Origin of the sequence: Actinophytocola sp., assembly GCF_036378875.1 — a bacterium.
Taxonomy (GTDB): Bacteria; Actinomycetota; Actinomycetes; order Mycobacteriales; family Pseudonocardiaceae; genus Actinophytocola.
In genome coordinates this window covers 1-55372 of record NZ_DASUVO010000013.1, presented here as the reverse complement: position 1 = coordinate 55372, position 55372 = coordinate 1, and the positions used below count along the sequence as shown (strand labels likewise).

Below are 55372 nucleotides of genomic sequence, written 5' to 3'. Positions count from 1 at the left end.
CGAGCTGTTCCTGCATCTTCTGCGCCTGCTGCAGGATCTGCTGCATGTCGGGCATGCCACCAGGTTGCACCGTGGTTCCTCTCGTCGACTGTGCCCCAGCGTAGTCGTGTTGCGGTGTGACAGGGTGAGCGCCGTGCGGAGACCCTTACTCGTGGTTATGGCTCTTACGCTGCTGTCCGGCTGCGGCGGCGAACCAGTGGCCACGCCCCCGGCTGACACGCCGGAGACGACCGTCATCTCGCAGCGCATGACGTCCTCCGTCGCCCCGCCCGAGGCGAGTCCCGTACCCACCTCTCCTGCCCCCACCTCTCCGGTGCCCACGACGACCACACCGGCGGCGCCGCCCCCGGTCGTCGTGCTCGACCCCGGCCACAACGGGGCCAACGCCGCGCATCCCGGCGACATCAACCGCTCGGTGCCGGCCGGGCGGGGCCGGACGAAGCCGTGCAACACCACCGGCACCGCCACCAACGCCGGGTACCCGGAGCACGCGTTCGCCTGGGACGTGGCCGTCCGCGTCCGCGACCTGCTCACCGCGAACGGCGTCCAGGTGGTGATGACCAGGCCGGACGACAACGGGGTCGGCCCGTGCGTCGACCGCCGCGCGGCGATCGGCAACTCCTCGGGCGCGGCGGCGGTCGTCTCGATCCACGCCGACGGCTCGACCGACCCGTCCGCACACGGCTTCCACGTCGCGTACTCGTCGCCGCCACTGAACGAGGCGCAGGGCGAGCCGGCACTGAAGCTGGCCACGACCATGCGGGACAAGCTGCGGCTCGCCGGTCTCCCGACCTCCACCTACATCGGGTCGGACGGCCTGTCGCCCCGGGACGACCTCGCCGGGCTCAACCTGTCCGAGCGCCCGGCGGTACTGGTCGAGTGCGGCAACATGCGCAACTCGACCGAGGCCGCCGCGTTCAGCAGCCCGGAGGGCCGCCAGTCGTACGCGGAGGCCATCGCCGGCGGCATCCTCTCCTACGTCCGCGCGGGTTAGCGGTCGATCGGGCGGGCGCCCAGCTTGTCGGTCAACAGCTTGACCGCGCCGTCCTCCGGGCTGAACTCCTCTTCCCGCTTCGCCGGCGGGGCGGTCGTGGCCACGTCGACGTCGTCCTCGAAGGCGTCGTACTCCTCCGGGGGCTCCGGCGGGGGCGGCAGGTCGTCGGAGGCCGGGGGCGGCGGCGCGGGAGCGGCACGCGGCGGTTCCGGTGCCTGTTGGGCGCTCTGCACCTGCTGGTTGTTGTTGGGCCGGGTGAAGGTCGGCGGCTCGGACCGCGCCTTCTGCGCGACCGCCGGCGTGGCCACCGCCTGGGCCGCGTGCACGCACTTGACCTGCCACTGCCCGCCGAGCACCTCGCCGAGCGCCTTCGCGATGGCGTCGGCGTTGCGTGGCTCGGCCAGCCGCCTGGCCAGCGGCGCCGCCGTGTGGGCGATCACCACGGTGTCCCCCTCGACGGACTGCACCGTGGCGTTGGTGAGCATGGCCTCCGTGCTGCGGCTGCCCTTGCGTACCGCGGTGAGCAGCTCCGACCACAGCCTGCGCACGCCGGCCGCGTCGATGGCGCCACCGGCCGCGGGGGCCGGGGCGGGGGCCGCCGGCGCTGCGGCTGCCGGTGCCGGCGCTGCGGGTGGAGGGGCCGGGGCCGCCGGTGGTGGGCTTGGGGGTGCCGCTTGTCCGCCGCCGGTCGGCCACGCCTCGGCCTTCGCGGGTGCCGGCGGTTCCTGCTGTTGCGCCGGGCGTTGGGGTGCCGGCGCCGGCTCCGGGGCCGCGACCTGGCCGACGGTCACGCGGCGTTCGATGCGTTCGAGTCGCTGCAGCACGGCCGAGTCGGCCACCGCGTCCGTCGGGACGGCGCCTGGGAGCAGCATGCGCGCACACAGCAGTTCGAGCAGCAGCCGTGGCGCGGTGGCGCCACGCATGTCGACCAGTCCGGTGTGGACGATCTCGGCGAACCTGGTCAGCGTGGCCGGACCGAGCTGCTCGGCCTGCTTCATCATCCGGGCCAGCTCGTCGCCCGGGGCGTTGACCAGCCCACGCGGACCCGCCTCCGGCACCGCACGCAGAAGCACCAGGTCCCGCAGCCGATCCAGGAGATCCGCGGCGAACCGACGCGGATCGTGACCGGCCTCGACGAGCTTGTCGACCGTGCCGTACACGGTCGAGGCATCGCCGGCGGCCAGTCCGTCGACCATGTCGTCGATCAGGGCCACGTCGGTGACACCGAGCAACGCCACCGCCCGCTCGTAGGTCACCCCTTCGGGGCCTGCACCGGCCAGCAGCTGGTCCAGCACCGACTGGGTGTCGCGGGCCGACCCGCCCCCGGCCCGGATGACCAGCGGGTACACCGTCGGCGCGACCGTGACGCCCTCGGCGGCCACGTTGCGTTCCAGCAGCTCCCGCATCGCCCCCGGCGGAATCAACCGAAAGGGGTAATGGTGCGTGCGGGACCGGATGGTCGTCAGCACCTTGTCCGGCTCGGTGGTCGCGAAGATGAAGATCAGGTGCTCCGGCGGCTCCTCCACGATCTTCAGCAGGGCGTTGAAACCCTGCGTGGTGACCATGTGCGCCTCGTCGATGATGAACACCCGGTACCGCGACGACGCCGGCGCGTAGAACGCGCGGTCCCGCAGCTCACGGGCATCGTCGACACCACCGTGGCTGGCCGCGTCGAGCTCGACCACGTCCACGTTGCCGGGACCCTCCGGCGCCAGGGAGATGCACGAGTCACACACGCCACACGGATCCGGCGTCGGCCCCTGCTCACAGTTCAGCGAGCGCGCGAGAATCCGCGCCGACGACGTCTTGCCGCAACCACGAGGCCCCGAGAACAGGTAGGCGTGGTTGACCCGCTTCGCCGAAAGCGCCGTGCGAAGCGGTTCAGTGACGTGTTCCTGCCCGACGACCTCGGCGAAGGTTGCCGGACGGTACTTGCGGTAAAGGGCGAGCGCCACGCCAGGACCATACCCGCCGCCACCGACACCCCGGCCACCCACGGCAGCCCCCGCACCCACTCGCTACACTCAACCCCGGACCCCACGCGGCGTCCATCTCGTGAACCTCCCCAGGGCCGGAAGGCAGCAAGGATAAGCGAGCTCTGACGGGTGCGTGGGGTCCCCGACCTTCGCCTACCCATACTCGGTGCTGGGGCACCTTCGCTTCTGGCGGTCATCGGTTTGTTTTATGGGGGCCGAGCCCCCATGCCCCCAGCCGGGGGCTCGCCCCCGGACCCCCTTCTCCTCGGGCACCTCTCGCTCTTTCGTCTGGACAGTTCAGTGTGCCCCGCGGGTGAAGCCTCCCCGGCGACCCGCTTCGGTCGGTCCGTGCGAGAAGGCTCCTCGCCTCCCCGCCTTCGCCCAGACCGTGCCTTCTTGTTGTGTTTCTGTGGGCTTGGGTGTTGGGCCGGTTGAGTTAAAGCGTTGCCTCGTTCGGGTGCTCGCGGTCTACTGTGCTTGGCCTTGTTCGGGGGGCCTGGTTGCCTGCTGGTATGCAGCCGTTCGAACTGCCCGTGTTCTATATGCCGTATCCCGCGCGTCTGAACCCGAATCTCGAACGGGCTCGTGAGCACAGCAAGGCCTGGGCTTACGGGATGGACATGATCGATGTTCCGCAGCACGGGGTGAAGATCTGGGATGAGTCCGACTTCGACTCGCACGACTACGCTTTGTTGTGTGCTTATACACATCCGGATGCTTCTGGGGCGGATCTGGATCTGGTTACCGATTGGTATGTCTGGGTCTTCTATTTTGACGACCATTTTCTCGAGTTGTTCAAGCGTAGTCGGGACCTGCCAGCCGCTCGGGCTTATCTTGATCGGCTTGCCGCCTTCATGCCTGTTGACGGTGAGATCACCGAGGAGCCCGAGAACCCGGTCGAGCGAGGGCTCGCCGATCTTTGGGGGCGTACGGTTCCCGTGCACTCGTTGGACTTTCGGCGGCGGTTCGTGTTGAGCACCAGGAATTTGCTGGATGAGTCGCTCTGGGAGCTCGCCAACATCAACGAGGGACGGGTGGCCAATCCGATCGAGTACGTCGAGATGCGGCGGAAGGTTGGCGGGGCGCCCTGGTCGGCCAATCTCATCGAGCACGTGGTCGGTGCGGAAGTGCCCGCCGAGATCGCCGCCAGTCGGGCGATGATCGTGTTGCGGGACACGTTCGCCGATGCCGTCCATTTGCGGAACGACATCTTTTCCTATGAGCGTGAGGTTCTTGACGAGGGCGAGTTGTCCAACGGGATTCTCGTGCTCGAGAAGTTTCTGGGGATCTCCACCCAGGATGCGACGGAAGCTGTCAACGATCTCTTGACCTCGCGGTTGCACCAGTTCGAACACACCGCGCTCACCGAGGTGCCACCGTTGTTCGCCGAGCACGGGATCGACCCCGCTTCGCAGATCGGGGTGGCCGCGTATGTGAAGGGGCTCCAGGACTGGCAGTCCGGCGGGCACGAGTGGCACATGCGGTCCAGTCGGTACATGAACGAGAAGGCGCACGTCCACGACGGGCTGGGTATGTCCGCCGTGCGGATCGTGCAGTCGCTCGTCGGCACGGCGCCGCAGCGGGTGCGGAGCTTCAGCCATGTGCCGTTCGAGGCGGTCGGGCCCATCACGCTGCCGGAGTTCTTCGTGCCGTTCGAGCTTCGCATGTCGCCGCACCTCGATGCCGCGCGGGAGAACGTGGTGACCTGGGCGCACGGGGTGGGGCTGCTCAGTGAGGGGATCTGGGACGAGCAGGCGATCCGCGACTACGACCTGCCACTGTGCGGGGCGGGCATTCACCCGGAAGCGTCACCGGAAGGGCTGGACCTGACGTCCGGGTGGCTCGTGTGGGGCACGTACGGGGACGACCTGTACCCGCGGCTGTTCGGCCGGAACGGTGACCTGGCCGGTGCGCGGGCGAGCAACGCACGACTGAAGGCGTTGATGCCGGTCGAGCTGTCCGTGCCGTCGGTGCTGCCCGCGAACGCGCTCGAACGAGGCCTCGCCGACCTGTGGGTTCGCACGGCCGGGCCACTGCCGCCGGTCTCGCGTCGCCAGTTCCGCCATGCGATCGACATGATGATCGACAGCTGGTTGTGGGAGCTCGACAACCACCGGCTGAACCGCATCCCGGACCCGGTGGACTACGTGGAGATGCGGCGGCGCACGTTCGGCTCCGACCTGACCATGAGTCTCGCGCGGATCGCGCACCTCGGTGTGCTGCCCGAGGCGACCTACCGGACCCGGCCGATGCAGTCGCTCGAGAACGCGATGATGGACTGCGCGTGCCTGCTCAACGACATGTTCTCCTACCGCAAGGAGATCGAGTTCGAGGGCGAGCTGCACAACGCGGTGCTGGTGGTGCGCAACTTCCTGGACTGCTCGCAGGAGCGGGCGTTCGAGGTGGTGAGCGACCTGTTCACCGCGCGGATGCGGCAGTTCGAGCACGTGGTGGACGCCGAGCTGCCCTCGGTGGCCGCGGAGCTGTCCGAACAGGCTCGGGCCGCGCTCGACTCGTACGTCCGGGAGCTGCGGGACTGGATCGCGGGCATCCTGAACTGGCACCGCGGCTGTCACCGGTACAGCGACGCTGACCTGCGCACGACGGTATCGTCAGCACCGGCACGAGTGGGTGCGCTGACGGGTCTGGGCACATCGGCGGCGCGGCTGCTGGTGGCCCGCTGAACTTTTTCGAAGATTCGCGCGCCAAACCTGTAGAGGACGCGACCGGCGCTCCGACGTACCCGCGAAACCGCCCCGGCAGGGGCACGCGAAACGAAGGAGACGACCGTGAAGTACATGTTGCTGATGTACGGCAGCGACCGGATCGACGCGCCGCCGATCGACACCTGGGACCCGGCGGAGATCAAGGCGCACATCCAGTTCATGCACGACTTCAACAAGAAGCTGGTGGCCGAGGGCGAGTTCGTGGACGCCCAGGGACTCTCGGGTGAGGCGATGGTCGTGAGGGCCACGGCCGGCGACCTGCCCGAGGTGACCGACGGCCCGTTTCCCGAGGCCAAGGAGTTGCTGGCCGGCTGGTGGGTGATCGACGTGGACAGTCGCGACCGCGCGATCGAGGTCGCGGCTGGGGCGTCGGTGGCCCCGGGCCCTGGCGGCGCGCCGCTGCACCTGCCGATCGAGGTGCGTCCTTTCGCCGGTCCGCCGCCGGCGGACGCATGACCGAGACGATCGAGGACCTGCTGCGCACCGAGGCGCCGCAGGTCCTCGGCGCGCTCCTTCGCCGCTACGACGACTTCGCCGCCGCGGAGGACGCCGTGCAGGACGCCCTCATCGCCGCTGCCGAACAGTGGCCGCGCGACGGCATGCCGGACTATCCCCGGGGCTGGCTCATCCAGGTGGCCAGCCGGCGGATGCTCGACCACCTGCGCAGCGAGCAGGCGCGACGCCGCCGTGAGGAGCAGCACCCGCATGAGCCCTCACCCGAGGTCCCCGACCAGGACGACACGCTGGTCCTGCTGTTCATGTGCTGTCATCCGGCACTGAAGCCGACCGCCGCGATCGCGCTCACCCTGCGCGCGGTGGGCGGCCTCACGACGGCGGAGATCGCGGCCGCGTACCTGATCCCCGAGGGGACCATGGCGCAACGCATCACCCGCGCCAAGCTCAAGATCAAGGACTCGGGCGTCCCGTTCCGCCTCCCGACCCCGGCCGAGCGGGAGTCACGCCTGGTGGCTGTCCTGCACGTGCTGTACCTGATCTTCAACGAGGGCTACACGAGCAGCGCGGGTCCCGACCTGCAGCGCCACGACCTGTCCGCCGAGGCGATCCGCCTGACCAGGGCCCTCCACGCTGTGCTGCCGGACGATCCCGAGGTGGCGGGCCTGCTGGCGTTGATGCTGCTCACCGACGCCCGCCGGGACGCACGCACCGGCGAGGCGGGCGAGCTGATCCCCCTGACCGACCAGGACCGCACCCGCTGGGACCAGGCGCAGATCGCGGAGGGCGTGGACCTCATCACGGCGACGCTCCCCCGCGGCCCGCTCGGCCAGTACCAGGTGCAGGCCGCGATCAACGCCGTCCACGACGAAGCCGCCACCGCCGACGAAACGGACTGGCCGCAGCTGCTGGCGCTGTACGGGGTGTTGCGCGGCATGACGGACAACCCGATGGTGGCCCTCAACCACGCGGTGGCCTTCGCCATGGTCCACGGCCCGGCCGCCGCGCTGGACCTGTTGACCACCCTGGCCGCGGACAAACGAATCGCGAACCACCACCGACTGCACGCGGTCCGCGCACACCTGCTGGAGATGGCCGGCGACAACACAGCCGCCGCCGAGGCGTACCGCATCGCGGCCGGCCGCACGGCGAGCGTGCCGGAAAACCGCTACCTGACGCTGAGAGGGGCTCGCCTCAACCAGCATCCGTAGCCTGCGAGCATGCCTACCCTTCACGTTCAGACGTTTGGCGAGCCCACGGCGCCTCCGGTGCTCGCCGTGCACGGCGTGTACGGACATGGAGGCCGGTGGCGGGAGTTGGCCGCGAAGCACCTCGACGGCTGCTGCGTGTATGCCCCGGACCTGCGTGGGCAGGGTCGATCGCCGTGGGCACCGCCGTGGACCCTGGAACAGCATGTCGCCGACATGCTCGCCACGATGGACGAGTTCGACCTGTCACAGGTCGACGTCGTCGGTTTCTCGTTCGGGGCGGTGGTGTCGTTGCACCTGGCCACCAAGGCTCCCGAGCGGGTGCGCCGGCTGGTGCTGCTGGATCCTGCACTCGGGCTCGACGCCGAAGCCGCGAAGAACGGCGCTGCGACAGCGCTGGCGGCATCGTCGTTCACAAGTCCGGCCGAGGCCAGAGCGACGCGTGCCGCTGGCTGGCCGTTCGCCTCGCCGGATGCCGTCGACCAGGAGGTCGCCGACCACCTCGTGCGGGGCGAGGACGACCGGTGGCGATGGCGCTACCAGCCGGAATCCGTCGCGGCCGCGTACGCCGAGATGACGCGCCCGGCGATCCTCCCGCCCGCGGGAGTCCCGACTCTTCTCGTGCGCGCCACCAAGGCCGGCGTCGTACGCCAGGAGTACCTGGCGGCGTGCCGCGCAGCGGGTGTCGCGGTGGCCGACGTCGAGTCCGGCCACCAACTCCTGCTTGAGCGCCCCACGGACACGGGCGACCTCGTGCGTGACTTCCTCGGGCTGTGAGGTCCTTCATACAAGGTCACAGCCGTCCCAGACATGGTGTCTGGTGGGCATGACGAACTCAGTGTTGATCACCGGCGGGAACAAGGGACTTGGTTTCGAGGCGGCCCGCCGACTCAGCGAACAGGGTTGGACGATCTTCCTCGGCTCACGGAACGAAGGGCGAGGCAAGGAAGCGGCCGACAAGCTGGCCGACGGCGGCGTGAACGTGGTCATGGTCCCGCTGGACGTGACCTCGGACGAGTCGGTGACCGAGGCGGTACGGCTCGTTCGGGCACACACCGACCGGCTGGACGTGTTGATCAACAACGCCGGCGCACCAGGAAACGCCGTCACGCCAGCGAACGCCACGGCCGACGAGCTTCATGCGGTCTACGACACAAACGTGTACGGCCCGGTCAGGGTCACGCACGCGTTTCTCCCCCTGCTGCGAGCGGCGGACCATCCACGCGTGGTGATGGTGTCCAGCGCGATCGGCTCGTTCGCGGTCCAAGCCGATCCAGCGCAGGCCGCCACGAAGCTCCACGAGCTCGCCTACAGCTCATCGAAGGCCGCACTGAACATGATCACCGTCCGCTACGCCCAGGCACACCCGGAGATCAAGTTCAACGCCGTCACCCCCGGCGAGGTCGCGAACCGCAAGTTCGCCGCCACCGACATGAACAACCACACGGGCCAGCTGACGGTCACCGAAGGCACCGACCCGATCATCAAACTCGCGACGCTCGACCCCGACGGCCCAACCGGGATCTTCATCGACCGCCTCGGCCCCGTGAGCTGGTGACACCCGCCCGAGACGCGAAACGCCCGGCATCCATGATCGTGGATGCCGGGCGTTTTGCCTGTTCAGAGCGCGGAGGATGCGGGATTTGAACCCGCGAGGGCTATCACACCCAACACGATTTCCAATCGTGCGCACTAGGCCACTATGCGAATCCTCCGCCGAAGAGGTTACCGGATCTGGCTCTGACCACCCAGAACGGGGTGACCCCCTGCCTGACCAGCGGTGCCCCCGGAGGCGCATGGGAATGTTGTACCGAACTACTGAGGGGATGGGATGGAACACAATCGGTGGGCTCGGCTGGTCACGGAGGTCCTCGCGCCCTGGGTGTGGGTGCTCTTCCTGCCGTTGGTGGTCGCCTGGCGGGTGACCGGGCATGTCGGGCAGACGCTCCTGTGGGGGCTCGTCGTCGGTGTGACCGGGTCCGTCATCCCGATGGCGATCATCGTCCGGGGGGCTCGGGCCGGGCGGTGGGACGGACATCACGTCACCAATCGGGCTGGGCGGTTGGTTCCGTTCCTCGCGTGTATCTCCTCGTTGGGTGGCGGGGCCGCCTTGTTGATCGTCGGTGGGGCGCCGTGGCCGATGATCGCGCTGGCGGCGAGCATGTTCGCCACCCTGGTGGTCGCGCTGGCGGTCACGTTCGGCGCGCGGTGGAAGGTGTCCATGCACACCGCCGTCAGCGGTGGGGCCGTGATCATCCTCATGGCCACCTACAACCTCTGGCTCGTCCTGCTCGCGCCGCTGGTCGGGCTGATCGGCTGGTCACGTGTCTCGCTCAAGGACCACACACGCGCGCAGGTCGCCGTCGGCGCGGCACTTGGCGCGGTTGCCGGTGGCGTCCTGTACTGGGTTCTGCTGTGACGCCGTTGGTGGAGGTGTGTGACCGGCGGCTCAACGGGGTCCGGCTCTTCCTCAAACGGGACGATCTCCTCGAGGAGGACCTGCCCGGCAACAAGTGGCGCAAGCTGAAGTACAACCTGGTCGCGGCCAGGGAGCAGGGGTACGACCGGCTGTTGACGTTCGGGGGCGCGTACTCCAACCACATCCGAGCCGTAGCCGCGGCCGGGCAGCGCTTCGGGTTCGCCACCGTCGGGGTCATCCGGGGTGAGGAGTGCCTGCCGCTCAACGAGTCGCTGGCTTACGCGGTCCAGCGGGGGATGCGGCTCGTCTACCTGGACCGGGGCACCTACCGGCGGAAGGCCGAACCAGGTGTGGTGGACGAGTTGCTCGGTGAGTTCGGGCCCGCCTACGTCCTGCCCGAAGGTGGGAGCAACGCGCTCGCTGTTCGGGGGTGCGCCGAGCTGCCCGGCGAGATCGACATCCCGTTCGACGTGATCTGTTGCGCCTGCGGCACCGGTGGCACGCTCGCCGGCATCGCCGCCGGTCTGCGTGGCCAGCGTGCGCTCGGGTTCTCTGTGCTCAAGGGCGGACGGTTCCTCGACGACGACGTGCGGCGCCTGCAGGGCGAGCACCCCACCGCCAACTGGTCGATCGACTACGACTTCCACTTCGGCGGGTACGCCAAGCGGACACCCGCCCTGGACGCGTTCGTGGCCGACTTCCAGGATCGGCACGGTGTGCGGCTCGACCGGGTGTACGAAGCGAAGATGATGTACGGGCTCTTCGCCCGGATCGCCGACGGCGTCTTCCCCGAGGGGACCGTCATGGTGGCTGTGGTGGCCTGACGGAGGTGTGCCGGCGCGGCCGGCACACCTCGTTCGTGTCAGTCCTCCTCAGGGGCGGCGTGATCCGCCTTACCCGGGGTCGGATCACGGTCCAGGTCGATCAGCGGGTGGGTCTCCGCACCGTCCGGGGCCGCGTGGCGGCCCTGCTTCTGTTCCTGTTCCGGCTGGTCAGGCATGACGTCCTCCTCGTTTCTCCCACGTCACGGCAAGGGAGTATTCCGCATCTCGTGCTGACTGGCTGGTCGACCCGCGCCTCCCCTGCGGTCCTCGCAGGACCGTCCGGTATCGTTCCTCTCGGTAGCGTGTCCGAGCGGCCGAAGGAGCGCGCCTCGAAAGCGCGTGAGGGTTCACGCCCTCCGTGGGTTCAAATCCCACCGCTACCGCTCGTCTCAGGCGACGTGTGTCCGCTGAAAGCGCGGACCACGTCGCCTCGCATGTCTTCTGGGGCGCAGCCCCAGGCCCGCCCGGGGGCAAGCCCCCGGCCCCCCGCCGTGGTCGCCATCGCGCAGGCCGATCCGAAAGATCTCCCCGCGGGTCCGCTCTATGGGCGGCGGCACTCCCGGAACGTTCCGATGCACGGCACCGGTTACCGTTCGTGAAGGTGGTCTAGTCGCCTTACTCCGAGCGTCTTTGAATTCATCAGAAAATGCACCTGAACGTCCTAGTTCAATCCGGTGGTTCTGCAATTACTCTGTACGTGGCCGCCTGCCGTGCCGGCGAAACCGGCAGGCGGTCGCACACTATCCGCGGCAAGGAGCGTATTATGCTCAGGAATTTCAGCACCTGGCTCGACTCCTACACCTCGCCCAAAGAACCAGGTGTTCTGCTGCGGGTGGTCGTTGTTCTGATGGCAGTTGCCGGGCTGTCCGGCGCCCTATTCGACGCGGTTGCCATTCGTCGTATGGCAATTGTCGCTGTTGGTGTTCTCGGGGTTTTCTCCTTGTTGGTCCTCGTCGCCGACCGGCGGCGACTGCTCCGCAAGCACGAGGCGCACCGGGAGCTGCTGGCGCGGTACTGCGACTTCGTCATCGACAACAAGATGACGCCGCTCGTGTCCATCGAGACCTGGCACCACAAGGTGTACGTCCAGCCCAACGGGGACGTGCGTGAGGTGGCCATGATCAAGGCCGTCGCGCTGCGGGAAGAGGTGCACTTCATCCGGTTCCACCTCGGCAGTGACTGGGACCAGCCCGAGGAGTACCGCCGCAACGTCACGGTTCGCGCTCGTGAGGTCGATCTCGACGGGTTGCCTGGTCCACAGTGGAACGTCACCAACACGTGGCTGTCCCGCGCCAAGCTCAAGACGATCGTCCACTTCCGGTCGCCGGTGCGACGCGGCGAGGAGGTCCGGCTGGAAATGGTGCGGTACTGGCCGGCCAAGTGCATGCCCTTGATGCGGCAGGGTGCCGCGGAGAACTTCTACTTCCGCACGACCGACCTGCTTCGGATTCAGCATCTCGAGTACCAGGTGATCCTCCCGCTGGGGTTTGACGTCATGCACGCGCCAATCGGCTTCCACGAGCCCGACGAGCACACCAGCGTCGACGCCTACACCGACACCGAAGGCCGTCGTGTCATCGTGTGCCGCGCCGACCGGCTGCCAATACGACAGCCGGTCGGAATGCGGCTGGAATTGGTGTAGTTACGAACTACGCCAACTCTCGCGACTCAGTCGTCGCCTTCGCTCCCACCACGGTAATACATCAGATTTCTCCTATACGTGGCCGCACTCCTCTAAAAGCGGCGACTGCCGCAGAAGTTATGCAGCGAATATCATCGCCACAACTCGAGTCACCCTATTGTGTGGCACACCGGCAATTGTCGGCAATCAGGCCGGAAGAGCGCCTATTGCCGTGTCGTCTTCCAGGCGTAGAACCCGTCCGCCCGCCGTGCCAAGGTCACGGAGCGTCTCGAAAGCCTCCGGGTCGGTCAGGTCGATCGGGATCTCCTCATGGTCGGCGTCCCGAAGGTCCGCCCACGCCTGCCGAGCCTCGTGACCAGCACGGACCGTGGCCGCCAGGCCGCCGGTCGACGCGAGCGAACCCCGGGCCGCGCCCAACCGCCCCAACGCGTCGTCCACGGCGTCCAGCAGCGGGCCCCGGTTGCCCTCGCACATCGCCAGCACGAGCTCCGGCCGCGTGCCCATCACCCTGGTCCCGTCGGTGAACGAGCCGGCCGCCAACGACAGAGCGAGGGAGCCGCCGTCCGCGCCAGTTGCCGCCAGCACCGCGGCCAGCAGGTGCGGCAGATGGGAGATCCGGGCGACCGCCGCGTCGTGTTCGCGGGCTGTGGTCGGGACGACCTGCGCGCCACAGGCAAGTGCCAGCTCCACCGCGGCGCGCCAGGCCTTCGGTGACGTCTCCTCCTCGGTGGTGACCACCCAGGCGGCGCCGTCGAACAGGTCGGCCGAACCGGCGTCCCACCCCGACGCCGACCGGCCAGCCATCGGGTGGCCGCCGGCGTACCTGGCGTTTGGCAACCGGCGCGACACCGCGTCCGCCACCGGTTCCTTGACGCTCACCACGTCGGTGAGCAGGCAGTCCGGCGCGTGTGTTGCCACCAGGCGCAGCACCTCGTCGACCGCCGGGAGCGGCACGGCCAGCACCACGAGCGCGTCCTCACGCGCGGCGCGCTCCAGTGCGGCGGCCACGGACGGCTCGACCCGAGGGTCGGCCACCGTGGCGTCCGAGGCGCCGAACACGTCCCAGCCCGCCCGTGCCGCCGCACGAAGCACCGAACCGCCGATCAACCCGAGTCCGATCACACAGAGAGGTCGCACGGAAGCCATCCTTCACCACGAGACCGGACCCGCGACTCAGCGGAGCGCGTCCAGGGCGAACGCCGCGTACATCGCCACCCCGTGCGCGAGCGCGGACTCGTCGAAGTGGACGCGGTTCGAGTGGTTCGGCGGCGCCTCCTCCGGGGTGACGCCGGGTGGGCACGCGCCGAGGAACGCGAGCGCGCCCGGCACCTGCTGCAGCACGTACGAGAAGTCCTCCGACGCCATCAAGGGCTCCGGCATCAGCGCGCTGTGCCGCTGCCCGAGCACCGCGCCGGCGAGTTCCAGTACGCGCGGCGCGACCTCGGCGTCGTTGTTCGTGGCCGGGTAGCCGGTGTCGATCCGGAACGCGGTGGTGCAGCTGTGCGCGGCCGCGATGTGCTCGCACACCTTCGGGATCTCCGCCTGCACCATCGTGCGGGCGCGGTCGGACAGCGTGCGCACGGTGCCCTGCAGCTCGGCCGTCTCCGGGATGATGTTCGACGTCGTGCCGGCGGTGATCCGCCCGACGGTCAGCACCGCCGGGTCGAACACGCTGAACCGCCGCGTGACCATGGTCTGCAGCGCGCCGACCATCGCGGCCGCCGCCGGCACCGGGTCGATCGCGCGGTCGGGCATCGCGCCGTGGCCGCCCTTGCCGGTGACGGTCACGGTGTAGGCGTCGGCACTCGCCATCATCGGACCCGGCCGGCACATCACCGTCCCGGACTGTGCGGTCGAGGTGATGTGCAGCGCGAAAGCCTGCTCCACCGGCCGCCCAGCCGCCTCCAGCAGGCCTTCCTCCAGCATGTGGCGGGCGCCGTGGTCACCTTCCTCGCCGGGCTGGAACATGAAGACCACCTTGCCGGCCAGCGCGGCGCGACGGCTGTGCAGCAGGCGTGCGGCCGACACCAGCATCGCGGTGTGGGTGTCGTGGCCGCAGGCGTGCATCCGGCCGTCCTCCTCGGAGGAGAACGCGAGCCCGCTGTCCTCACGGAGTGGCAGCGCGTCCATGTCACCCCGCAGCAGCACGGTCGGGCCCGGCCGGTCGCCGTTCAGCACGGCGGTCACCGAGGTGCACGACTTGCCCGTGCTGACGTGCAGACCGAGCCCCTCGATGGCATGCAGCACCGATGCCTGCGACATCGGCAGATCGAGGCCGATCTCGGGGTGTTTGTGCAGCTGACGACGTAATGACACGGTCCGCGGCTGCAGTGCGCGGGCGGCGTCGAGCAGGCCGGTGAACCGGGGGTCGTCGGTCAGCGATGCGGTGGTCATCTTGCGATCATCGCACCTGTGGACCCTCGGTGAAGGTTTCTCACGGAACGTAGCGATTGTTCGCAACACTCCGGCACTGCTTCTTCCTGCCGGGGAAGGAGAGGAATACCGTGTCCCACATGTCCGAGCAGGAGCCGGTAGCGGGCTTCGCGATCGCCGTCGTTCGCGAGGAAGGCAAGTGGCGGTGTACGGCCATGGCGAGCTCGGCACTCCGCGAGCTCGACGAGGCCATCACAGAGCTGCGCAAGATCAGGTCCACGGGTGCGGTGTTCGGGCTCCTCGACGTGGACGACCAATTCTTCCTGGTGCTGCGACCCGGGCCGGGCGGTGTGCAGCTGTTCGTGTCCGACGCGACGGCGGCACTCGACTACGACATCGCAGCGGACGCGCTGGACCTGCTGCGGGTCGATCCGCCGGCCGACGACGACGATGACGAGGTGTGGCCGGAAGGCGCGCTCGACATCCTGACCGACATCGGCCTTCCGCCAGACGAGCTGCAGGTGATCTCCGGCGAGGTGGAGCTCTACCCCGACGAGCAGCTGCAGATCATCGCGCAGCGGTGCGGGTTCGCGGACGAGTTCGCGCGGCTGCTCGACACCCTGGACAGCATTCCGCAGTGAGGGACGAAGACCTCGTCCGTGCGGCGTTGGCGGTCGCCGGTCGGGCCGGCGCCGACGTGCCCATCGGCGCGCTCGTGCTCGCCCCGGACGGCACCCTGCTGGCCGAGGCCTGCAACGCCCGTGAGGCGCTGGGCGACCCGACGGCCCACGCGGAGATCCTGGCACTGCGCGCGGCGGCGGCCCGCTTCGGCGACGGGTGGCGGCTGACCGGCTGCACGCTGGTGGTGACGGTCGAGCCGTGCACGATGTGCGCCGGCGCGCTGGTGTTGGCACGGGTGGCGCGGGTCGTGTTCGGGGCGTGGGAACCGAAGACGGGCGCGGTCGGCTCGCTGTGGGACGTCGTGCGGGATCGACGGTTGACCCACCGACCGGAGGTGGTCGGCGGGGTGCTGGCCGACGAGTGCGCGGCGCTGCTCGACGAGTTCTTCGCTACGCGTCGGCCCAGTTGACCTCGGTCGTCGTGCCGGCCTTCCAGTCGCGGCGCAGGATCGCGTAGCCGATCGCGTCGTGCACGCCCTCCTGCCCCGGCCACGCGTCGCGGTAGTGCGCTTCCTTGACGTAGCCGGCCTTGGCGAGGACGCGACGCATGGCGTGGTTGTCCTGGCGGGTGGTGGCCTCGATGCGGTTGGTGTCGTAGCCGGTGAAGACGTGCGAGGTCAGCCAGCGGACGGCGGCCTCCCCCACCCCACGCCCACGAGCGGCTGTGGCCACGCGAAGGTCGAACAGCGGGGTCCCGTTGTCGAGATCCATCAACCGGACGAGCCCGACCGTGACGCCGCCGTCGACGATCCAGAAGGCGGTGGCGTAGTCGCCCTGTGCGTACTGGTTGCGGATCCGGGCGGGGTCCGGCTTCGTGACCACGTGGAAGGGCCACTCCTCGGCGGTGAGGAAGTTCAGCAGCGTGGCCACGTCCGCGACAGGGCGAAACTCCATGAACGCCGAGGCTAGTAGGAGCTCTTCGGCATCATCCACCACAAAATGATGTACAGGATGAACTGCGGCCCCGGGAGCAGGCAGGACAGTAGGAACACCAGCCGCACCCGGCTGGTCCGCCACCCGTAGCGTTGCGCGATCCCCGCGCACACGCCCGCGATCATCTTCTTGCTCTGGGGCCTGGTCAACGTGGTCATGGCTCCACCATCCCGCGCCGAAGTGTCGACGACATCGTTGAAAACCCTGGATTCCCCCTGAGCCACCCCCTGAAACGAGGCGCTGACTCAGAGGCGCGCCGCGACCTCGGGGTACATGACCGGGAGACCGTCGGTGTCCACGACGATGTCGGCGCTGCGGTGGGCGTCCGTGTAGTTGATGATCGCGCCCTGGTCGTTGATCGAGACCGTGCGGTAGGTCTGGCGGACCCGGGTGACCGTCAGGTCCGGGGTCGAGATGTACAGGACCGACAGTTCGGCCTCGCCCGGCTTGCGGTGCAGGCCGAGGCGGCGGATCGGCAGGGCGGTGAACGTCACCGAGCCGGCCACGTCGACGTCGGTGGCGCCCTCGAACTCGCTGCGTTCGACGCCCTCGCCGCGATCGATCAGCCAGATGCCGTCCTCCGTGCGACGGACCGAGATCTGGCGTTCCGTGTCCGCGGTGGTCCTGAGCAGGCCACGGCCCACATCACCCGATCGGGCGGCCGAGAACTCGAACGAGGCGCTGAACGGCGAACCCGTGGCGACGACGAGGCGTCCGGACGCGCGCAACCGGCCGTCCCGGACGGACAGGCGTACCTGTTCCAGGCTGGTCCGGGCGGTTCCCTGCCAGGTTACGATCATCGGCTTGCGCGATCCGGGCGGCGTCATTGTCACTCCGTCGAACCTACTACGTCCGAATGGTGGCCCACCAAGAATCGGCGGGCCACCATTCGGGGACGATACGCGTCGGTCGGTCAGGCGCGCTTGCGGCGCCGCAGGAAGAGCAGCGAACCAACGCCGGCACCGACGAGGACCACACCGATCACGATCGGGGCGAAGATCGACGCACCCGTGTTGGGCAGATCGCCAGCGGTGTTCTTCGGCTGCGGAACCGGAGTCGTCGAGGTGACCGGGACCGTGGTCGTCGGCGGGGTGGTGGACGTCGTCGGCGGGGTCGTGGTCGTGGTGGTGGGCGGCACGACCACCTCGGCCCACTTGGCACCGGCGGACGCGACGATGTCCGTCTTCTCCGAGATCGCCACGATCAGCGACTGGGTCGGTTTGTTCTCGTAGTCCTCACCGACGAACAGCCGGCCGGTGTCCAGGGCCGCGGACGCGGACAGTTCGAAGGTGCCGGCACCTTCCTTGGTGCCGGCGGGAACGCTCAGGAACAGCTGTGCGCCGTTCTTGATCGCCTGCGCGGTCACCTCGTTGCCCTGGGCGTCGACGACCTTGACGCCCTCGGGGAGCTTCGTGGTCAGCTTCTCGATGTCACCGGTCGTGGTCACGGTGAACGGGCCGATCTTCTCGCCGGCCTTGCCGGACAGGTCGGTCGGCGAGATCGAGAGCGCCGGGGTCGGCTGGTCGCCGATGCCGACGTTGGCCGGGCCGGTCAGGTACTTGTACAGGGCGAGGACGTCCGCTTCCGCCTTCGGCTTGTCGTCCTTCGGGAACGGGTTCGCCGCGTTCAGGTCCTTGCCGTCGCTGTAGTGCCAGACCGCGGCCTGGGTCCCCGCGATGGCTTCCTTCGTGTCGAGACCGTCGTTGAGCGGGACACCCGCGTCGGAGAGCGTCTTGTTGAGCGCTTCGAGGCCAACCACCGGGAAGCTGTGGTGCAGGATCCAGTTGATCTTGTCGCGGTTCTTGTGGAACGGCGACGCCGCGTTCGGATAGGAGTCCCACGGCTTCTCGACCATGCCCTGCTCTGGCTTGATGCGCGTCTCGATCTCGACGCAGTACATCTGGAGCTTGGTGCCGTCGTCGAGCTTGAGCGTGATCAGATTCGTGGCGATGTTGTCCAGCTTGCCGTCGCCGACGTCGACGTTGTAGCCATCCACGTACCCATCGGGGTCGACGTTGCCGGTCGCCGACTCCGCGCCAGCGGGGATCGCCGCCGTCAACATCAGCGCGACCGAGGCACCCGCGACGGCAGCTCCGGCTCTGGCGAGCTTCAACCGACTGGCCATGACACTCCTTTTCGTCCGAACGACAATCTGCCCCGCGACTCCCACCCGGCTCAGGATGGGAGAGAAGCCGATCAGGCGAAGCCGCACTTTACTCAGAGCTGTAATCCCTCAACTACTGGGGGTGCACCAACCGTCCGGGCGTCACTCGAAGATCAGCGTTATTGCGCAGCGTCGTGGAACGAATTCGCCCGTCAGCTCAGAGTTCCGGCTATCGTCCTGATCCGTGACCGGATGGCAGCCAGGTGACGGCGGCTGGAACCAGAACCAGCCCTTCGGCCCGGACGCGCAGACGAACGCGTACAACTCGGACCCGTACGCCAACCAGGGCGCCGATCCGTACGGGTACGGCAGCCAGTACGGCAACGACCCAACGCCGTACGGCGCCGACCCCTACGGCGGCGGCTACGGGCAGTACCCCCAGTACCAACAACAACAGCAGCAGTACCCGCAGCAGCAGTACCCACCGACGAGTGGCTTCCCCGTACCGGGTTACGGGCCGCCACCGCCGCCGCCGAAGCGTTCGAAGCTGCCGATGGTCCTGAGCCTGATCGCCATCGTGATCATCGTCGGCGCGGTCGTGACCATCGTGCTGGTCAACCGTCCGGGCGACCAGCCGGTCGCGCAGAACGACCCCACCTCGACCTCGTCGAAGCCGGACCCGTCGAAGACCGAGTCGACCTCACCGTCGACCACGCCGAGCACGGGTGGCAGCGACTGGATCGCCATCGACAACACCAAGAACTCGGGGCTGCGCTACGAGGTGCCGCCGGACTGGAAAACGACGGAAACCACCTACGACAGCGGCCTCGGCGTCATGTTCACCGGCGGCGCGGAATACGGCACCTACGAGTGCGAAGGCAAACCGTACATTCGCACCTACCTGGCCAGCGGAGATGTTCAGGGCGGCGAAAGCACGGACCTGGAACTGCCGAAAACGCTGAAGGACTTCGCGGCGTCGTTCGCGAAGAAGGGCTACGGCGAGGACGCGCAGGTGGACATCCCCGAGCCGACCGAGGCCGAGGTCGACGGCAAGCCCGCCATGAAGCTGACGGCCAAGGTCAAGCAGAACGTGACCAGCCCCAACTGCCAGGCGGTCGACGGCGAGGTCGCGTTGATCGGCGTGCAGGTCCAGGACGAAGGGCAGCCGAAGGGTGTTGCCATGGTCGTTGTGGTCAACGACCTCTCCGGCGGCCCCGCCGACCCGAAGGCGCTGGACGCCGCACTGACTCAGCAGATCCTGTCGACCGTCAAGCTTGGCTAGCGGTCCAGTCACTCACGACCTCGTCCAGCACGGCCAGCGGCAGCGCGCCGTTGCCGAGGACCACGTCGTGGAACGCGCGGATGTCGAAGCGGTCGCCGAGTGAAGCCTCGGCCGCCCGCCTGATGCGCTGGATCTCCAGCCTGCCGACCATGTACGACAGTGCCTGCCCCGGGTAGGCGATGTACCTGTCGATCTCGTTGGCGATCTCGACGTCCGCCATCGGGGTGTTCTCCCGCAGGTAGGCGATGGCCTGGTCGCGGGTCCAGCCCTTCGCGTGCATGCCGGTGTCGACGACCAGCCGGCCCGCCCGCATCGAGTCCATCGCCAGCATGCCGAGCCGGTACACGTCGCCCGAGTACAGGCCCATCTCCTCGGCGAGGCGTTCGGTGTACAGACCCCATCCCTCGGCGTACGCGGTCGGGATGACCACGCGGCGGAACAGCGGCAGGTGGTCGAGCTCCTGCGCGATGGTGATCTGGAAGTGGTGGCCGGGCACGGCCTCGTGGAACGCCATCACCTCCGAGACGAACCGGTCGCGCTCCTCGGCGCGGTCGGTGTTCGCGAAGTAGATGCCCGGCCGCTGCCCGTCCAGTGAGGGCCACACGTAGAACGCGGCGGGCGCACCTGGCGCGTCGGTCTCCGGGACCGGCTCGATCTTGCACTGGTGCGACGCCAGCCGGCCGAACCAGCCGGACACCGCCGACTCGGCACGGGCCACCGCGTCCCGGGCGGACGAAAGCAGCTCCTCGCCGTCCCGCCAGCGCATGGCCGGGTCGCTGGTCATGCGGTGGAAGATCTCGGCGCGGTCGGACGTGCCGAACACCCGCGCGCCGATCTCCGCGTACTCGTCGGTGAGTGCCGCGATGACGTCAAGACCGGTCTGGTGCAGTTCGTCGGGGGTGCGGTCGGTGGTCGTGTGGACGCGGGCGAGCCGGCGGTAGATCTCCTCGCCGTCCGGCAACCAGCACACACCCACCTTGTCGTCCGGCCTGCCGTGCTGGATCAGCTCACCCGCGAGCGCTTCCCGGTAGGCGGCGAACGCCGGGCGCACGACCGAGGCCAGCACCTCCTCCCGGGCGGCGGCGAACTCCGCCGGCACCTCCTGCCTGGCCAGCGGGTCGTTGGCCGCGTCGGCGAGGTAGCGGTCCAGGTGGTCGACGGCCTTGCCGACCAGACGGGTGACCGGCACCCGGCCTGCCGCCGCGCCCGCGCGGTGGCGGTCGGCGACCGTGGCGAGGAACGCCGGCACGTCCCGCAGCCGCGCCAGGTAGTCGTCCCTGCTCTCGGGGGTGGTCAGCGGGAGCATCGGCAGGGTGGTGATCAGGTCGGCGTGCGGTGCGACGAACAGGTCGCTGATCGTGAACTCGACCTGACGCGTGTACAGGTCGTCGAGGATCTCGCTGGCGTGGTGGATGACGGCCGCCCTGGTCACGGCATCGTCCGAGGACAGGCCCGCCGGGTCGACGGCCGTCATTCTGTCCGCCACGTCCCGCACACCGGCCTTCAGCCGTTCCTCCGCGGCCGGGGAGTGGTCAGTGAGCCCACGTCCGTGGCCGGAGATGCCGAGGACCGTCGCGTACAGCGGGTTTGCCGTGAAGTACAGATCGAGGAGCTCGTCGGCGAGTCGCGTCACGATGTTCGTCACGACGGTCACGCTACCTGGGCGGATCCTGCTGGTACTCCCGCCATCTGCGTAAAAGATCGGGAATCTCGGCACGGAGGAACTCGAAGAACTGGCGGCTCGTCTCCAGCCGCCAACCAGCCTTGGTGTCGGCCCCGACCGCCGCCACCCCCACGGCCATGACCTCGGCCCACTGCTTCAGCTGCGGGTCCCGGTTGGCGTACGCCTCGTACCAGAGGTCGTCGGTCACCTCGTAGTGGTCCCGACGCTCACCGGGGTCACGCCGCCGCACGATCAGGCCCACCTGCATGAGGTAGCGCACCGCGCCCGACACGGCCGCAGGACTCACCCGGAGCATGTCGGACACCTCGCCCGCGGTCAGCTTGCCGGCGTCGGTCACGAGCAGCGCGCCGAACACACGTGCCGGCATCCGCTGCATGCCCGCGTCGGCCAGGAGCATGGCGAACTGCTCCACGAACCGCTCGACGGCGGTGGGCTCCTCGGGAGTGGTGGTCACCTTCCGCATCTTCTCCTCCGGATGTGTGATCCCGATCAGATTTATACGTTTTCTTAACTTCACAACTTTGTGAAATAACACTACGTTCTTCAGTATGACAACCGCAATCTCCGTGTCTGGCCTGGTCAAGACGTTCGGCCAGACACGCGCGCTCGACGGACTCGATCTGACGGTGCGCACCGGGGAGGTGCACGGCTTCCTCGGCCCTAACGGGGCGGGCAAGTCGACCACCATCCGGGTGCTGCTTGGCCTACTCCGCGCCGACGCGGGCGAGATCCGCCTGCTCGGCGGCGATCCCTGGACCGACGCGACCGAGCTGCACCGCAGGCTCGCGTACGTGCCAGGCGATGTGTCCCTGTGGCCGACCCTCTCCGGCGGCGAGGTCATCGACCTGCTCGGCCGGCTGCGGGGCGGCCTCGACGAAGCGCGCCGCGCCGACCTGCTCGAGCGGTTCGACCTCGACCCGACCAAGAAGGGCCGGACCTACTCGAAGGGCAACCGGCAGAAGGTCGCGCTGGTCGCCGCGCTCGCGTCGAACGTCGAGCTGCTGATCCTCGACGAACCGACCTCGGGTCTCGACCCGCTGATGGAGGCCGTCTTCCAGGACTGCATCACCGAGGAGCGCGACCGTGGCCGCACCGTGCTCCTGTCGAGCCACATCCTCGCCGAGGTCGAGTCGCTGTGCGAGCGGGTGAGCATCATCCGGCTGGGGCGCACGGTCGAGACCGGCACCCTCGCCGAGTTGCGGCACCTGACCCGCACGTCGATCTCCGCGGACCTCGCCGCGGCGCCCAACGGCCTGGCCAACCACCCCGGGGTCCACGATCTGCAGGTCAACGGCACGCACGTGAAGTTCGACGTCGACACCAAGGAGCTCGACACCGTGCTGCGCCAGCTCACGCAGGTCGGCGTGCGCAGCCTGACCAGCCAGCCGCCGACGCTCGAGGAACTGTTCCTCCGCCACTACGAGGCCGACATCGCGAACGGCCGGCACGCGGCGGTGGCGAAATGACCGCGACCCTCGAACGGCCGGGGCACGTCGCCGCGACCGGACAGCGTGACGGGTTCGCCGGCACGGGTGCGTTGCTGCGCCTCGCGGTCCGGCGGGACCGGGTCATCGCCAGCATCTGGATCCTGCTGTTCGTGATCATGGCGGCGGGTTCGTCGTCCGCGTCCCAGGACCTCTACAACACGCTCGAGTCGCGGGTGCGGGCCGCGAAAGCGGTCAACGACACCCCGGCGACGCTCGCGCTGTACGGGCGCGTGTTCGACCCGACCTCGCTCGGCGCGGTCTCGTTGATCAAGCTGGGCGCGATGGGCGCGGCGCTCGTCGCGCTGGTCGCGATCTTCACGGTGGTGCGGCACACCCGCGCCGAAGAGGAGGCCGGGCGGGCCGAACTGCTCGGCGCGACGGTCGTCGGCCGGTACGCACCGCTGACCGCGGCTCTGCTGCTGTCGACCGGCATCTCGATCGTGCTGGCGTTGCTGACCGCGGTGAGCCTGGCCGGGACCGGGCTGCCGGCGTCCGGCGCGTTCGCGTTCGGCCTGTCGTGGGCGGGCGCCGGGATCGCGTTCGCCGCGGTCGGCGCGCTGGCGGCACAGGTCACCGAGGGTGCGCGGACCGCACGCGGCCTGGCCGCGGCGGTGCTCGCGGCGGCGTACCTGCTGCGGGCGGCCGGGGACGCGTCCGGCACGGACCAGGAGACCTGGCTGTCGTGGCTGTCGCCGATCGGCTGGGCTCAGCAGGTCCGGCCGTTCGCAGGTGACCGCTGGTGGGTGCTGCTCTACCTGGTGTTCTTCGCGGCGCTGGTGGCGGTCGGGGCGTACCTGCTGGTCGCGCGGCGCGACCACGGCGCCGGCCTGCTGGCACAGCGACCCGGCCGGGCGACGGCACGCCCGTCGCTGCGCTCCCCGCTGGCGCTCGCGGTGCGGCTGCAGCGTGGCGGCCTGGTGGGCTGGGCCGTCGGCATGGCGCTCGGTGGCCTGGTGATGGGCAGCATCGCCTCGCAGGTCGACGAGTTCGCCGACAACGAGGCGACCCGCGAAATGATCATGAAGCTGGGTGGTGAGCGCGGGCTGACCGACGCGTTCCTGTCCGCGGAGATGGGGATTCTGGCCGTGATCGTGTCGGCGTACGGAATCTCGGCGGCCATGCGGCTGCGGCTGGAGGAGACCGCGCTGCGGGCCGAGCCGATCCTGGCGACGCGGATCAGCCGCCTGCGCTTCGCGACAAGCCACGTGGCGGTCGCGCTGGGCGGCACGACGGTGCTGATGCTGACGGTCGGCGTGTTCGCCGGCTTCGCGCACGGCGCCGCGGGTGGCGACATGGCCGAGTTCGGCCGGGTGTTGGTGGCGGCGCTCGTGCACCTGCCGTCGGTGTGGGTGCTGACCGGCATCACGGTGCTGGTGTTCGGCCTCGCCCCAGGGATGATCATGGCCGGCTGGGGTGCGCTGGTGGTGTTCCTGCTGCTCGGCCAGCTCGGCCCGATCTTCGAGCTGCCGCAGTGGGCGATGGACCTGTCGCCGTTCACGCACACGCCTCGGCTGCCCGGCGCCGAGCTGACCGCGACGCCGCTGCTGTGGCTGACGCTGGTCGCCGCCGCGCTGATCGCGGCCGGGCTGGTGAGCTTCCGCCGGCGCGACATCGGCTGACGTGACTCATGGTCCGGAACGGTCCGCCGTTCCGGACCTTTCTCACAGTTCGACCGATACTCCGGTGATCCGTGACAGGGTGGAGATGTGTCGAAGCCGCGCCTGCCGGGAGAAGTGTGGGTACTGGTAGCGGCGAACTTCATCATCGCGGTCGGGTTCGGGCTGGTGGCGCCCGCGTTGCCGACCTTCGCACGGACCTTCGACGTCAGCGTGACCGCCGCGTCCGTGGTGGTGAGCGCGTTCGCCGTGGCCAGGCTGGTGTTCGCGCCGGCCAGCGGGCGGATGGTGACGCTCTTGGGCGAGCGGCGCGTGTACCTGATCGGGATCACGATCGTCGCGGTGTCGACCGGTCTGTGCGCGTTCGCGGCGAGCTACTGGCAGTTGCTGGTGTTCCGCTCGATCGGCGGCATCGGGTCGACGATGTTCACCGTGTCGGCCATCGCGCTGCTGATCAGGCTGACCCCGCCGGAACTCCGGGGCCGCGCGTCGGGGTTGTGGGGCACCGGGTTCCTGACCGGCAGCGTCGCGGGACCACTCTTCGGCGGCGGGCTGCTCGCCATCTCACTGCGTGCGCCGTTCGTGGTGTACTCGGCGTTGCTGCTGGTCGTGGTGGTGTTCGTGTGGTGGTTCCTACGGCACTCGACGCTGGCGGCCGCGGCGACGGAGACGTCGACGGACTTCACCCTGCGGGCGGCGCTGCGGCACCGCTCCTACGTGGCCGCGCTCGGCTCGTCGTTCGCGAACGGCTGGGCCGTGTTCGGCGTCCGCGTGTCCCTGGTGCCGCTGTTCGTGGTCGAGATCCTCAACCGGGACGGTGTCTTCGCGGGCACGGCCCTGGCGGTGTTCGCGGCGGGCAACGTGGCGATGCTGATGGTGTCGGGCCGGCTCGCCGACACCTGGGGCCGCAAACCCACGATCCTGATCGGCCTGGTGGTGTCGGGAGCGGGGACCGTGTGGGTCGGCTTCACTGACGACGTCCCGATGTTCATGGTGGCCACGGTGATCGCCGGCTTGGGCGCCGGCATGCTGTCACCGCCCCTGCAGGCAACGGTCGCCGACGTGATCGGCCTCCGCGGCCGAGGCGGCCCGGTGCTGGCGACCTTCCAGATGGCCGCCGACATCGGCGCGGTCCTGGGTCCCATCGCGGCCGGCCTGATGGCGGACAACCTGTCGTACGCGACGTCCTTCGCGGTGACGGGCGCCCTGTGCCTGGTGGCCGCGCTCGCCTGGATCCCGGCCCCGGAGACACTGCCGCGCCCCGCGGAGGCCCGGCAGCACCCGACCCCCAGCGAAGCAGTGGGCACGGAACTGCCGGGCTGCGAAGAAGTCAGCTCACGGGACTCGCGTAGCGCAGGATCATGAAGTCGAACACGAAGCCGGTCACCGCGCCGGAGTCGGTGCGGCCCACCCACACCGGGTAGCTGCCGTCGCCGAAGCCGGTCTCCACGGCCAGCAGATTGGCACCAGAGTCGGGTTCCGGGATGTCGACGACATGGCCGGTCATGTCGTCGTAGGTGTCCTCGATCGTGTCCTCGTACGCGTCCGCGACCTCCGCGTCGACGAGAGCCAGGTAGCCGCCGTCCACGCCGACCGAGAAGTAGCTGTCGTCGCCCAGCATGCGGATGTCCTCGCCCGTGCGGAGGGCCGGCTCCCAGCGGGTCGTCGGCTCGTCGGAGATCACCAGCCTGGCGGCGGCGACGCGGGGGTGGTCGGCGTCGCCCGCGAAGCGGATCACCGAGACGAGCAGCGGGTACTCGCCCGGCTCCACGGTGTCCACATACGGCTCCTGGTCCTGCATCCACGGGTCCGGGGCCGCCGCGATCAGCTGGCCGCTCGGCAGCCACAGCCGGCCGCCCTCGGAGACCTCGACCGTCACCTCGCGCTCGTCGTCGAGCCGGAACCGCGCGCCGTCCACAAAGGTCTCGTCCAGCGCCTTCGCCCGCATGGGTCGCGGCGGGTGCCACGGCAGCTCGGCCGGGGCCGGGCCTGGCTCGGCCACCTCGCGCACCGTCTTGCGGACCAAGGACGGCAGCAGCTCGTCCAGGTACGCGAACGTCGCCCAGTCGCCGAAGCGCGGCATCGGGCGGGACGTCTTCGCGATCTCCAGCGGCTCGACGGAGTCGTCCTCCGGCCAGTCGGTGTCCCACTCGTGCCGGTCACCGTCCAGGTCGTACTCGACGGCACGGGTCGGCACGCCCGCGTCGAACTCCCCGTGCGACTCGCGGTAGGCCCACTGCTCGGCGAACCGCAGCACCAGCATGCCGACACCGTCTGCGGTGGGGAACCGGCGCAGCTCCAGCATCCGGTCGCGCCGGCCCTCGGCATCGAACAGCCACGCGGCCGCGTGGTGGGCCTGCCAGCACACCTCGATGAGCGCCAGCGGCCGGTCCTGTTCGAACAGCACCACGGCGTACTGCTCGCCCGCCGCGTCCCGCTCCCGTGCCACGGCCTCCGGCAACGGGCGCACGACCGAGGCCGCTTCGGGGTCCCAGCCCTCGCAGTAGACGACTTCCGCGGCAATGGTTTGGTTGGTCACGGCTAGATCCTGACACCAGCGTTCTCGCGTAGTTTCGTTGGCATGGCAACACTGGTCTCCTTCCACGCCCACCCCGACGACGAGTGCATCGGCTGCGGCGGCGTCATGCGCAAAGCACACGAGGACGGCCACCGGGTCGTCCTGGTGGTCGCCACGCGAGGCGAGCTGGGCGAGGTGCCGGACGGCTTCCTCGACGAGGGCGAACAGCTGTGGCAACGCCGCGTGGCCGAGACCCAGGCTTCGGCGGACATCCTGGGCGTGGACCGCGTGGAGTTCCTCGGTTATACCGACTCCGGGATGATGGGCGAGCCGACGAACACCGCGCCCGGCACGTTCTGGACCGCCGACGTCGAGGAAGCGGCCGAGCGGCTCGCGGTCATCCTTCGTGAGGAGAAGGCGGACGTGCTGACGGTGTACGACGACCACGGCGGATACGGCCACCCCGACCACATCCAGGTGCACCGCGTCGGCATGCGGGCCGCCGAACTGGTCGGCACTCAGCGGGTCTACCAGGGCACGATGAACCGTGACCTCGTGCTGGCCAGCCGCGCCGCGCGGAGCGACCTCGAGGCGCCGGAACTGCCGGACAACTTCGGCACACCGCAGTCGGAGATCACCTGTGCCGTGGACGTCAGCGCGTACCTCCAGCACAAGCGGAAGGCCATGCGGGCCCACGCGAGCCAGATCAGCGAGCAGTCGTTCTTCCTCGCCCTGCCCGACGACGCGTTCCAGTTCGCGTTCGGCGTCGAGTGGTTCCTCCGGGACGGTCAGGGCCCGGGCATCACCGAGACGGACCTGATGGCAGGGCTGACATGACGATCGCCGTGCACTACGAGGTGAGCGGCCCGGCGGACGGGACGCCGGTGGTGCTGTCCGGTTCGCTGGGCAGCGACCTGCGCATGTGGGAGCCGCAGGTCGAGCCGCTGACGGCGGCGGGGTTCCGGGTGATCCGCTACGACCACCGCGGGCACGGCGCCTCCCCGGCACCGGACGGGCCGTACGCCCTCGAGGAGCTGGCCGCCGACGCGCTCGGACTGCTGGACCGGCTGGAGCTGCGGCGGGTGTCGTGGGTCGGCCTGTCGCTCGGCGGCATGGTCGGGATGTGGCTGGCCGAGCACGCGCCCGACCGCCTGGAACGGCTCGTGCTGTGCTGCACGTCGGCGACGCTCGGCCCGGCGTCGATGTGGCGGGAACGGGCGGAGACGGCACGCACGAAGGGGATGGGCGCGCTGGCGGAGCCGGTGGTGAGCCGGTGGGTGACCCCTGCGTTCGCCGAGGCGCATCCCGAAACCGTGACGTGGCTGCGGGAGATGGTGGCCGGCCACTCACCGGAGGGCTACGCCTCGTGCTGCACGGCCATCGAGCAGATGTCCATTGTGGATGACCTGCCGACGGTCACCGCGCCGACGCTGGTGATCGCGGGCGCCGACGACCCGGCCACCCCACCCGAGCACGGCCAGCGAATCGCCGACGCCGTACCGGGTGCGCGGCTCGCGGTCGTGCCCGGCGCGGCGCACCTGGGCAACGTCGAGCAGCCCGCGGCGTTCACCGGCTTGATCATCGACCACCTGCGCCCGGACCGCCGCGCACTCGGCATGTCCGTACGCCGAGCCGTGCTCGGCGACGCACACGTGGACAGGGCGGTGGCGGGGACCACCGAGTTCACGCGGCCGTTCCAGGAGTACATCACCGAGGGCGCCTGGGGCTCGGTGTGGTCACGGCCCGGACTGGACCGCCGCACCCGCAGCGCGGTGACACTGGCGGCCCTGACCGCGTTGCGCGCACACGACGAGCTGGCCATGCACATCCGCGCCGCTCGCCGCAACGGCCTGTCGGAGGCGGAGATCGCGGAGATCCTCCTGCACACGGCGGTGTACGCGGGCGCCCCGGCGGGGAACACGGCCTTCGCCATCGCCAAGCGCACCCTGGAAGAGGACGGTTAGGAACCCGACACGACTCGCGATGTCCCAAGGGGTGCCCCTTGCCCCCGCTCGATGTCCTGAGGCTGCCTTCAGGACATCCGGGCCTGTGCAGCCAGGTTTGCTGGGTCCGGCGCGCCGTCCGCGACGACCACGGCGTACGTCAGTGTCAGGGTCTCCTCCGGGGCCACCGGGACCGTCGCGGAGAAGAACGGGGCCGGGCACACGCAGGCGAACGGGGTCGAGCGGACGAACCACTCCACCGGATGCCCCGGGTTCGTCGGCGCGTCGACGAAGACCAGGGTCGACATGCGGCGGCGGCGATGGCGGCCGAGGAAGGCCAGCCACGGAACGCGGATTCCCATCAGGTCGTCGCCACCGGTGCCTTCTGGCGTGATGACCTCACCGCCGGTGAAGGATCGGGGACCGCGCCACATCAGGCCGCCGTAGCCCGCGTTCGGGCGGCCTTCCGTCGTCGGGCTGCCGAGGCGGATCTCGGCGTCCGACACGTTCGTCATGGCGGTGGTGAACGTCAGCGACCACGCGTCGTCCACTATGGACAGCAGGATCCTGCGTCGCTCGGTGAACCACCGCGAACCGTCGGACGTGAGCCAGTCCAGTTCCTGGTCCACGCGGTCGCCGGAGACCGTCAGCGAGCGGTTGGCCATCGCGCCGTTGTTGTCCAGCTGCACGTATCCCTTGCCCCGCACGAAGGTCGGGCCGCCCCAGAAGTTCTGCGGGCCCACGTTCGGCAGTGACCACGCGATGCCCTTGTGCCACACGTGGTCGGGCGGGCGGTAGATCGACACCTCGTGGCCCGCGAGTGTGCGCACCGGGTGGAAGTACGGGCGCGGTGACTCGATCGCCGGCTCCGGCGGGCGGTACACGTACCGGCACAGTTCCACGCCGTCATGGCGAGCGGTGACAGCCGAGCCCGAGTCCGTCAGTTCCACGGCGCGCCCGTTCCGTTCATCCGGTGGTAGAACGGCGAGTCCGGGCCCAGCTCGCCCCGGCGGATCCGCGTGCCGGTGAACGCCGACGCGTAGATCGCCGCGATCAGTTCGACCGTCATCCTCGTGTCAGCAAGGGACACCGGGGGCGCGGTGCTCGACGACAGCGCCGACAGCACCTCCGCGAACTGTGCCTTGTGGCCGCTCGGGGTGCCGGACGGGCCCTGTTTCCACGCGGAGGACACAGTGGACTGGTGGCCCGGCGCGGCCGTCACCCGCCAGTTCTTGTCCGTGTAGCCGTAGACATGGTCCAGCTCAACGGAAGCGTGCTCGAAGTCGAACCGCAGGAAACTCTGCTCGCGGGGCGACACGACGCTGTTGACGATCGTCGCGACGGCGCCGTTCGCGAACTTCACGAGCGCGCACGACAGGTCCTCGGTGTCCGTCGGCTTCGCCTGCCGCGCAGCGACCGACACCACCTCCTGCCACTCCCCCAGGATCGAGAGCAGCAGGTCGAACTGGTGGATCCCATGCCCCATCGTCGGGCCGCCGCCCTCGATGTCCCAGTTCCCCCGCCACGGCACCGCGAAGTACTCGTCCTCGCGGAACCACAGCGTGTGGCACACCGCCGCCGTCGGCCGGCCGAACCTCGGGTCGCCGACCAGCCGGCGCAGGCGGACGGCACCGCTGCCGAACCGGTGCTGGAACACCGTGGCGAAGAACGCGCCCGACGAGGTCGCGGCCTTCTCGACCGCGTCCAGTTCGGCCAGGCTCAGCACCGGGGGTTTCTCACACAGCACCGAGATCCCACGTGACAGGCACGCGACCGCCTGCTCCGCGTGCAGCCCCGGTGGCGTGCACAGTGTCGCGAGGTCCGGTTTCTCGTTCGCCAGCAACTCGTCCAGGGTCGGGTACACCGCCGGCACCGACCACTTCGACTTGTACGCGGCCAGTGCCGCGGCCTTGACGTCCGTCGCCGCCACGATCCTGGCCCGGCGGCGGTGGGCAGCGAGTGCCTCGGCATGGAATGCGGCGATCCCACCCGTGCCCACGATCGCGACGTCGATCATCAACCCACCGTAACGGAAACCTCGCGCTCCTCGCTCGGCCCGATCTCACGTTCCGGACCGCTGATCGTCGCGGTGAACGCGTGCCGCACGTCGTCGCTCGACGCCGCGAGCCGCAGCTCCACCACGCCCGGCTCGACGATCCGCTTGCCGGCGAGACCCGTGAACGCGGCCACTTCCTCCGGCACGGCAAAGGAAACCCGCCGCGACTCGCCCGGCGCCAGCCGCACCTTCGCGTACCCGATCAACCGCATGACCGGCCGCGTGACCTGTGCGACCGGGTCGTGCAGGTACAGCTGCACGACGTCCGCGCCGGCCACCGAGCCGGTGTTGGTCACGGTCACCGACACCGTGAACCCGTCGGCGATCGCGTCGGTCCAGTCGAACGTCGTGAACGAAAGCCCGTACCCGAACGGGAAGGCCGGTGTCGGGTCCACCGAGCTCGCGCTGTTGAGGCGGCCGAGTGGGGGCATGAGGTACGACGACGGCGCGGCGAACGGGTCGGCCGGCACGCTCACCGGCAACCGGCCGGACGGGTTCACGCGGCCGGTCAGCACGCCCGACACCGCCGAACCGCCCTCCTCGCCGGGGAAGAACGCCTGCACGATCGCGGCACACCGGTCGAGGTAGGGCCCCAGGGCGTACGGGCGGCCGGTCAGCAACACGAGCACCACCGGCGTGCCGGTCTCCAGCACCGACTCCAGCAGTTCCACGCCCGGTATCCGCAGGTTGGCCGCGTCGGTGCCTTCGCCGGACGTGCCTCGGCCGAACAACCCGGCCTCGTCGCCGAGCGCGACCACGCACACGTCTGCCCGCCGTGCCGCCGCCACGGCCTCCTCGCCGTCCTCGGCGTAGGTGAACGACGCCTCGCCCGCGAGTGCCTCCCGCAGTGTCTGGATCGCGACCCCTTCCGGGGCGGACGGGATGTGTTGGGGGAACGAGTAACAGCCGAGCATCGCCGAGGCCGTGTCCGCCTGGGCGCCGACGAGCGCGATCGACGCCTCGTCTCGCAGTGGCAGCACGCCGTCGTTCGACAGCAGCACCACCGACTCCTCGGCGATGCGGCGGGCGAGTGCCCGCGCCTCCGGCGGATCGAAGTCCACAGTGGCCGGTAGCGGCGACTCCCAGTTCGGGTCCAGCATGCCGAGCGCGCACTTCTGCTTCAGCACCCTGGTCGCCGCCCTGTCCACAAGGGACTCGGACGTGTCGCCGGCCAGCACGGCGTCCAGCAGTGGCGTGCCGTATGCGCGCACGTTCGGCAGTTCCACGTCGAGGCCCGCGGCCAGCGCGAGCGCGGCCGCCTGCGCGGGGTTCGCCGCGATCTGGTGCTGGGTCTCCAGGAACGTGACCCCGAAGTAGTCGGAGACCACCGTGCCCTCGAAGCCCCAGCGGTCCCGCAGCAACTCGGTGAGCAGGGCGTGGCTCGCTGCCGGCGGCACGCCGTCGACGTCCGCGTACGCCTGCATCACCGACTCGGCGCCGGCACGCACGGCCGCCAGGAACGGCGGCAGCAACACGTCGGCCAACTCACGGGCGCCGATCGCGACGGGTCCGAAGTTACGGGCCCCGCGCGAGGCCGAGTACCCCACGAAGTGCTTAAGGGTGGCCATGATCCCCGCCGACCGCAGGCCACGGACGTACGCGACGCCGATGGTCGTGACCAGGTGCGGGTCCTCGCCGATGGTCTCCTCGGTACGGCCCCACCGCACGTCCCGCGTCACGTCCAGCACGGGCGCGAGCGCCTGGTGCACACCGACCGCGTGCATACCGGCGCCGATCGTCGCCGCCATCTCCTCGACCAGCTCCGGCGCCCACGCGGCGCCCCATGCCAGCGGCGTGGGATAGATCGTCGCGCGGTGGGTCATGAAACCGGTCGAGCACTCCTCGTGCACCACGGCCGGAATGCCGAACCGGCCGGCCGCCATCACCTCCTCCTGCAACCCGGCGAGACGTGCGGCGCCGGCCGCCGGCTCGACCGGCGCACTGCCGAACGGCCGGGTCAGCTGACCGAGCCCGTTCTTGATCAGCTCGGGCCAGTTCAGGTCCGGGGCGACCAGATCGTGCTGGAACGGGGCGACCCCGTCCTCACCGTCCGAAGTGGACTCGCCAAGCCACACTCCGTACAGCTGCGCCAGTTTCTCCCGCAACGTCATCTTGCCGACCAGGTCGGCGACCCGCTCTTCGGCGGGGCGCGCCGGATCGCGCCACGGCTCGTCGCGCATCCCGCACTCCAATCCCGAAAGTTTCGACCGGCAGAAAACGGCCGTTTCTCAAGCTAACGGCGAGAACTACCGGTAGCAAGGGCTTGACCTCTCAGTTGCGCCCACCGTAACCTCGCTTCAACTACCGGATGTAATCCGAAACTTACGGCAGGTCGATCGCGCTGGGGCGATTCGCTGTCTCGCAGCCTCTGCGCGCTGGCCACATCGTTGAAAGGCGCCACGGCATGGTTCCCCAGCGACTTCCCAGAAGGTCCTTTCTTGGCTTACTCGGTGCGGGTGTCGGCGCCGGCATCGTCGGCTGCGGCACGGATGCCACCTCCGGCAGCGGCGACTCGATGCAGGTATGGGTGCTCCAGGAAGAGAACCAGCAGCTCGCGCACAACGGCTCGGTGGAGCGGTTCAACAAGAACTCTGACGTCAAGGCCCGGCTGGTCGCGACGCCCAACGACGGCTACACCGACAAGCTGCACGTTTCCATGGGCAGCAACAACAAGCCGGACGTGTTCTACAACTGGGGCGGCGGCAGCATCCGCACGTACGCGCGGGACGACCTGCTACTCGACCTCACCCCGTACTTCGACAAGGACAAGGCGTGGAAGGACAAGTTCCTCCCGTCCGTCCTCGAGGCCGGCACCATCGACGGCAAGTACTACGGCGTCCCGGCTCGCGGCATGCAGCCGATCATCCTGTTCTACAACAAGCAGGTCTTCAGCGACCTCGGCGTGCAGCCGCCGAAGACGTGGGACGAGCTGCTGACGATCGTCGACCGGGCCAAGTCGAACGGCATCATCCCGTTCGCGCTGGCCGGCGGCGACGCGTGGACCGAGCTGGTGTGGCCGGAGTACCTCGTCGACCGCATCGGTGGCTCCCAGGTGTTCGAGAAGATCGCGGCCGGTGAGCCCGAGGCGTGGCGCGACCCGGCCATCACCCGGTCCATCGACATGATCCGCGACCTGGTCCAGCGGGGCGGTTTCGGCGACAGCTTCGCGTCCGTGCGCTGGGACGCCGCCGGCGCGTCCACACTGATCGCGCGGGGCCAGGCGGCCATGCACCTGATGGGCTCGTGGGAGTACACGAACCAGGTGACCAACGAGCCCGAGTACGCGAAGACCAACCAGGGCTTCACGGACTTCCCGACCGTCGAGGGCGGGGTCGGGGACCCGAAGGCCATCGTCGGCAACCCCACCAACTACTTCTCGATCAGCAAGGACTCCAAGCACGTCGACGCGGCGGTCGACTACCTGAAGAAGGAGATGGCCTCGACGGCCTACGTCGACCAGTGGCTCGAGATGGGCGACGTGCCGGCGGTGACCGGGCTCGAGAGCCAGATGGACAAGGCGGCGGACCCGGCGTTCGCCGAGATGGTCTACAACATGGTCGACCAGGCACCGACCTTCCAGCTGTCCTGGGACCAGGCCATCGAGCGGGAGAAGGCCCAGCCGATGCTCGAGGCGCTGTCGAAGGTGTTCCTCGGCGAGCTGGACGCGGCCGGGTTCGTCAAGGCGAACGAGAACGCGTCGTGAGCGGAGCTTGCGGAGCGAACCATCAACACTGCGCCGAGGGAGCGGCCTGAAAACATGGTTGTGATCACGGAAGCGCCGGCGCCGGCGCGGGCGGTGCCCCCGCCCGTGCCGCGGCGGAGCAAGCGTGTCAGCCGGCCGAACGCCCTGTACCTGCTGCCGGCGGTGTTGTTCTTCGGTCTGTTCGCGGCGTTTCCACTCGTGCTGGTGGTGTACCTGTCGTTCACCGACTGGTCCGGCGTCGGCACGCCCGGCTTCATCGGGGCGGAGAACTGGATCCGGCTGTTCCGGCAGGACGCGCTCTGGGAGATCACCTCGGTGACGCTCCTGCTGACCGCGCTGTTCTGGGCGACGCAGACGCCGCTGTCGATCCTGCTCGGCGTGTGGGCGGCCGGCAAACAACGCAACCGCGCGGTGCTCTCCGCGTTGTTCTTCCTGCCGCTGCTGCTGTCGACCGCCGCGATCGCCCTGCTGTTCAACCGGTTGTTCGACCCGTACGTGGGCATCGGTCGGGGACTCGAACCGTTCCGCAACATCCTCGGTACCGCGTCCGGCGCCATCACCGCGATCGTGATCGTGGTGGGCTGGCAGTTCATCCCGTTCCACACACTGCTGTATCAGGCGGCGGCACGGAACATCCCAAACGTGCTGTACGACGCGGCCACAGTGGACGGCGCCGGCCGGTGGCACGCGTTCTGGTACATCACGCTGCCGCAGCTGAAGAACACGATCATCACATCGTCGACCATCTCGATCGTCGGGTCCCTGACGTACTTCGAGACCATCTTCCTGATGACCAACGGCGGCCCGGGCACGGCGACCCGCACGCTGCCGCTGGAGATGTACTTCCGGTCGTTCCGTGCCTACGAGTTCGGCTACGCCTCGACTATCGCGTCCGTGCTGGTCATCGTGGCGACAGCCGTCTCGCTGATCATCGTGCGATTCTCCGGTTTCGGGAAGATGGACTCCACGCTGGAGGGCCTGTGAAGACAAGGCCTAATTACATCGCGGGTGCGTTGGCCACGGTGTGGCTGGTGATCGTCGGGGTGCCGATCTACGTGATGGTGTCCTGGAGCGTGCAGACCCGCGACAGCTTCCTCGACAACGGACCGCTCGCGCTGCCCGGCGCGATCACGTTCGAGAACTTCGTCGACGTGATGGACAGCGGGTTCATGCGGTACATGCTCAACACCGCGATCGTGACCGCCGCGTCCGTGGCACTGACGCTGGTGATCGCGGTCCCGGCGGCGTACGCGATCGTCCGGTCGTTGACCTGGTTCTCCGGCGCCACGTTCCGGGTCTTCCTCGCAGGGCTCGCGATCCCCGCGCAGGCCACGATCATCCCGCTGTACCTGATCATCAACCGGATGCAGCTGTACGACTCGCTGACCGCGGTCATCCTGCCGACCGTGGCGTTCGGGCTGCCACTGGTGATCCTGGTGCTCGTCGGATCGCTGCGGGACGTGTCGAACGAGCTGTACGACGCGATGACCGTGGACGGGGCCGGGCCCTTCCGGATCATGTGGCAGCTGGTGATCCCGATGTCCAAGGGCGCGATCGCGGCCGTCGGCACGTACACGGCGCTGGGCGCGTGGAACCAGTTCCTGTTCCCGCTGATCCTCACGCAGGACCCGTCCATGCGGGTGCTGACGCTCTCGCTGACCAGCTTCAAGCAGGAGTTCCAGATCAACGTGCCGGGGATGATGATGGCCGTGATGCTGACCGCCCTGCCGGTGTTCGTCCTGTACCTGGTGGCACGCCGGTGGCTGATCGCGGGTCTCGCTGGGATGGGTAGCAAGTAGACTTCCGAAAGTTTCGGCGATTGGCTCCGGGAGCTGACGATGGCCAGAGAACGCAAGGTGACGATCAACGTCATCGCGGCTGAGGCGGGCGTGTCCGTGCCGACCGTGTCCCGCGTGCTGAACGGGCGGTCGGACGTGTCCCCGACCACCCGCGCGCGGATCGAGGCGCTGCTGGCACAGCACGGCTACCAGCGGCGCGGATCGAGACGCGGCGAGCACGCTGGCCTGATCGACCTGGTGTTCAACGACCTCGACAGCCCATGGGCCGTCGAGATCATCCGCGGCGTCGAGGACGTGGCACACGCCGCCGCGGTGGGCACGGTCGTGAGCGGCATCCACCGCCACTCGGCCGCGACCAGGCAGTGGCTGGACAACCTGCGTGCCCGCAAGTCCGACGGCGTGATCCTGGTGGCGTCCACCCTCCAGCCGTCCCACCAGGCCGAACTGCGGCGCCTGAACGTGCCGGCGGTGGTGATCGACCCGGCGGGCGGCCCCGCACTGGAGGTCCCCACCATCGGAGCGACCAACTGGGCCGGCGGCCGCGCCGCGACCGAACACCTGACCTCGCTTGGCCACCGCCGGATCGGCTTCATCGCCGGCCCGACCACCCTGCTGTGCAGCCGAGCCCGCCTCGACGGCTACCGAGCCGCCCTCGACGCGGCCGGCGTCCCCGTGGACGACGAACTGATCCATCCGGGCGACTTCTACCACGAGTCCGGTTTCCGGGGCGCCAGCGCGCTGATGTCCTTGCCGAACCCACCGACCGCGATCTTCGCGTCCAGCGACCAGATGGCGTTCGGCGTCTACGAGGGCCTGCGGCAACGAGGACTACGCGTCCCGGACGACGTCAGCGTCGTGGGCTTCGACGACCTCCCCGAGGCCCGCTGGGCGTCCCCACCCCTGACCACGGTCCGGCAACCCCTGGCGGAGATGGGCACCCTCGCGGCGCGCATGCTGCTCCGCCTGTCCCGGGGCGAGGAAACGGAAAGCCCTCGGGTCGAACTGGCCACGGACCTGATCGTCCGCAACAGCACGGCCCCTCTGGCAGCCGGTTAGAGCAGGCCCATGCGACTCCGGTGGGCGCGCGAGTGTCCCATTCGCTCGGACTGGCCCCCAAAAGTTGTCCACAGGCCCCCGCGACCAGGGCTTTTGTCCCCGCGGCACGGTACGATGGCCTCGGGGTGGCCCCCCGGGTATGGGTGGGGGATGCCTGCGCAACCATCTGTGTTGGCGTTGATCAACGAGCGCGACTCTTGCCGCGCCCCTTGAGAGTCCGCCGTCATCAGTCCCAGCGGGCGCCGTAGCCGATGCCGCGCTTCAGGTCTCGGAAGGTGAGGCTGATCTCGCCTGCCTTGTCGATCTGGACGCGGCCGCGGTCGCGGGGTGGGCGGCCCTGCAGGCGGGACACCGCGCGGGGCAGGCGGTCGGTGTCGAAGCGGACTCGTAGTTCCAGGTGGTCGGTGCGCCGGCGGGGCATGTACAGGAACTGCCTCGGCCGCACGGGGTTGCGTGAGCGCACCCAGAAGTCGTGGGACTCGCCGACCGACAGCGGAGTCGGCAGCACCAGCGAGCGGCCGCACAGGGTGCCGCCGTTCAGCACGGCGGGCTGACCGAACGTCGTCGCCAGGTCGACCTCTCGGAGGTTGTCCTGTGCGGCGACGATGCGGTGGTGCTCGATGGCCTCCGGCGTGGTGCCGTCCAGCTTGAGGATCACCCAGCTCTCCACTGTGTACCAGCCGGCGTTGGCTGGTTCGGCGCCCCGCAACCGCAATGGCGTGACCGCGAGCTGGGCCAACTGGTGGATGGCGTCGTCGATTCGGCGGCGTGCCGTGCGGGGGTCGCGGCCGATTCGCTGTGCTATCCAGCTCACCCGTTCCTGGTAGAGCGGGTGGCGGGCCGCGGGAATCATCCCGAACGCCGCCAGCGCCGCGATCCGGAGATCGTCGGGCAGCTCAACGGCGAGGTGTTCGAGCCGCTGCGCGACCCGCACGCGAATTTCCCCTGGCCCGTCCTGTTCGGTCACCCCGCAAAGATCGCGAAGGGTATGCCCGACCCGCTCGGCAACATTGTTGACGTACAGGCCACGTCCCTTGCGCAACGCCTTGAGGTCGCTGACCAGTTCGGTGTGTGCGGCCATCGTGCACTCCTCCACAGATTCAGTCAAACCGTCGCCCTGCGACACCAAAACGTTCCGTTTACGGGGCGGTAGCTTCCACCGGTGTGCCACCGTCCACTGTGTGGGCGGGTGGCGGCGGCACCGCCTCCGAGGTGCCGGCGACACCGAAGTAGACGCCAAGCACGATGCCCATCACGAAGCACATCGCCGCCATCCGCAACATTCCGGCGGCTGAAACCAGAATTCTCATCGGTTCCTCCACACAAAGCCCGATCGATGAATTCAGCATGCGCCGCCGACGCCGCGGCGAATACGGTTTTCCCGGCGCCCCCGGAAAAAGGAAACAGGAAACGCGTCATAGGTCTGCTCCGAGCGCTCCGAGCCAGCATTCCGCGGGCGGTCGCCGGCCAGGACGGACCGCGTGCCGGGCGAGTGCGGTCAGCTCCGGGTCCAACGGGAACGCCCCCCGGCAGACGTCCTCCGGCGTCACCTCGTGGTTGCCGAGCAGCACCCGCAACGCCACGAGCGCGAGCTTGTACCGGTCCGTGTCGACCGTGACCTCGGGCGGCCGCGCCGGATCCGTCCAGCCCGCCGTGTCCACCGAACGCACCGCAGGCGGTCGGCCCGCCAGCCGGAACCCGTCGCAGTCGATGGCGAACACCGCGGGCCCTGTGGCCAGCGTCCACAGCAGGTTGCGCATCGACACGTCACCGACCACCACGCCGTTGCCGTGCAGCACGCGGAACAGCTCGACGTACGCCACGGCGAGTCCACGCCGTTCCGTGTCGGTCGGCAGCACCAGGTCCGCCCACATCGCCCGCCGCGGGTACAGGAGGAACTGCAGCTCCAGCAGTCGACGCCGGCCGGCGAGCGAGGTCGCGAACTCCGCAGGCGCTTCCGGCACGAGCGACCCGACACACCGGCCGTCGTCGAACACCCGGCCGACCGGCCAGGCGACCGGCGCCACCCCCAGATCGCGCCGGTCACCCGGCAGGTCGATCAGCCGGCCGAGTTCCTCCGGCAGGACCGTGACGCCCCGGTGGTACAGCTTCAGCAGCACTCCGGGCGGGCTCGCCAACCGGAACACCCGGCCCTGACCGCCGTCCGCGATCTTCGCCGCGGCCGTGAGGTCAGCGAGTGCGACGTCAGCAACATGGCCTCGCTGCCGCTCGGCGTTCGCGAGCCTTGACCCGGCGGCTCGCTCAGTGCTCATGGCCTGCCCAGATCACCGCGGCCGTGCGGTCGTCCTCGAAGCTCCGTAGGTCGAACTGCAGGTGGTGCAGGTAGGTCACCGGGCCCGGCACCTCCGACCACGCCTCAGCCAGGTACGCGCCGACCGGCGTCTCCCGCACCGGGGCGCCGAGCCCGCTCGTGGCGAGCACCAGCGCCTCGCCGGCCCGCAGCACACCCTGCACGCGGTCGGCCGGTCCGCGTGGCGTCGGCAGCCGGTCGTTGCCCTGCTTGGCGAACAGCGGCAGGAAGGTGCCGCTGGTCAGCACAAGCGCCGGGCTGTCCCCCACCCGGACCGCCCGGTACCGGTGCCCCTGCCCAGCCCACCCCAGCTCCACGACGGCGACCGTGAGGGTCGTCGCGCGACTTTCCGGCGACGGTCCGGCGTCGCGCACCGCCCGTCCCGCGGTCCGCAGCGCGTTGACCATGTCCACGCTGTCGAGGTCCGCGCCGGGCAACGCCCAGGCCAGGTAGCCGAGCGCGTGCCGGACGGCGATCTGCGCGCCGCGGTGCGCGTGGGTGGCCGTGCTCGCCCCGTCCGCCACGGCGGCGAGGACGTACCGTCCGCTGAGGTCCAGGACACCCACCGCGTCCTGCCTGACCTCGCCCCGGCTGCGGTGCGCGGCGCCGCGTGTGGAGGCGGCGCGGATCTCGAGCGCCCCGACCTGTCCCGCGTCGACGACCGTGTCGGGCACGTCGACGACCTCGTCGAGCCGCCACGGCCCGCCGGCCGCGCGGGACCGCGACCCGAGCTCACGCGGCCGGAAGACGCCCGTGTCTCCCCATGTGGTCATCACAGCGGGTCGATTCGGAGGGTGGTGAAGCCGTCGATGCGGGCAGGCACCCGCAGCTCCACCACACCGTCGTCGCTTGACCGGACCACGGACGTGGTCAGGGCGTGCGCGAAGCCGTGCAGCGCCGCGGCCGGGCTGACGCCGCCCTGGCTCATGAACGCCTGGAACGTGCCGATCCGACAGATGGTCGCCGCGTCGGCGTCCCCGATGCCGAACGCGATGATGTTCGGCCGCGCCAGCCAGTCCGGGTCGACCAGCCGCTCGTAGGCCGCCGGCCAGATCGCGGGATCGGTCGGGTGCCCGTCGGACAGGAAGAACACGGCCGGCCGGTACACCAGGTGGTACTGCGCCTTCAAAGTGAAGACGTCGTTCTCGATGGTGTCGCGCAGCAACGTGAACGCCTCACCGAAGTTGGTCGCCGCTCTAGTCGTCAGGTCGGTGAGGCCGACCACGTCGCTCGGACGACACAGCGGTAACAACACCTGCGCGTCGCCGGCGAACCCGATGAGGCAGAACCGGGTTTTGTCGGCGACCACAGGATCGGTGCCCACCGCCGTGTGGAGCTGGGCCAACCCGTCGTTCAGCGCGTCCAGGTGATCAGCCATCGAATAGGACTGGTCGCAGACGACGTAGAACGGAAGTATTTCTTCTGGCATTCTCTTCTCCTCCCACTCGGGAGGATGACGTGCTAACCCGCACCAGATCTGGATCAGATATGGACTTCCGGCTGTTCGGCCCGTTCGAGGTGTGGCATGAGGGCACCCAGCTCGATCCTGGGGACCGCCAGCAACGCCTCGTGTTGGTGATCTTGCTGCTCCACGCGAACCACACGGTGACCAAGGAATACCTGCAGGAATACGTGTGGCGCGGCCAGAAGAACCAGCCGAGCTCGGATTTGATCACCGGCTACATCGCCCGGCTCAAGCGAGCTTTCAAGGACACCACCGAGGTGGTAATCGACAAGACCGCGACGGGCTATGTGCTTCGTGTAGATGAAACCCTGATCGACACGGTGAGATTCACCCGGTTGACCGAACTTGCCAGGCAAAACAGCGACCCAAAGTTGTTCTACCAGGCGCTGGACCTGTGGCGCGGGCCTTTTCTCTCCGATATGGACACCGACCGGGTGGGCGGTCCGGCGGTCGTACCACCAGAGGACCTGAAGACCGATGCCCTTGTGGACCTGGCGCGGCTGGAGCTGGCCGCGGGCCGGCACCGGGAGATCCGCGACCGGCTGCGGACGGCGTGGGAGGACGACCACAGCCAGGAACGCCTTGCGATGCCGCTGATGCGCGCGCTGATGGCGGCGGGTGATCACGTCCGCGCGGTCGAGGTGTACCACCAGACCCGGGACGCGTTGGAAGAGCACGGCATGGACCCCTGCCGTGAGCTGCGGGAGATGATGTGGCTGGCCCAGTACGGCGACCGGCTGAGCTCGCTGCCGATCCGCCCGACCCGGTTCACCGGCCGCGCGGACGAACTGGCCTTCGTCGACTCCATGGCGCGCTCCGCGGTGGCGGACGACGCGACCGTGCTGTGGATCTCCGGCATGCCCGGCGTCGGCAAGACCGCGCTCGCGGTCAGCGCGGCGCACCGGCTGGCCGACGTGTTCCCGGACGGCCGACTGTTCGTCGATCTGAACGGCTTCAGCCCGAACGTCGCCCCGACCGCGCCGGCGGCCGCGCTGGAACGGCTGCTCACGGACATGGGTGTGCCGCCGGAGGCCATCCCGCAGAGCACGGTGGCGCGCGCCGAGTTGTACCGGTCCACGCTGGCCGGGACGCGCACACTGGTCGTGCTGGACAACGCCGCGTCCGAGACCCAGGTGGAGCCGTTGCTGGGCGCCATGTTCACGCTGATCACCAGCCGCGAACAGGGTGCGCTCGCCGCGACCGAACACATCAGGCTGGAGCCGCTGGCGCCGGAGGAGGCCGTCGAGCTGTTCCGCGGCCTGGTCAACCCGAGCCGGATCCGCGGCCACAGCGACAAGGTTCGGCAGGTCGTCGCCCGCTGCGGGCACGTGCCGCTGCTGATCCACCTGGTCGCCGCGCAGTTCCAGCGTCATCTGCGCTGGCCGATCGCGCACCTGGTCGAACTGCTGCGCAACGCGTCCCCGGTGAGCCCGGACACGACGTTCCCCGAGGCCGCGTACGTCGCGTGCACCGTGTCCTACGACCAGCTGACCGAGGAGCAGCGGACGCTGTTCCGGTTGTTCGCCGTGGCGCCGGGCCCCGACCTGTCCGGCCCCGGCGCGGCCGCACTGCTGGGGATCTCGAAGGCTCATCCGCTGCTGGAGGACCTGCACCGGATGAGCCTGCTCGAGGAGTCCGCGCCGGAGCGGTTCCAGATGCTCGATCCGTTGCGCGACTACGTACTGGCCGCCCACCCACCACCGGACCCGGCGGCCGCGGTCGACCGCCTGCTCGACTTCTACCTGGCGTCCACGGCCACCGCGATGGCCGTGCTGTTCCCGTTCGACCGGGACCGCCAACCGTCGATCGGAGCGACCAGGCCGGTCGTGCCACGGTTCCCCGACACCGCGGCCGCGCTGGCCTGGCTCGACGAGGAACGGCACAACCTCGTCGCGGCCGTGCACCACGCCGCAGAACACGACCGGCAGGAACACACCTGGCAGCTGGCCGTGCTGTTGTGGCGCTACCTGTACACGCGAGGCCACCTCCGCGACTGGACCGAGACGTTGCAGAAGGCGGCGGACGTGCTGACGGACACCCGCGGTCTCGCACACGTGTGGCTACGGCTGTCCGGCGCCCGCTGGCGTTCCGGCGCGTTCATCGAAGCCCGCCGGCTGGCCGAACAGGCACTCCCGCTGTGGCTGGAACTGGGCGACGTCCTCGGCGAGGCGGACACCCTGTCCGCGACCGCGATGGCCGCCCGCAGCCTGGGCGACTTCGCGGCCGCGGCCGCGAAGTACGAGGCCGCGCTGGACCGCTACGAGCGGATCGGCGACAAGCGCGGGCAGGCCAACACACTCGACCTGCTCGGACTGCTGAACGAGTTCCAGGGCGACCTGCGGACCGCGGAGAGCCGGCACCTGGCGGCCATCACGCTGCTGAGGGCGCTGAACCACAAGCCGGGGCTGGCGCACTCGCTGGACAACCTCGGCTGCGTCCGGCAACGACTCGGCCAGCTGAAGGAGGCGTTCGCCAACCACACCGAGGCCCGTGCCCTGGCCATCGAAATCGGCGACCGGGCCGGCGAGGCGTACGCGCTGAACAACCTGGGCAACACCCACCGCCTCGCCGGCCGCCTGGTGGAGGCGGTGGAGTGCCAGAAACAGGCCCGCAGCGTCGCCGACCTCGTCGTGGACCCCAACCTACGCACCCAGCTGTACCTCGACCGCGGCGAAACAGCATGGGCCACCGGCGATCAGCAGGCCGCGCTCCACGCCTACCGGGCCGCACTGGACATGTCGGCCGGCATGGGTGAACGGGTGCAACGCGCCAAGGCCAACCACCGCGTCGCCATGGTCATGCACGCCACCGGCCAGCACACCCCGATCCACTGGCAGGACGCCCTGACCGAGTTCACCGAACTGGGCCTACCCGAAGCGAGCGCGGTGCAGGCCGAACTGGCCGCACTGACCTGCGCCTGCACAACACCCTGAGCGTGAGCAGGAAGCGAACACAGCGTCGCGCGCGTTGCTCCAGCCCTCACCCGATCCCGGACAGGGTTCCGTCAAAGTCGTTGGGAGCTGGTGATGCCCGACGCAAAGCGCCTACCGCGGAAACACGACTCGGACGGCCCCGGGGCAAGAGGCTAGAGCAGACTTGATCTATGACCTTCTAGCGTCCAGCCTATTCCCCAAGACCTGAAACCGACCCCGCTGGCAGAGCCGACAAACCAGCACTGACCTGCACAAACACCTACCGTAGAGTGTAAAACGGCGGCCCCCACCCATTCCCGGGGGCACCCCGCTAGCCAGTCTACCGGTGGGGGGTGACCGTCACGGGCAAGTCGATCTTGCCTGTGGACAACTCGGTGGGCTGTGGACAACTCCGTGGTCGGAGAAGTCCGGGCCAGGTCAGTGCAGCATCGTGACCAGTTCCTGGCGTAGTTCGCTCGCGGCGCGGTCGGTGTGCCAGCGACCGAGGGTGCGTGAGAGTTCCCGCAGGTCGAGGCGGATTGTCGCCGAGTCCACCCTGGCCGCGTCGGTCAGCACCTCGCGGGCGGCGACGCAGGCCTCGTCGATGTCGCCGTGCTGGGCGTGTGCGAGCGCCCGCCGCACACCGAAGCGGGCGCGGGCCCGCCGCGCACCCAGCGGGATCATGGGCAGCTGATGGTCCAGGACCTCGGCGGCGTCGCCGGGGCGGCCGAGGTCGTACAGCGACCAGCCACGCACAAGCGCGACCTCGTCGGGCACCGACGCCGAGCCGAGCACCGGCCCGTTGCCACGTTCGCGGATGGAGAGGAGGGCGGCCGCGCGGTCCAGTGCCTCCTCGTAACCGCGGACGTCGCCGGCCAGCGCGTGGCCCTGCGCCTCGCAGCGGGCGGCCAGGCCGAGGATGCGGGGGCCGGCGCTCCGGTCCTTCTGCGCGCGGCGGGCCAACTCGACGGTCTCCCTCGGGTTGTGCTGGTAGAACGCGATCTCGGCATGGCGGAACAACGCGAAGCTCGCCATGTGCGGGTCGCGACCGGTCGCGAGATCCACCGACCGGTTGGTCCAGCGCGCCGCGTCGGCGTCCCACCCGGCCTCCTGGCTCATCCAACCCGCGAACTCGGCGGCCCGCGCCGCCAGCAGCAGCAGGTCGGAACGCATCGGTTCGGGGTTGTCGACCGCCAGCGAGCGCAGCGTGTGAACCTGCGCGATGACCTGGCCGAGCACGGCCGCGGGACTCGTCCTCGTGCCCAGCGTGCGGTACTGGTCGAAGGACGCGCGCAGGATCGAGAACGTCTCGTCGTCGATGGTCGGGACAGCGCCGCCGGTGACCGCGAACCCGAGCAGCGCCCCCGCCCCGGCGAGGACCTGACGGCGAGGCAGCTCCGCGAACCGCAGACCGGAGTCGTCGAACTCCAGCACCCACACCTCGTCGGTCCGCGCAGCCTCGGCCCTGCTCGGTTTCTCCGGCACCGCAGCCGCCAGCACGCCGTCCGTCCCCAGTACGCGGTCGCACTGCTTGGCGAACATCGCGGTCGGCCGCTTCAGCCCGTTCTCGATCTTGCTGACGTGCCCCTTGCTGTAGTGGGTGCGCTGCGCCAGCTCTCCGAGTGAGACGCCGGCCGCGGCGCGACAATCACGTAACAACGCGCCAAACGACTCAGCCACGGTTGCCTCCCCAGCATTGCTCCCCTGCTGCCGAGTACACCACCGGAACATTCGGATGGCAATGTTTTCGGCGCCGGGTTAACCCCCTCACCCCGGCGCCGGAATCTCGTCAGCCGATCCACTCGTGCCCGTTGGTGGTCGCGGTCGTGGTGGGGGTCGGCTCGGGTTCGGCGCCCGCCACCGCGGTGGCACCGAACAGCGGGACGGCGAGCGCGATGGCGGCCGCACCGGCCAACACCGCGAAACGAGCCGTGAAAACGGCCGCACGTGTCCTCGACATGATTTCCTCCTGGGATTCTTCTGGCGCCTTGTGGCGCCTACCAGAAGAATTCACGCAGCTGGCCATCGGCGACAATATATTGCCCGTTTCCCACTAAAAAAGGAAACGGGAAACACCCTCTTTTCAGAGGAGTCCCCGCACCTTGGCGACCAGCACGGCGAACGAACTGCCGGCGTGTGGCAGTTCGCCGGCGAGGACCATGTCGACGACCTGCTGGACGGGCAACCAGTGCAGCTCGAGGTCGGCCTCGCCCGGTTCGAGCCGGCGTTCGCCGCAGTCCCGCAACCCGGTCGCGAAGAACGCATGGTCTCGGTGGTTGGTCAACGAGTCGGCACAGTTGATCGTGCCCAGCATGGACCAGTCCGTGGCCGAGACCCCGACCTCCTCGGCCAACTCGCGCCGCGCGGCATCGCCCGGCTCGGTGTCCACGTCGTCGACCCGCCCCGCGGGCAACCGCCACTGCGGGCCTCGGTGTGTGTAGATCCACTGCCGCGTGACGGCGATCCGCTGTCGCTCGTCGACGGCGAGCACGGTGACCGCAGGAGGCGCGAGCACGTGGTCGTAGTCCCCGTGCGACCCGTCCGGCCGCCGCGCGGCGTCCCGCCGCACCTCGAACCACTGGGAGGCGAACTTCACCTCCGACGACAGCGAGGTCCACCCTCGCTCAGCCGACATCTCGGACACGTTCGCAAGTCAACCACCTCCGTGATCGATTCCGAAGGTGATCAGGGGACTCAGGCATGAAACCCGCCTTGATCCGTCCCGTTTGTCCAAGTGGACACCGGCTGGTCAGAACAAGGACAACTCACCGGTCACGGGCCGCGATGTGTGGGTGGACACCATGGCAAGGGCCTGCGATATGGGATAGGAACAGGCCATGACCGACACACCGCTGTGGCGTCCGGACCCGGAGCGCGTCGAGGCGAGCAGGATGGCCGAGTTCCGCAGGTGGCTGGCGTCCACGCGAGGTGTGGAGGTCGGCGACTACCAGGCGCTGTGGGAGTGGTCGACCAGCGATCTGGAGGCCTTCTGGGGCGCATTGGTCGAGTTCCTGGGCGTCCGTTTCCACAGCGACCACGAGCGGGTCCTCGGCTCGACGGAGATGCCGGGCGCGACCTGGTTCCCCGGCGCGACGCTCAACTACGCGGAGCACGCCCTGTCCGCCGGCGCCGACGACGCACAGGCGGTGATCTTCGAACGCGAGGACGGTCTGTCGTCGACGCTCACGTACGGTGAGCTGCGGGCGCAGGTTGCGGCGGTCCGGGCGGCCCTCGTGGACCTTGGCGTGCAGCGCGGTGACCGAGTGGTGGCCCTGGCACCGAACATGCCGCGGACGCTGGTGGCGTTCCTCGCGGCGGCCAGCCTCGGCGCGACGTGGTCGTCCTGCTCGCCGGACTTCGGGGTGCGGGCCGTGGCGGACCGGTTCACCCAGATCGAGCCGGTGGTGCTGTTCGCGGTGGACGGCTACCGGTACAACGGCCGGACCTTCGATGTGCGCCCGACGGTGGCCGAGTTGCAGCGGCAGATCCCGAGCCTGCGCGCGACCGTGCTGATCGACTACCTGTCCGAGGAGGCCACGGCCCCGGACACGGTCCCGTGGACGACGTTCGCGAGCGGTGCCGGCGAGTTGACCTTCGACGCCGTCCCGTTCGACCACCCGCTGTGGGTCCTGTACTCCTCCGGCACGACGGGCCTGCCGAAGGGCATCGTGCAGGGCCACGGCGGCATCGTGGTTGAGCACCTGAAGCAGCTGGCTCTGCACGCCGACTTCGGCCCAGGTGACCGCTTCTTCTGGTTCACCACGACGGGCTGGATGATGTGGAACTACCTGATCTCCGCCCTGATGGTGGGCGCGACGGTGGTCATGTACGACGGCAGCCCGGCCCACCCGGACCTGGGCACGCTGTGGCGCCTGGCGGCCAGACACCGCGTGACCTACTTCGGCACCTCCGCCCCGTACATCCAGTCATGCCTGAAGCAACACCTCACCCCCGCCAAGGACCACGACCTGACGGCACTGAAGGCCTTGGGCTCGACCGGCGCCCCGCTGAGCCCGGAGGGCTTCCGCTGGATAGCCGACGAGGTGGGCGCTGACGTGCAGATTTGCTCGGTGTCGGGCGGCACGGACCTGTGCACCGCGTTCGTGGGCTCGGCCCCGGACGTCCCGGTGTGGCTGGGCGAGCTGTCCTGCCGAGCACTGGGCGCCGCGGTGGAGTCCTGGTCCGAAGCAGGTAAACCGTTGACGAACGAGGTAGGCGAGCTGGTCATCACGAAACCAATGCCGTCCATGCCGCTGTACCTGTGGGGCGACACGCCCGGGGACCGAATGCGCGAGTCGTACTTCGAGCCGTACCCAGGCACATGGCGCCACGGCGACTGGATCCGGATCACGGAGCGCGGCTCAGCGGTGATCTACGGCAGATCGGACTCAACCCTCAACCGAGGCGGCGTCCGCATGGGCACGAGCGAGTTCTACCGCGTGGTGGAGGGCTTCGACGAGGTGGCGGACTCGCTGGTCATCGACACGTCCGCCGACGTGGAGGGCGAGCTCCTGTGCTTCGTGGTGCTGGCGCCAGGCGTGCCCCTGGACGCGGTGGAGCCCCGCCTACGGACGGCGCTGCGGGCCGCACTCTCCCCCCGCCACGTGCCGGACCGCTTCATCGTGGTGTCCGAGGTCCCGAGAACCCTGAACGGCAAGAAGTGCGAGGTCCCGGTGAAGAAGATCCTCGCCGGCGTACCCCCGGAACGAGCGGTGAGCCGAGACGCCCTGGCCAACCCCGACTCACTGACCGCCTTCATCCCGAGGTGACCCCCGGGTGTGGCCGGTGAGAGAGGGGCTGTGTAAGGTACTCGACGAGCGGTCTCCGGGGAGGCTTCGCCTAGTCTGGTCTATGGCGCCGCACTGCTAATGCGGTTGGGGGCAACCCCTCCCGGGTTCAAATCCCGGAGCCTCCGCCACACAACTGAACATGCGCCCGTAGCTCAACGGATAGAGCATCTGACTACGGATCAGAAGGTTAGGGGTTCGAATCCCTTCGGGCGCGCTGTCTGGTTGAGACAGCAAGACCAGGTCAGGGCCTTGTTTCGATTCGTCGAGACGAGGCCCTTCCTGCATCCTCAGGGCACCGGTTGCCAATAAATGGCCAATCATCCCTCCTTGCCTTTGACCATCGCATCAAGTGCGTCAGCGCTCGCCCGGGACGACTGACCACGACCCATGTAATTGTTCAGGGTCATAGACGGGTGCGAGTGCCCGAGGACGTCAGCGATCTGCCGCGCCGTCAACCCCGCCTCGTCGAGCAACGTCCCGACCGTCTTCCGGAACGTGTGGAATGTGACCCACTCATAACCGGCCCGCTTCCGGAACGGCACCCAGTGCCGGTTGGTGAGGTTCGACGCGTTCTGGTAGCCGCCACGACTGTTAGGGAAGATCGGCTGGCCCGGGTCGACGTCGCCAAGCGCGGCCCTCCGGGCTTCCAGCATCCGCACGCACCAGTCCGGCAGAGGAATCGAGCGGTTCGAGGTCTCCGACTTGCCCGCGTTCCGAACGATGCCCTTACCGCGGGCTTGGATGATATTGCCGCTCATCGTCAGCGTTTTCACCTCGGCGTCGAAGTCGGACCATTGCGCGCCGAGCGCCTCACCCCGCCGCTCCCCTGTCGCGACGAAGAACCGAACCAGGTCCGGCAAATCACCCCGCAGCGCCTCCTCATCGGTGTCGAGCTTGGCGAGGAAGTCGGCGACATCGCCGGCGGAGAGCGAACGGGCCTTCTTGCGCTTGTTCTTCGCCCGCCGCTCAGTCAACGGTGCGATCTCACGGGCTGGATTCGCTTTGATCGCTCCCGCCTGCACCGCGTAGGTCATCACGTTGCTCACCACGGCCTTTGTGTGTTTGGCGAGGCTCAGACTGTGGGCCTTGAGCTTGGCCTGACACAGACTGTTCACGACCGGCGTCTTCACCTCCACCAACCGCAGACTTCCCAGCGTCGGCAGCACATGGTTCCTGAGGTGGTCGCTGTAGGTGTCCACCGAGGATAACGAGTAGATGCCGTTCTCCGCGTCCGCGCGGTATCCAGCGAGCCACAACCGAGCCGCTTCTGAGAAGACCGCAGTCGGCGCGAGGGTAGCGCCGGGCGCACGGGCGATCCCCTCGCTGATCGCATCCCGAACAGCCTTACGCGCTTTCTCCTTTGTAGACCCGCGGCGACGAACGTCCGAGTACGTGCCGTCCTCGTGACGGTAACGGCACCTAGCTGACCATGACCGCCCAACCTTTTTGACCTGGATCTCGCCAGCTGTTCCTGGCGACAGCGGTAGCCGCCCCATCAGGCGACCTCCGCGGGCAGCTCCCGGAACCACCGTTCGACGTCGGCCGGGAGGTACTTGACGTACTTGCCGACGCGACGTCCGGGCGGGCCGTAGCCCTTCGTGCGCCACTGGTAGAGGGTCTGTTCGGGGATGCCGAGGTACTCGGCGACGTCCTTGATCCCCCACAGCCTGGATGCGTTCATGCTGCTTGTTCCTGTTCTGTTCGGTGCCGGTTGAGCCGTGCTTGCCGGGTGCGGTCGGAGATCGCGGCGGCGAGTTCGCGTTCGGCGTCGTCGGCGTAGCCGGTGCCGGTGAACTCCCAGTCGTTGATCACGATGATGTCGGCGAAGTCCTCGGCAGGGATGCCAAGCGCGGTCAGCCGCTCGACGAGCCGGTGCGCCTGGCGATCGCCGCGGAGGGTCTTGAACGTGGTCGAATAGGCGCGGGACTTGGTGAGGAAGTGGCCGCGGAAGCCGAGCATGTGTGCCCAGCGCCGCAGGTTCAGCTCCGCGTATTGGTCGAGGTCGCCGAGGTCCCAGGCGGTTTGGATCATGCGCCGGTGGTGGTCGGAGACCCGCAGGTGGTCAATGTCCAGTTGAGACCGGACGGGGCGGTCGGCGGCTTCAGTCTTGCCGGTGCCCTTGGTGGCGTACTTGGCGATGTAGCTGGACAGGCGTTGTTCGCTGATCTGTCCGTCGTCGTCCTCCACATCGGACGTGCGCAGGATCGGCCGGATGTCGACCTGCCCGCCCCAGGTGAGCGTGAGCGCGGTGCCGTCCGGTCGCATCGTCTTGACCGCGACAGCTCCAGCAGCAGCGCGTACCGCCTCGTCGAGCAGGTCGGCGGTAGCCCACGTCGGCGGTGGGCTGACTGCGCCGTCCGGTCCGTCGAGGCGGACGACGGCATGGAAGTGGACGAGCCCGCGCCGCTGGTACTCGGCGACCTTGCCATACGAGACGCGGGCTACGTACTTGAAGTCGCGGACCCGGATGCCTGCGCGTTTGGCGATCTCGCGGCGTAGGCGGGTGACGAACCGGTGCCACAGCACGCCGGTGTGTGCCTGCCAGAGCACCGCGCCGGTGTAGTCGTACCCGTCGGCGTCGAGCGGTGCGCCGATTCGTGGGTCGTGTTCGTGGTGCCGTTCCCCGCATGGGCAGCGCAGCGGTCGGCCGGTGCTGGTGAACGCGCGGTTGTGGACCTGCCCGAACGAGGGCGGGGTGAGGGTGACGAACGCGCGTGGCCGGTCGGTGACCGACTCCGGGACACCCTTGGAGCCACCAGACAGCCCGGCGCGGATCAGGTGGAACGCGTCGGCGGCGTAGCGGTCCGAGCAGGTCGGGCACACCGCAGCGCGCCGGTTCCCGCACGGCACCCACGCAGTCCCGCCGTACTCGTCGATCACCTCACCGGTCGGGGTGTGCATGAGCGTGGAGCCACCGGCGAGCCGGATCGGCTTGGCACAGCCGCCGATGGCCTCCACCCGGGCGCGCCAGTCGCCGTAGTCCGCGGCTCGCAGTCGTTCACGAATGCGGTCGTCGACCGTCCACATGCGGATCACCTCCAAGTTGGTTGGGGCACAGCCAGAAGGCGGGACACAGCCGGTGGTGGCCGTGCCCCGCCTGGTGGGTGTGCGGGTCAGTCGTGGATCGGGTACCCGTTGGTCGCCGGGCGATCGGCGAGCACACGCCGCGCCAAATCGGCCGGCACCCGGGCCACGCGTTGGATGTCCTCGATCGAGGGTTCGCGGCCCTCATCCCGTGCCGCAGCCACGGCCGCGTCGATCCGGGCGGTCATGTCGGCAGGCAGCCGCACTCGAGGAATGGCAGCCGGTGCCGGTTCGGGTGCTTCCTGTGCCAGTTCGGCCTCAGCGGGCGCGGGTGGTCCGGTGGGCGTGCGCCGCATCAGGAGCTTCACGACCGCGAGGAACCCAAGCGCGGGCATTGCTGCGACCAGCCACCCGGCCGGGGACGGTTCGGCTTCGGCGACCTGGGCGGTCATCTGGACCAGTACCCCGAACACCAGCACAGTTGCAGGGAGCGCGTATGAGCGACCGGCAGCGCGGTCGTGGTGGATCTCAAACCCGGCCACCACCGCCATGCCCTCGATGACCACCGCGGTCGCCCACGCGAGCCACCCGGTTTGGCCGTGCGAGACGGCCCAGTCGTGGGTGTGGGTGAATCCAGCCGCCGCGCCGATCCCGCCGAGGACGACCGCGACGCCGATCCGGATCACGTCGGCGAGCTTGCCGCGCATGGCCCGTTCTCCTCTCTGTTGTCAGCCGGTGCTCGTAAGCGCGTCGCGGGCGGCGGTGAGGTCGCGCCACAGGTCGTACGCCTCCGCGAGCAGCCGGACCGCGGTGCGGTAGTGCTCGTTCGGGAGACTGCGAACGGAGATGTCCTCGATGGTCTTGATGACCTCATCCAGGCGCCGCGTCGCGGTGTCGTAAAGGGACGCGGCTGATTCGGCTGCCGTGGACACAGGGTTGGTCCTTTCTGGAGTCAGGGGTTCGATGTGCTTTGCACTGCGGCGACCGCAGCCTCTGCGGTCAGGTCCAGCTCTGCCGCCCACCCGACGATGTGGGGCCAGTGGCGGTGTGCTGGGCCGGTCGCCCCGGCCGCGATGTGCGAGGCGAGCACGAGGGCGGTGGTGGCCTGGTTGTGAGACACGGTGCGGCCCGGCAGCCAGGACACCCGCCACCGCCCATACGGTTCCCGCTCGTCCACGGCGTGCGCGGACTGCCCGCACGAGGCGGTCATGGTCGTCTCACCACCGCGGATCTTCGGTTTCGCGAGCGCGGCCCAGCGGTGCATCAGGGCATGCCCGCTTTTGGTGAGCCGCAGCGGGATGACCGGTCGGCGGATCGCGCCGTGTTTGCAGGACACGGTGTCGCGGGCCGGGCGCCGCTCCACGTAGCCGTTGGCGGCCAGCGAGGCCAGCACGTTCTCGTCGGTGGCGAGCCGGACGCGGGTGTCGTCCTCGAACACCACGTACCGGTCTCCGTCGTCGAGCAGCCCGTACCGGCCGTGGTGCACGTCGGCGAGAACCTCCGCGGCGACCTCGGGGCGGCCCGTCGACCGGGCACCCAGCGAGCGGGCACGCCGGGTGCCGGATGGCGGTGGCGGGTCGATGTCGTCCGTGGTGGCGGTGCCGAACAGGTCGAGCTGGTCGGCCATCAGAACCACCACCAGTGGCCGCGGGCCTCGAACACCCACTCGCGGGCCAGGCCGCGCAGCGCGAGCAGCTCGACCACGACCGCAACGAGCACTGCGATCACGAACGGGCCGGAACCGAAACCCCAGATCCAGCCGATGACCAGCACGCCGAGCCCGAGCAGAAGTGTGACCCGCAGCCAGGTTCCGATCAGTTGTCCGGTGGTGCGCAGCATGATCACGCCACCTCCCGCACGTCGGACCGAGCGACCGGCGTGGACTGTCGGGCCGGGCGGTGCTGGTCGTCGCGGGGCTGGAAGCGGGTGCGCCGCCAGGCCACCACGAACCCGACGACCAGCCCGACGACGAGGGTGACCACCAGGCCGAGCAGGCCGTACCCGAACTCAGGCACGGCCACGGCCACGGTCAGGATGGTGAGTCCGAACAGCATCAGCAGGCCCAGCATGATCGCGGGGCGCTCAGTGTTGTGCGGCATGGTCAGGCCACCACTTCCAGGTTGGTCCGCCCACTCGACTTGGCGGTGTGGACGAAGTTGACGAGTTGATCTACCTCGCGGTCATCGACATACGCGGCACGCACCCGCATCGGGACCCGCGTGCGAGGCCGGACGACGTAGCCGATACCCGCGGTCTCCGGCATGTTCGGAATCTCGTCGGCGAGAGCGCCGCGCAGCCGGGCGTCTTCCCCGAGCACGCCGTCGACCTGCCCTGCCGAGGTCAGCCGCAGGCACACCCGCACGGTGAACAGGTCCCGCACCGGCACCGTGTCCTTGGTCGGTTCCTGCACGAACCCGACCATGTGATGCCCACTGGAGCGGCCCTGCGACCCGACCACCGCGAGATTGCGCCGGTTCTCCCGGGCATAGTCGCCATAGGCCAGCAACGCGCCCATCTCGTCGACAATCAGCAGGTTGACCGGCGTGTCAGCCGAGACTGTCAGGGTGCGCTTTCCCTTACCGCTCAACCGGCTTTGGCCCTCTTTGAGGTCCTCGACGTAGTCACTGATCAGGTCCGCGCAGTCCTCATCGGTGGCCGCGTAGCGGTGCGCGATCGGCGCGAGCTTGGCGAACTCCATCTGCTTGGGATCACACACCCACAGCCGCACCAGCCCATCCCGCAACAGCGGAGCCAGTGTGCGCAGCAGCGACCACCCGATGCTGTTCTTCCCCGCCCCGGTCGCCCCGGCGACGAACCAGTGATTCCCGGTCAGCGACTCGCGCCACTCACCGCCGAACTCGTCATCCCCGAGGTAGACCGACCGCAGGTCCACCGCGTCGCACTCGGCCGGCATCTCCGGCGCGTCGATGACCTCCGTGAACGGTTCCGCGTGCTGCACGACCAGCCCGATCACCCGCGGCTTGACCTTCTCGATCCCGATCCGCTCCACGTTGAGCGCCGCGCACAGCTCCTCCACCCGATCCGTGAAGGACCGGACCGATTGGCCGCGGGCCAGCTCCACCCACACCGTGTCCACCGTCGGCGAGTGCGCCCGCACCTTCAGCACCCGCGGGAAGTGATCCGCCCCGGTCTTGCGGTGCGTGGTGAACAGCTCGCAGTCGGTCATGGCCTTCTGCCACCGGCCACCCCTGTAGGTCCACCACCGACGCCGCGCCGACCGCACCCGCGGGGTGACCACCCGGTCGAAGCTGTTCGGGTGTCCCCGATACCACGCGCCGACTGCCGCAGCGGCCACCCCGGCGCCGATCCCCATGGTCTGCGGTCCCAGCTCAGCGCAGCCCCAGCCGAGCGCACCCGGCACCACCAGGCTTCC

The 55372-nt window shown here is 69.2% G+C and carries 55 protein-coding genes, 4 tRNA genes and 1 other RNA gene (1 of these 60 cut by a window edge); 27 read left to right on the top strand and 33 right to left on the bottom strand.

Going from position 1 to position 55372, the window contains the following annotated elements:
* Positions 1-46: the start of a YbaB/EbfC family nucleoid-associated protein gene (locus tag VF106_RS03785; protein ID WP_330838140.1), read on the bottom strand. Its footprint begins 266 nt before the window's first position; 46 of the gene's 312 nt are visible here — the first part of the coding sequence; its start codon is at positions 44-46; the stop codon falls past the left edge of the window.
* Positions 47-157: 111 nt separating this feature from the next.
* On the opposite strand from VF106_RS03785, the gene VF106_RS03780 reads away from it, so the two are divergent.
* Positions 158-994, top strand: coding sequence for an N-acetylmuramoyl-L-alanine amidase (locus tag VF106_RS03780; protein ID WP_330838127.1), 837 nt, complete (start codon positions 158-160; stop codon positions 992-994).
* On the opposite strand, the gene VF106_RS03775 is transcribed toward VF106_RS03780, so the two are convergent.
* Positions 991-2949: a DNA polymerase III subunit gamma and tau gene (locus VF106_RS03775; protein WP_330838126.1), complete on the bottom strand. Its 1959-nt coding sequence runs from the start codon at positions 2947-2949 to the stop codon at positions 991-993. The two genes, VF106_RS03780 and VF106_RS03775, sit on opposite strands and share 4 nt — an antisense overlap.
* Positions 2950-3022: 73 nt before the next feature.
* Between VF106_RS03775 and ffs the strand changes: the two genes are divergently transcribed.
* The 6 genes from ffs to VF106_RS03745 all read left to right on the top strand — a co-directional run bounded on the left by ffs (position 3023) and on the right by VF106_RS03745 (position 8915).
* An RNA gene (gene ffs / locus VF106_RS03770) (signal recognition particle sRNA small type) lies at positions 3023-3121 on the top strand.
* 361 nt (positions 3122-3482) lie between these two features.
* Positions 3483-5654, top strand: a complete 2172-nt coding sequence (locus VF106_RS03765; RefSeq protein ID WP_330838125.1) for a terpene synthase family protein — start codon at positions 3483-3485, stop codon at positions 5652-5654.
* Positions 5655-5768: 114 nt separating this feature from the next.
* Positions 5769-6152 carry a YciI family protein gene (locus VF106_RS03760; protein WP_330838139.1) on the top strand — a complete coding sequence of 128 codons (384 nt, stop codon included), beginning with the start codon at positions 5769-5771 and terminating at the stop codon, positions 6150-6152.
* The gene (locus tag VF106_RS03755; protein WP_330838124.1) at positions 6149-7360 is read left to right on the top strand and encodes an RNA polymerase sigma factor; all 1212 of its coding nucleotides are present in this window, start codon (positions 6149-6151) and stop codon (positions 7358-7360) included. The genes VF106_RS03760 and VF106_RS03755 overlap by 4 nt, the downstream gene beginning before the upstream one ends.
* A 9-nt stretch (positions 7361-7369) precedes the next feature.
* The gene (locus VF106_RS03750) at positions 7370-8134 is read left to right on the top strand and encodes an alpha/beta fold hydrolase (RefSeq protein WP_330838123.1); all 765 of its coding nucleotides are present in this window, start codon (positions 7370-7372) and stop codon (positions 8132-8134) included.
* A gap of 49 nt (positions 8135-8183) precedes the next feature.
* Entirely contained in the window at positions 8184-8915 is a 732-nt protein-coding gene (locus VF106_RS03745) for an SDR family oxidoreductase (RefSeq protein ID WP_330838122.1), read from the top strand.
* Between the two features lie 70 nt (positions 8916-8985).
* Here VF106_RS03745 and VF106_RS03740 read toward each other — a convergent pair.
* A tRNA-Ser gene (locus VF106_RS03740) sits at positions 8986-9072 on the bottom strand.
* A gap of 116 nt (positions 9073-9188) precedes the next feature.
* Between VF106_RS03740 and VF106_RS03735 the strand changes: the two genes are divergently transcribed.
* Both VF106_RS03735 and VF106_RS03730 read left to right on the top strand, forming a co-directional pair.
* Positions 9189-9776, top strand: a complete 588-nt coding sequence (locus VF106_RS03735; RefSeq protein WP_330838121.1) for a hypothetical protein — start codon at positions 9189-9191, stop codon at positions 9774-9776.
* Positions 9773-10600, top strand: a complete 828-nt coding sequence (locus VF106_RS03730; protein WP_330838120.1) for a 1-aminocyclopropane-1-carboxylate deaminase/D-cysteine desulfhydrase — start codon at positions 9773-9775, stop codon at positions 10598-10600. The genes VF106_RS03735 and VF106_RS03730 overlap by 4 nt, the downstream gene beginning before the upstream one ends.
* Positions 10601-10638: 38 nt before the next feature.
* Here VF106_RS03730 and VF106_RS03725 read toward each other — a convergent pair whose 3' ends face one another.
* Positions 10639-10776: a hypothetical protein gene (locus VF106_RS03725; RefSeq protein ID WP_330838119.1), complete on the bottom strand. Its 138-nt coding sequence runs from the start codon at positions 10774-10776 to the stop codon at positions 10639-10641.
* Positions 10777-10896: 120 nt separating this feature from the next.
* Between VF106_RS03725 and VF106_RS03720 the strand changes: the two genes are divergently transcribed.
* Both VF106_RS03720 and VF106_RS03715 read left to right on the top strand, forming a co-directional pair.
* Positions 10897-10983: transfer RNA gene (locus VF106_RS03720), tRNA-Ser, on the top strand.
* A gap of 518 nt (positions 10984-11501) precedes the next feature.
* Positions 11502-12242 (top strand): hypothetical protein, encoded by a 741-nt coding sequence (locus VF106_RS03715; protein ID WP_330838118.1) that lies wholly within the window; start codon positions 11502-11504, stop codon positions 12240-12242.
* Positions 12243-12428: 186 nt separating this feature from the next.
* On the opposite strand, the gene VF106_RS03710 is transcribed toward VF106_RS03715, so the two are convergent.
* Together VF106_RS03710 and VF106_RS03705 are read right to left on the bottom strand one after the other, a co-directional pair.
* Positions 12429-13388: a prephenate dehydrogenase gene (locus VF106_RS03710; RefSeq protein WP_330838117.1), complete on the bottom strand. Its 960-nt coding sequence runs from the start codon at positions 13386-13388 to the stop codon at positions 12429-12431.
* 27 nt (positions 13389-13415) lie between these two features.
* Positions 13416-14636 carry a M20 metallopeptidase family protein gene (locus tag VF106_RS03705; protein ID WP_330838116.1) on the bottom strand — a complete coding sequence of 407 codons (1221 nt, stop codon included), beginning with the start codon at positions 14634-14636 and terminating at the stop codon, positions 13416-13418.
* A gap of 119 nt (positions 14637-14755) precedes the next feature.
* Between VF106_RS03705 and VF106_RS03700 the strand changes: the two genes are divergently transcribed.
* Entirely contained in the window at positions 14756-15256 is a 501-nt protein-coding gene (locus VF106_RS03700) for a tRNA adenosine deaminase-associated protein (RefSeq protein ID WP_330838115.1), read from the top strand.
* Positions 15253-15705, top strand: a complete 453-nt coding sequence (locus tag VF106_RS03695; RefSeq protein WP_330838114.1) for a nucleoside deaminase — start codon at positions 15253-15255, stop codon at positions 15703-15705. The genes VF106_RS03700 and VF106_RS03695 overlap by 4 nt, the downstream gene beginning before the upstream one ends.
* On the opposite strand, the gene VF106_RS03690 is transcribed toward VF106_RS03695, so the two are convergent.
* The 4 genes from VF106_RS03690 to VF106_RS03675 all read right to left on the bottom strand — a co-directional run bounded on the left by VF106_RS03690 (position 15686) and on the right by VF106_RS03675 (position 18353).
* Positions 15686-16189, bottom strand: a complete 504-nt coding sequence (locus VF106_RS03690; protein ID WP_330838113.1) for a GNAT family N-acetyltransferase — start codon at positions 16187-16189, stop codon at positions 15686-15688. The two genes, VF106_RS03695 and VF106_RS03690, sit on opposite strands and share 20 nt — an antisense overlap.
* A gap of 11 nt (positions 16190-16200) precedes the next feature.
* The gene (locus VF106_RS03685) at positions 16201-16386 is read right to left on the bottom strand and encodes a PspC domain-containing protein (RefSeq protein ID WP_330838112.1); all 186 of its coding nucleotides are present in this window, start codon (positions 16384-16386) and stop codon (positions 16201-16203) included.
* A gap of 87 nt (positions 16387-16473) precedes the next feature.
* Positions 16474-17028, bottom strand: coding sequence for a putative glycolipid-binding domain-containing protein (locus VF106_RS03680; RefSeq protein ID WP_330838111.1), 555 nt, complete (start codon positions 17026-17028; stop codon positions 16474-16476).
* A 113-nt stretch (positions 17029-17141) separates the two neighbouring features.
* The gene (locus VF106_RS03675) at positions 17142-18353 is read right to left on the bottom strand and encodes a thioester domain-containing protein (RefSeq protein ID WP_330838110.1); all 1212 of its coding nucleotides are present in this window, start codon (positions 18351-18353) and stop codon (positions 17142-17144) included.
* A 223-nt stretch (positions 18354-18576) separates the two neighbouring features.
* On the opposite strand from VF106_RS03675, the gene VF106_RS03670 reads away from it, so the two are divergent.
* Positions 18577-19614, top strand: coding sequence for a DUF8017 domain-containing protein (locus VF106_RS03670; protein WP_330838109.1), 1038 nt, complete (start codon positions 18577-18579; stop codon positions 19612-19614).
* Here VF106_RS03670 and VF106_RS03665 read toward each other — a convergent pair.
* Both VF106_RS03665 and VF106_RS03660 read right to left on the bottom strand, forming a co-directional pair.
* Positions 19601-21268, bottom strand: a complete 1668-nt coding sequence (locus VF106_RS03665) for a DUF885 domain-containing protein (RefSeq protein WP_524535847.1) — start codon at positions 21266-21268, stop codon at positions 19601-19603. The two genes, VF106_RS03670 and VF106_RS03665, sit on opposite strands and share 14 nt — an antisense overlap.
* 1 nt (position 21269) lies before the next feature.
* Positions 21270-21761 (bottom strand): GbsR/MarR family transcriptional regulator, encoded by a 492-nt coding sequence (locus VF106_RS03660; RefSeq protein ID WP_330838107.1) that lies wholly within the window; start codon positions 21759-21761, stop codon positions 21270-21272.
* Positions 21762-21846: 85 nt separating this feature from the next.
* Here VF106_RS03660 and VF106_RS03655 point away from each other — a divergent pair, with 85 nt between their 5' ends.
* From VF106_RS03655 to VF106_RS03645, 3 genes are all read left to right on the top strand, one after another.
* Entirely contained in the window at positions 21847-22764 is a 918-nt protein-coding gene (locus VF106_RS03655) for an ABC transporter ATP-binding protein (protein ID WP_330838106.1), read from the top strand.
* On the top strand, positions 22761-24404 hold the full coding sequence (locus VF106_RS03650; protein ID WP_330838105.1) for an ABC transporter permease: 1644 nt from the start codon (positions 22761-22763) through the stop codon (positions 24402-24404). The genes VF106_RS03655 and VF106_RS03650 overlap by 4 nt, the downstream gene beginning before the upstream one ends.
* Before the next feature lie 87 nt (positions 24405-24491).
* Positions 24492-25766 (top strand): MFS transporter, encoded by a 1275-nt coding sequence (locus VF106_RS03645; RefSeq protein ID WP_330838104.1) that lies wholly within the window; start codon positions 24492-24494, stop codon positions 25764-25766.
* Here VF106_RS03645 and VF106_RS03640 read toward each other — a convergent pair.
* Positions 25732-26940 carry a DUF4241 domain-containing protein gene (locus tag VF106_RS03640; protein ID WP_330838103.1) on the bottom strand — a complete coding sequence of 403 codons (1209 nt, stop codon included), beginning with the start codon at positions 26938-26940 and terminating at the stop codon, positions 25732-25734. The genes VF106_RS03645 and VF106_RS03640 overlap by 35 nt on opposite strands.
* A gap of 42 nt (positions 26941-26982) precedes the next feature.
* Here VF106_RS03640 and VF106_RS03635 point away from each other — a divergent pair, with 42 nt between their 5' ends.
* Together VF106_RS03635 and pcaDC are read left to right on the top strand one after the other, a co-directional pair.
* Complete coding sequence (locus tag VF106_RS03635; protein WP_330838102.1) at positions 26983-27756, top strand: PIG-L family deacetylase; 774 nt, start codon at positions 26983-26985, stop codon at positions 27754-27756.
* Positions 27753-28883 carry a bifunctional 3-oxoadipate enol-lactonase/4-carboxymuconolactone decarboxylase PcaDC gene (pcaDC, locus tag VF106_RS03630; RefSeq protein ID WP_524535846.1) on the top strand — a complete coding sequence of 377 codons (1131 nt, stop codon included), beginning with the start codon at positions 27753-27755 and terminating at the stop codon, positions 28881-28883. The genes VF106_RS03635 and pcaDC overlap by 4 nt, the downstream gene beginning before the upstream one ends.
* Before the next feature lie 68 nt (positions 28884-28951).
* Here the strand turns inward: pcaDC and VF106_RS03620 are convergent, their stop codons facing one another.
* The 3 genes from VF106_RS03620 to VF106_RS03610 are packed head-to-tail and all read right to left on the bottom strand — an operon-like array spanning position 28952 to position 33098.
* Positions 28952-29812 carry a DUF6807 domain-containing protein gene (locus VF106_RS03620; RefSeq protein ID WP_330838101.1) on the bottom strand — a complete coding sequence of 287 codons (861 nt, stop codon included), beginning with the start codon at positions 29810-29812 and terminating at the stop codon, positions 28952-28954.
* Positions 29803-30879 (bottom strand): Gfo/Idh/MocA family protein, encoded by a 1077-nt coding sequence (locus VF106_RS03615; RefSeq protein WP_330838100.1) that lies wholly within the window; start codon positions 30877-30879, stop codon positions 29803-29805. Before VF106_RS03615 ends, VF106_RS03620 begins: the two co-directional genes overlap by 10 nt.
* Positions 30879-33098 (bottom strand): glycoside hydrolase family 3 N-terminal domain-containing protein, encoded by a 2220-nt coding sequence (locus VF106_RS03610; RefSeq protein ID WP_330838099.1) that lies wholly within the window; start codon positions 33096-33098, stop codon positions 30879-30881. Before VF106_RS03610 ends, VF106_RS03615 begins: the two co-directional genes overlap by 1 nt.
* Before the next feature lie 224 nt (positions 33099-33322).
* Between VF106_RS03610 and VF106_RS03605 the strand changes: the two genes are divergently transcribed.
* From VF106_RS03605 to VF106_RS03590, 4 genes are read left to right on the top strand one after another with little or no spacing between them, the layout of a single operon-like run.
* Positions 33323-34621 (top strand): extracellular solute-binding protein, encoded by a 1299-nt coding sequence (locus VF106_RS03605; protein WP_330838098.1) that lies wholly within the window; start codon positions 33323-33325, stop codon positions 34619-34621.
* A 54-nt stretch (positions 34622-34675) separates the two neighbouring features.
* Positions 34676-35605, top strand: a complete 930-nt coding sequence (locus VF106_RS03600) for a carbohydrate ABC transporter permease (protein WP_330838097.1) — start codon at positions 34676-34678, stop codon at positions 35603-35605.
* A complete protein-coding gene (locus tag VF106_RS03595; RefSeq protein WP_330838096.1) occupies positions 35602-36420 on the top strand; it encodes a carbohydrate ABC transporter permease in 819 nt (272 codons plus the stop codon). Before VF106_RS03600 ends, VF106_RS03595 begins: the two co-directional genes overlap by 4 nt.
* A 39-nt stretch (positions 36421-36459) precedes the next feature.
* The gene (locus VF106_RS03590; RefSeq protein WP_330838095.1) at positions 36460-37476 is read left to right on the top strand and encodes a LacI family DNA-binding transcriptional regulator; all 1017 of its coding nucleotides are present in this window, start codon (positions 36460-36462) and stop codon (positions 37474-37476) included.
* 226 nt (positions 37477-37702) lie between these two features.
* Here VF106_RS03590 and VF106_RS03585 read toward each other — a convergent pair whose 3' ends face one another.
* The 5 genes from VF106_RS03585 to VF106_RS03565 all read right to left on the bottom strand — a co-directional run bounded on the left by VF106_RS03585 (position 37703) and on the right by VF106_RS03565 (position 41216).
* A complete protein-coding gene (locus tag VF106_RS03585; protein WP_330838094.1) occupies positions 37703-38557 on the bottom strand; it encodes a hypothetical protein in 855 nt (284 codons plus the stop codon).
* Between the two features lie 58 nt (positions 38558-38615).
* Positions 38616-38786, bottom strand: a complete 171-nt coding sequence (locus VF106_RS03580; RefSeq protein ID WP_330838093.1) for a hypothetical protein — start codon at positions 38784-38786, stop codon at positions 38616-38618.
* A gap of 105 nt (positions 38787-38891) precedes the next feature.
* Entirely contained in the window at positions 38892-39749 is an 858-nt protein-coding gene (locus VF106_RS03575; protein WP_330838092.1) for a hypothetical protein, read from the bottom strand.
* Positions 39739-40560 (bottom strand): protein phosphatase 2C domain-containing protein, encoded by an 822-nt coding sequence (locus tag VF106_RS03570; protein ID WP_330838091.1) that lies wholly within the window; start codon positions 40558-40560, stop codon positions 39739-39741. The genes VF106_RS03575 and VF106_RS03570 overlap by 11 nt, the downstream gene beginning before the upstream one ends.
* Complete coding sequence (locus tag VF106_RS03565) at positions 40560-41216, bottom strand: vWA domain-containing protein (protein ID WP_330838090.1); 657 nt, start codon at positions 41214-41216, stop codon at positions 40560-40562. Before VF106_RS03565 ends, VF106_RS03570 begins: the two co-directional genes overlap by 1 nt.
* A gap of 59 nt (positions 41217-41275) precedes the next feature.
* Here VF106_RS03565 and VF106_RS03560 point away from each other — a divergent pair, with 59 nt between their 5' ends.
* A complete protein-coding gene (locus VF106_RS03560; protein WP_330838089.1) occupies positions 41276-44185 on the top strand; it encodes an AfsR/SARP family transcriptional regulator in 2910 nt (969 codons plus the stop codon).
* 417 nt (positions 44186-44602) lie between these two features.
* Here VF106_RS03560 and VF106_RS03555 read toward each other — a convergent pair whose 3' ends face one another.
* From VF106_RS03555 to VF106_RS03545, 3 genes are all read right to left on the bottom strand, one after another.
* The gene (locus tag VF106_RS03555) at positions 44603-45844 is read right to left on the bottom strand and encodes a helix-turn-helix domain-containing protein (RefSeq protein WP_330838088.1); all 1242 of its coding nucleotides are present in this window, start codon (positions 45842-45844) and stop codon (positions 44603-44605) included.
* A gap of 109 nt (positions 45845-45953) precedes the next feature.
* Positions 45954-46124 carry a hypothetical protein gene (locus tag VF106_RS03550; protein ID WP_330838087.1) on the bottom strand — a complete coding sequence of 57 codons (171 nt, stop codon included), beginning with the start codon at positions 46122-46124 and terminating at the stop codon, positions 45954-45956.
* Positions 46125-46247: 123 nt separating this feature from the next.
* A complete protein-coding gene (locus tag VF106_RS03545; RefSeq protein ID WP_330838086.1) occupies positions 46248-46799 on the bottom strand; it encodes an NUDIX domain-containing protein in 552 nt (183 codons plus the stop codon).
* Positions 46800-47001: 202 nt separating this feature from the next.
* Here VF106_RS03545 and VF106_RS03540 point away from each other — a divergent pair, with 202 nt between their 5' ends.
* From VF106_RS03540 to VF106_RS03530, 3 genes are all read left to right on the top strand, one after another.
* On the top strand, positions 47002-48933 hold the full coding sequence (locus VF106_RS03540; protein WP_330838085.1) for an acetoacetate--CoA ligase: 1932 nt from the start codon (positions 47002-47004) through the stop codon (positions 48931-48933).
* Positions 48934-48992: 59 nt separating this feature from the next.
* Positions 48993-49082 (top strand) — tRNA-Ser (locus tag VF106_RS03535).
* 13 nt (positions 49083-49095) lie between these two features.
* Positions 49096-49168: transfer RNA gene (locus VF106_RS03530), tRNA-Arg, on the top strand.
* A gap of 103 nt (positions 49169-49271) precedes the next feature.
* On the opposite strand, the gene VF106_RS03525 is transcribed toward VF106_RS03530, so the two are convergent.
* From VF106_RS03525 to VF106_RS03485, 9 genes are all read right to left on the bottom strand, one after another.
* The gene (locus VF106_RS03525; protein ID WP_414638844.1) at positions 49272-50270 is read right to left on the bottom strand and encodes a tyrosine-type recombinase/integrase; all 999 of its coding nucleotides are present in this window, start codon (positions 50268-50270) and stop codon (positions 49272-49274) included.
* Positions 50271-50449: 179 nt separating this feature from the next.
* Complete coding sequence (locus tag VF106_RS03520; protein ID WP_330838083.1) at positions 50450-50635, bottom strand: helix-turn-helix transcriptional regulator; 186 nt, start codon at positions 50633-50635, stop codon at positions 50450-50452.
* Positions 50632-51981, bottom strand: coding sequence for a replication initiator (locus VF106_RS03515; protein WP_330838082.1), 1350 nt, complete (start codon positions 51979-51981; stop codon positions 50632-50634). Before VF106_RS03515 ends, VF106_RS03520 begins: the two co-directional genes overlap by 4 nt.
* Before the next feature lie 86 nt (positions 51982-52067).
* Positions 52068-52685 carry a DUF2637 domain-containing protein gene (locus VF106_RS03510; RefSeq protein ID WP_330838081.1) on the bottom strand — a complete coding sequence of 206 codons (618 nt, stop codon included), beginning with the start codon at positions 52683-52685 and terminating at the stop codon, positions 52068-52070.
* 21 nt (positions 52686-52706) lie between these two features.
* Entirely contained in the window at positions 52707-52910 is a 204-nt protein-coding gene (locus VF106_RS03505; protein WP_330838080.1) for a hypothetical protein, read from the bottom strand.
* Between the two features lie 20 nt (positions 52911-52930).
* Positions 52931-53605 (bottom strand): hypothetical protein, encoded by a 675-nt coding sequence (locus VF106_RS03500; RefSeq protein ID WP_330838079.1) that lies wholly within the window; start codon positions 53603-53605, stop codon positions 52931-52933.
* The gene (locus VF106_RS03495) at positions 53605-53817 is read right to left on the bottom strand and encodes a hypothetical protein (protein ID WP_330838078.1); all 213 of its coding nucleotides are present in this window, start codon (positions 53815-53817) and stop codon (positions 53605-53607) included. The genes VF106_RS03500 and VF106_RS03495 overlap by 1 nt, the downstream gene beginning before the upstream one ends.
* Before the next feature lie 2 nt (positions 53818-53819).
* The gene (locus tag VF106_RS03490; protein ID WP_330838077.1) at positions 53820-54077 is read right to left on the bottom strand and encodes a hypothetical protein; all 258 of its coding nucleotides are present in this window, start codon (positions 54075-54077) and stop codon (positions 53820-53822) included.
* A gap of 2 nt (positions 54078-54079) precedes the next feature.
* Positions 54080-55372, bottom strand: a 1293-nt coding sequence (locus VF106_RS03485) for an FtsK/SpoIIIE domain-containing protein (protein WP_330838076.1), incomplete at its 5' end; no start/stop codon positions are given.

Excerpts from the sequence above, each read along its gene's own strand:
- VF106_RS03565 (WP_330838090.1), bottom strand. The coding sequence starts at position 41,216 with ATGCCAGAAGAAATACTTCCGTTCTACGTCGTCTGCGACCAGTCCTAT.
- VF106_RS03560 (WP_330838089.1), top strand. The coding sequence starts at position 41,276 with ATGGACTTCCGGCTGTTCGGCCCGTTCGAGGTGTGGCATGAGGGCACC.
- VF106_RS03580 (WP_330838093.1), bottom strand. The coding sequence starts at position 38,786 with ATGAGAATTCTGGTTTCAGCCGCCGGAATGTTGCGGATGGCGGCGATG.
- VF106_RS03540 (WP_330838085.1), top strand. The coding sequence starts at position 47,002 with ATGACCGACACACCGCTGTGGCGTCCGGACCCGGAGCGCGTCGAGGCG.
- VF106_RS03635 (WP_330838102.1), top strand. The coding sequence starts at position 26,983 with ATGGCAACACTGGTCTCCTTCCACGCCCACCCCGACGACGAGTGCATC.
- VF106_RS03760 (WP_330838139.1), top strand. The coding sequence starts at position 5,769 with ATGTTGCTGATGTACGGCAGCGACCGGATCGACGCGCCGCCGATCGAC.
- VF106_RS03545 (WP_330838086.1), bottom strand. The coding sequence starts at position 46,799 with ATGTCGGCTGAGCGAGGGTGGACCTCGCTGTCGTCGGAGGTGAAGTTC.
- VF106_RS03685 (WP_330838112.1), bottom strand. The coding sequence starts at position 16,386 with ATGACCACGTTGACCAGGCCCCAGAGCAAGAAGATGATCGCGGGCGTG.
- VF106_RS03680 (WP_330838111.1), bottom strand. The coding sequence starts at position 17,028 with ATGATCGTAACCTGGCAGGGAACCGCCCGGACCAGCCTGGAACAGGTA.
- VF106_RS03510 (WP_330838081.1), bottom strand. The coding sequence starts at position 52,685 with ATGCGCGGCAAGCTCGCCGACGTGATCCGGATCGGCGTCGCGGTCGTC.
- VF106_RS03710 (WP_330838117.1), bottom strand. The coding sequence starts at position 13,388 with ATGGCTTCCGTGCGACCTCTCTGTGTGATCGGACTCGGGTTGATCGGC.
- VF106_RS03780 (WP_330838127.1), top strand. The coding sequence starts at position 158 with ATGGCTCTTACGCTGCTGTCCGGCTGCGGCGGCGAACCAGTGGCCACG.
- VF106_RS03690 (WP_330838113.1), bottom strand. The coding sequence starts at position 16,189 with ATGGAGTTTCGCCCTGTCGCGGACGTGGCCACGCTGCTGAACTTCCTC.
- VF106_RS03675 (WP_330838110.1), bottom strand. The coding sequence starts at position 18,353 with ATGGCCAGTCGGTTGAAGCTCGCCAGAGCCGGAGCTGCCGTCGCGGGT.
- VF106_RS03615 (WP_330838100.1), bottom strand. The coding sequence starts at position 30,879 with ATGATCGACGTCGCGATCGTGGGCACGGGTGGGATCGCCGCATTCCAT.
- VF106_RS03755 (WP_330838124.1), top strand. The coding sequence starts at position 6,149 with ATGACCGAGACGATCGAGGACCTGCTGCGCACCGAGGCGCCGCAGGTC.
- pcaDC (WP_524535846.1), top strand. The coding sequence starts at position 27,753 with ATGACGATCGCCGTGCACTACGAGGTGAGCGGCCCGGCGGACGGGACG.
- VF106_RS03585 (WP_330838094.1), bottom strand. The coding sequence starts at position 38,557 with ATGGCCGCACACACCGAACTGGTCAGCGACCTCAAGGCGTTGCGCAAG.
- VF106_RS03750 (WP_330838123.1), top strand. The coding sequence starts at position 7,370 with ATGCCTACCCTTCACGTTCAGACGTTTGGCGAGCCCACGGCGCCTCCG.
- VF106_RS03590 (WP_330838095.1), top strand. The coding sequence starts at position 36,460 with ATGGCCAGAGAACGCAAGGTGACGATCAACGTCATCGCGGCTGAGGCG.
- VF106_RS03650 (WP_330838105.1), top strand. The coding sequence starts at position 22,761 with ATGACCGCGACCCTCGAACGGCCGGGGCACGTCGCCGCGACCGGACAG.
- VF106_RS03745 (WP_330838122.1), top strand. The coding sequence starts at position 8,184 with ATGACGAACTCAGTGTTGATCACCGGCGGGAACAAGGGACTTGGTTTC.
- VF106_RS03725 (WP_330838119.1), bottom strand. The coding sequence starts at position 10,776 with ATGCCTGACCAGCCGGAACAGGAACAGAAGCAGGGCCGCCACGCGGCC.
- VF106_RS03575 (WP_330838092.1), bottom strand. The coding sequence starts at position 39,749 with ATGAGCACTGAGCGAGCCGCCGGGTCAAGGCTCGCGAACGCCGAGCGG.
- VF106_RS03660 (WP_330838107.1), bottom strand. The coding sequence starts at position 21,761 with ATGCGGAAGGTGACCACCACTCCCGAGGAGCCCACCGCCGTCGAGCGG.
- VF106_RS03490 (WP_330838077.1), bottom strand. The coding sequence starts at position 54,077 with ATGCCGCACAACACTGAGCGCCCCGCGATCATGCTGGGCCTGCTGATG.
- VF106_RS03500 (WP_330838079.1), bottom strand. The coding sequence starts at position 53,605 with ATGGCCGACCAGCTCGACCTGTTCGGCACCGCCACCACGGACGACATC.
- VF106_RS03495 (WP_330838078.1), bottom strand. The coding sequence starts at position 53,817 with ATGCTGCGCACCACCGGACAACTGATCGGAACCTGGCTGCGGGTCACA.
- VF106_RS03765 (WP_330838125.1), top strand. The coding sequence starts at position 3,483 with ATGCAGCCGTTCGAACTGCCCGTGTTCTATATGCCGTATCCCGCGCGT.
- VF106_RS03550 (WP_330838087.1), bottom strand. The coding sequence starts at position 46,124 with ATGTCGAGGACACGTGCGGCCGTTTTCACGGCTCGTTTCGCGGTGTTG.
- VF106_RS03600 (WP_330838097.1), top strand. The coding sequence starts at position 34,676 with ATGGTTGTGATCACGGAAGCGCCGGCGCCGGCGCGGGCGGTGCCCCCG.
- VF106_RS03715 (WP_330838118.1), top strand. The coding sequence starts at position 11,502 with ATGGCAATTGTCGCTGTTGGTGTTCTCGGGGTTTTCTCCTTGTTGGTC.
- VF106_RS03705 (WP_330838116.1), bottom strand. The coding sequence starts at position 14,636 with ATGACCACCGCATCGCTGACCGACGACCCCCGGTTCACCGGCCTGCTC.
- VF106_RS03605 (WP_330838098.1), top strand. The coding sequence starts at position 33,323 with ATGGTTCCCCAGCGACTTCCCAGAAGGTCCTTTCTTGGCTTACTCGGT.
- VF106_RS03700 (WP_330838115.1), top strand. The coding sequence starts at position 14,756 with ATGTCCGAGCAGGAGCCGGTAGCGGGCTTCGCGATCGCCGTCGTTCGC.
- VF106_RS03520 (WP_330838083.1), bottom strand. The coding sequence starts at position 50,635 with ATGAACGCATCCAGGCTGTGGGGGATCAAGGACGTCGCCGAGTACCTC.
- VF106_RS03610 (WP_330838099.1), bottom strand. The coding sequence starts at position 33,098 with ATGCGCGACGAGCCGTGGCGCGATCCGGCGCGCCCCGCCGAAGAGCGG.
- VF106_RS03735 (WP_330838121.1), top strand. The coding sequence starts at position 9,189 with ATGGAACACAATCGGTGGGCTCGGCTGGTCACGGAGGTCCTCGCGCCC.
- VF106_RS03570 (WP_330838091.1), bottom strand. The coding sequence starts at position 40,560 with ATGACCACATGGGGAGACACGGGCGTCTTCCGGCCGCGTGAGCTCGGG.
- VF106_RS03515 (WP_330838082.1), bottom strand. The coding sequence starts at position 51,981 with ATGTGGACGGTCGACGACCGCATTCGTGAACGACTGCGAGCCGCGGAC.
- VF106_RS03655 (WP_330838106.1), top strand. The coding sequence starts at position 21,847 with ATGACAACCGCAATCTCCGTGTCTGGCCTGGTCAAGACGTTCGGCCAG.